Below are 49383 nucleotides of genomic sequence, written 5' to 3' on the forward strand. Positions count from 1 at the left end.
TGGCCGTTTACTTCAAGTACCCAGAGCAGGTGCGCAAAGCGATTTACACGACCAATGCGGTTGAGGCAGTACACCGCCAGTTCCGCAAACTGACCAAGACCAAGGGAGGCTTCGCCAATGAAAACGCGTTGCTCAAACTGCTGTACGCCGGTATGTTAAAAGCATCAGAAAAGTGGACGCATCCGGTGCAAAACTGGAATCTGACGCTATCGCAGCTGAGCATCCACTTCGAAGGACGGATCGACGGTTACGTAGATCTGTAAGCAATGGGTGACACAGAACTATGAACACCCTCTTGAGGAGTGGCAAGAATTGATCTACATATTGTTTTTCAATTTTTTATATATTTGTCTAAAGCTATATAGACCATATGGGCATAAGCCATAAGGTAACGGTTAAGCTCATCTACAATGTTTTTATGATGTCCAGGTAGCCCAGAGTCGATAGGTCTTTCCAGAAGCAGTATCTTATCTTCAAAGTAGTCTCTACCAAAAAAATACAAAATATAATTCCTATATTCATCTGCTATCTGACCCTTTTTTGATAATCCGCATTTCTCAAATATTTTATTTGAGAAATCATCCTTATTTTTGACCCGACCGCCATTATGGACAATGATATGCCTAAACATTTCAATCATAGCAATGGCGAATCCAAGATCAATATTAAGACTATTATTACTCTCAGCATCATTAATAATTGGAAGAACTTTCTTTAAATCTTTAATTATTGCTTTTGGACCACCTTTTTTTCTTTTAGCCTGTTCCAAAAACCATTTGAAATTTTTCCCTTCTATTTCTTGGAACCTTATATTCCCGAAGTCCCCTAAAGGCCATAAATTGTGATTATGATAGGCAGCACATGCGTAGATACCTTCTAGGAAATCTTCAAATTCCTCATACGCCTCCGCTAATATCCATTGATACTGACGGTTTTTGTGAACGTATGTTGAGAGTTCTTTTTCTTCAATGCTTCGGTCAACATGGCTATAGAAATAATGTTCTCCCGTACCAGCAATTCTGAAAAACATATTATGAAGATCAACATATTTACTATCTATATCCGGCTGCTTTTCTCTCTCATTCTTATATAATTCTAGAGCCTTAATCTCTTTCATAAAAACGTTATCTGCTGACCTTTGCAACAATGTCAGTTGTGTCATTTTTTCTAGAAAATCTTTGAAGATTTTTTCCAGCTCCATAGCCAGCTATCCTTTGTTTATTAGAGATGACAAATGCTTTTCAAGACTAACAAACACAGATCAAACCTAACATCCTAATTTAATATCTCATCTCCAACAAAAGCTCAAACTGCAGCTGTTTCTGTTCCAGATCACCTTCCAGCACGGGCTTTGCCCGTTTCCAGCTGTTCAGACCTGCTCCGCAGCTGCTTGCCCGGTTGCGTCCCTCTTCCAGCCGCTCGGCTGCCCGTTGATAAGCTTCGCGGGCTTTCTCTGTGCCGTTGTGAAAGTCATCAATCAGATCCAGTACCCAGCGGCGGAAGCCTTTGGCTTTTTCGGTACGGGCAAACATGGCGATAAGGTGGGCACCACGAAGGGAGAAGACACGGACTTCACGCATCTGACCTGCACCCGCAATTTGCGGGTGCAGGTCAGGAAGACTAATCAGCGTTGACATTGTGGCTGTAAATTCATCCTTGTTGCGCTGATAGATCTCACTGACACGATCACCGCCCTTTTTATAGCCCAAGGCTGCACCGATCTGGGTACCACGCATCCAGATCTGATTTTCATGGCGGATAAACTCAATTTGGGTGTTATCAAAGGTCATTTTTTCCATTGTGACGTTCCTCGTGTTTTCTGAATAAAGGATGCAGCCGCGCCGGTGGAAAACACCGAGCACCGGCCTTTCGGGAGCTACCCTAGGCTGCATACAAAACGAACAGGCATAAAAAAACCGCCTGAGTGGCGGTTTGGGTTTGGTGTGTCAGCTGCGTACCGAACATGGGTACACAGGTCTGTTTTGTCCGGACGAAAAAAAACCGCCGAGTGGGCGGTTTTGTGTCGTCATTTTTCGTATCTAAGTCATGGTGCCTAAAAGCTGTTCCGCTTGAACTTTAATCAGGTCGTCAGCCCAGTCCGGTTTCATCAGGACGTTTGCAGCGGCTTCCTGATACTTTTCAGGATTTGCCAATACATCCTGTAATGCAGACTTGAGTGCCGGAAGGATGACACGTTCGCCATATTCAGCCTCTGCGGCTGCAATTGCCACAGCGGGAATCTCACCCCATTGCCGATACATGGCTAAAATATCGAAGATATCTTTATAGGGCGGGTTACCCCACCTATCGGCATTGGCCATCAGCTTGGTTGCAAAACATGATGTATGATCCAGGCAGGGCACGGGAAATACATCAGGTGCTACCTCCCAGTGGATATCACACTGTTTAAAGTTAACGAACTCCAGTTTGATGGTGCAGCCCTCATAATCAATAAGGGTTCGGACTGCATCACGATCCGCCCGAATTTCCCGTGGGTATTCAAAGTCACTTTTAACCAGTTGCCCCAAACTAACGTTGGTTACCTGTTGCCTGACAGCACGGTAAGACGCTTGGGTTGGGCACAGAAAATCAATATCAACTGACTCTCTGAATTCGTCGATTTCAAGCGCGATCCGGGTTCCGCCACCAAAAACGATGTCATTGGCGCAAAAAAAATCAGCATTAAATTGCTTTAATGCTGATCCGATTATTCTGTGATGTGCTACATCGTATTGCATAGTAACCTACATAGCAGGCATGAAGCGCCCTTTGCCGTATTCCTGAGTCAGCCTTTCAATCAGCTGTTGTTCTTCAGCTTCAAGCGCATTTGGATCAACATATTTCCAACGACGCTCATAAATATCAAAGGCAAAATCAGGGTCAATCAGCTTAGCGTGAAAATCCCACAAGATGTGGTCAAGTTCAGGGTAACGGGTGCGATCAACCATGTTTTTTAATGCTGTTTTTAACATGACAACCTCCCTTGATTTTTCATGCTAAACGGTTAACTTGAGGCGCTCACCTACGCGCCTCATTTGTCACTTATCCTAGTCTTAATAACTAATTTGTCAATACAAGTGTTCAGGACTATTCACTATTGGATGCCTCCGGTTTTACGGGTTCCGGCTCTCGACTCCCGTAATACTCATGGTAAGAATCCGAGTTAAACACCAACCCTAGCGCTCTGTTCTCTTCGATCTCCCGCGCCCGCTGACGTTTAACCGCCTGCGGGTTTTTACCCTGCCCGCGAATCACTTCGGATTCGGTGCCAAAGCCACCGCGTACCAGCTCCCGGTTGCCGTTGGCCTCTTTGGCCGGGTCGATCCACGGCATGGTGGGCGGCTGGTAATAGGCCATCAGCACGGTGCGTATATCCAGATCTGCCGGTGGTACGTGCCTGCCACACAGAATTGAGATCTGCACATAACGACGAAAAATAGGCCGTACCCACTGGTTAATAAAGGCGTTCGACAACACGCCATAACTGATAAAGCTATCCACCAATTCTTGCCGTTGGGCGCTGTAGCTGCCTTCGTATTTTTTGGAGACGGTGGAAAAGTTAACACCTCCTGCAGCAGCGCAAATTGCCCGCATCATGGTGTCCCGAAACGACTGCAGCATGGGGCTAGGCCGATTCGATTCAATGGTGCCTACATCTTCACCGGGGCGTAGGTCATCAAAGATGGTACCCGGTGAGATCGGTAGTGTACGGCGTTTCTCTGCTTTATCGCCTGGGTCGTCGTAATCCGTGGTATCGCCTTTGCGGATATAAAAGGCCATGGCAGCACTGATTCGGGCGGCGACCTGTTCGGACTCTTCATAGTTCTGCAGGCCACCAAACCGCTGCAGGGATGAGGCAAAAATACTTACTCCACGGCGACTATGCAGGCGCTTCACCTGTTTAAGGTGCAGCATGAAGTCTGCTGGTACCGCCCGTGTTTTCAGACTGGTGGCGAACATGCCGCCGGGATGATTCAGGTACAGATGAAACGCCGTGGGTTGCTGCCACTGGTTCACCTGAATACCCTGATAGATGCCGTTGCCCGGCTCTGTTTTGCCCATTGGCAAAAAGTCCGGTTCCATCACCTGCAGGGTAAAGGGCACCTGTGTATTGGGGTGATTAAAGCCGGAGATACGGCCAATTAGCTGTTCACCCAGACATTCACCATCCCGCAGCCAGGTACGACAAACCAGCCGTTCTACTTCTGAGCGTGACCATTGGCCGGTGGTTTCCATCTTAAGAGACCACTCTGCAAAGCCTTCTGCCAGCTCTTTGGCAAAGTCATCATGTACTTGCCCGGTATGATCCAACGGCATGGGCTCTACGCCGATACCATCTTTACCCACGACATTATTGACCAGCGTAGTCAGCAGGCCGTCTGCCAAATCGCTGTTTTCTTCTAGGTGTCGCGCCTGATCCCGAATGGATTCCGCTCCACGGGAGATGCTGGCGTTGGCATCTCCCCGTGATCGCTCGACTTTATGCGTCCGTGAGGGCACTGCAGCCTGATACGCCGCCAAGCCGGAGCGCATCCGCTGTCGGGACAGCGCCCACTTTGGTGAGACCGCTGCAATTGTTTTATCTAAAAGGTTCATAACAAGACCTATTCAAAACGTGCCAGTGCAGGACTCTGACGATTTGACGAAACAGAAAGACGATTCACGGCTCTTTGCCATTCTTTACGACCGGTGCGGATCTCTGCCAGATTCGCCCGCTCCCAGGTGCGGCCATCTTTGGTCATGGACTGCCCTTTCAGCACTGCTTTTTCAGCATCGATATAAAACTGCAGCATATCTCTGGCCTGCTGTAATTCGGTCATAACCATGAGTCTCCATCTGAGTAGTCGCCCATCCAGTCATCCACTGGCTCTGGGTCGTGTTGTTGTTCCTGTTCATCCTGCTGGGGCTGTACCTGCGGCAGGGTGAACAAATCTACCTGACTCAGCTCCCGTTCAAGGGCGTCCCACTGCTCTGGCTTCATTAGATGTACCCGTCGTGCTCTGGCGGCATGCAGGGCGTAAACCTCGCAATCCAACACTTCATGGGGCTGGCCAGACTTTGCCTGCCAGACCATACGACCGCTTTTGTCTGGGGCTTTTACTTCCCCTAGAATCTGATCAAAGTAGTCATCTCGGACACCTTCGTAATACAGAAAGCGTTTGATGCCTTCTGTCAGCAGCTTGAGCTTGCCTGCGATCCAGTCTTTCGCTTTGTTGGTTCCGACGATGTAGACCTTGACCCCTTTCTTATCGGCCTTGGTCGCTTTCTCCGGCTTTCGGTGATCAACAGATTTTGCTTTGGGCGTTACGAAAATTTCAGGATCAGTTTTGGCGGATGAGCCTTTAATGGCCATCACGAGGGTCTTGGGATATTGCTTGCTGCGGGTTCGCACCCAGTTGTACACCGCGTCAGAGGTAAAACCGTCTGAAGAGTCGATGGATACAGCAGACAGAAACATCGGGTAGCCTGCTTCGGTTTTGAACTCTTGGAAGAGAAAGGCTTCCAGGTCATCCCAAACCGCATCTTTCGGATCAACGGTGGATTTATGAGCCGATAGCTCTCCCCAATAAACCAAGCGGGACAGGTCATTACGGCCCCAAGCTCTAATCACCACGGCGACACGGGCAGGGTTCCGCTGAACATCGATACCGGCGGTTAGCATCAGGCAATCACGGGGAACCACCATCTCTTCATAGCGTTGGCACAGCTCACGCAACTGTTCTGCGGTGGCGTGATCACCTTTAAATTCGTACTCTTTACCCAGTTTCTGGTTGATAAAGGTTCGGCGGGAGTTTTCATCCCCCTTAGCGGCTTTAGCTTCTGCTTCCAGATAACTTTTCACTACATCAGCGAGGCTGGTTCCGTCCATGCAGACGTAAAGCTCAGACAGATCCTGAAACCCAACAACACCATCAAATTCTTTGGTTGCGACCCAGCCCGCATTTTTATCACCGGACTTTAAAGCGCCGTAGCAGGTATTGCGGATGTTGTTTTTCCGCTGGTTGTCATCCCATTCAAAGCCGCAGTGTGGGCAGCGATAGATAGCGGTGTTCGGCAGCGCTGTGCCGTAAATCTCATGCTGTTGGTTCTCATCGTGATCCCAATGAACATTCGACCAGTCCAGCACATGGCTGGCTTCGCAGTTGTGGCAGATAATCGGCAGTTGACGCTTATCGGACTTCTTTAGGCGCTCCGCTGTTTTGGACAGCCCCTTGATGGCGGGTGTACCGCCAATCATCATTAGTGATCCGACAAACCGCTTTAGGCGCTCTTCCAGCAGAGTAATTGCATCACCCTGACCGGCTACGTTGTCGGTGGTGTCGTCCGGTTCCTCTACAATGGCCAAACCTACTTTGGAGGTCGATTTGACGTTACCAGGTGAGTTCGACCCCACAATTTTCAGGAATCCGCCGGGGAATGATTTGTTATCCCAGCGATTACCAGAACGCTGAGATACATCCAGCAGGGCAGCCAGTAGCTCACTGGCCTGAACGGCTGGCTTTAACTTTTCATCGTGAAAGTTTTTGCCATCGGCTGTTTTTGCAAACAGCGCCATGATGGCGATAGGCGATACACCCGCCTCGGTGATCTTTTTGAAGATCAGCCCAAGCAACAAATAAGTCCAGCCGATCTGAGCGGCTTTCATGAGGACGATCTCTTTAACTTTAGGATCGTCTATCGCATTGGCGACACCCAAGAAGTAAGGTGTGTAGTAAAAGTCGTAGAGGCCAAAATCAGGCAGCTCGTAGTGCTCCTGCAGCCAATCAACCGTTGCCTGCTTCGCTTTCGGCTGGAAGATCTCCGCCACCTCCGACGCCAGAAATTCCAGGGCTTCGCCCATAATCTCCAACTCTTCTGATCGCAGTGGCAGCATGTTTTTCTATAACCTCTGGCGGTACTGTTACACCGCACTGACTCTCTATATCCGCAACCATTCGGCTGACCGCAGCGGAATATTCCCGTACGGCAAAGCTGGCCCAATTCGACAGCAACGCATGGGCCTCTGCTTTAACAATCAGGTTGCCTGCTTTCTCATGCAGAGATAGTCGCTTCATGGCGGCAGTCGCTTTCATATCTTCGGTGCGGGCTTCCTGAAATCCTTCCTGATCATTTCGCCCTGCCGCCTGCCGCCTTAACTCTTCAACGTAATCAAGAAGCCAGTGCCAATAAGAATCACCAGGGGTTAACAACCCTGATTTAACCCGTTTAGAAACTGACGGCTGAGAGATACCAACCAGACCAGCAAAGCCAGACTGAGTGGCTTCAGCCTCTAGACATTCAAAGCCTGCCATAAGAAACTCCTTATCATTCAGAGAGTTATTATTATAACCCCCTCCAAAATTTACCCATCTCCACAAAGCCTGCGGTCTTCTGCCCCGTACACTGTAAATCCGAGAAAAGGACCCGCTGTTTTCTGGGAGAAGCCCGAGAACAAAAGAGACACCGGACAGCTAAGCCATCCGGTGCCTGCCCAAGCACAGGCAATAGTGCAGAGCAGAGAAAGAGGCAACAGGATCAGCCGCTTTTCCAATGCCGAGCCTTATGCTCGAACAACTCAAACAGCCGCACATTCATAAAGCCCGCACCACCAGCGGCTGCACCCGCCGCATAAATGGAGTAGCCCAGCTCCGTGACGATCATCACTGCCAGTGACCCCGTCAGCAGTGCCAGACAAAGATGCAGGATGAACGCTAGAACGTGCCACTTACGCCGTCCCGTATGAACTCCATGCAGAAAGTCCAACGCACCCGCCACCACCGCAAACATCCCCAGTGCCAACATCTGCAGCCAGTTATTCGGATTGCTTGGCATCATTACCCTCCCGCATCATCACGGATAGCTGATAGGCTCGATTAGGCGTCTGTACAGCCCAGCGGCTATTCATCATTTCCATAGCAGCCTGATCATAGTGCTCAGTTTCAAGAGCCGCCCACATCCGGCGAAACTTCGACAAACCACTAAAACCCAGTTGAAACGCCATATTAGCCAGAACCGCCTGACGGGCCGTATCCAACTGATTGAATACCGACACCTCTTGCAGACGCTTCAGCACATCATCCACATCATTAGCCAGCAGATAGAGCGCCTCATCTTCTGTGATGCCCCGGTCCTCAAGGTTACGCCCGACACCAATGGTCAACTTCCCTTCAGTGCAGCGATAAGGCTTAAGCCGCAAGCCCTCATGTGCCTTCAACTGAGGCAGCAAAACATCCTTTACCGACTGACTCACAGTGCCCCCTTTGAAGACAGCTTCAGATCATCAATCGCCTGCTCAATCTTCGTCCGCAGTGTTGATTCCGTTTCCCGCAATACCGCCTGCCCGCCAACGCTCTTAACGTACTCCAGCGCCTGCTGCATCTTCTCTTCACCTTTCAGGCCGGTTGCCTCTGCAACCTCCACAGCCTGATAGACAGCACTGCGCAGCGCCTTATCCATCAGAACACGCAGACCAAAGCGAACCAGCCAGCTCAGCAGCGTTTTCATAGTCACCCCCTGCCCGTGATCAGGCAGCCAAATCCCAGACACAAAAAAAGCCCAACCCCGTAAAGGGCCGAGCTTATCCATTCATCGCCAAATGTCAGACACAAAAAAGCCCAAGGCATTAACCTTGGGCTTTCTCGGGTCGCACTAAGACGACAATGCCTGAACTCTAACGGTTGATTGTCATCTGTGTCAAATAGAAATTTCATACACACCGCATCAAACCCATCTGGCAAGGCCGCCAAGCCCCTCTAGAATGCGGCCTGCATTGAAAATAAAATACGCTGATGCGCCTCTGCCAGACGTCGATAAAACGTCTTATAGGCACATCCGCAGGCTTCCGCCCGCTGCTGATGAGTCGCTGCCAGATCCAGATACTGCGCCTCAACCACCTGCTGCAGTTTCACCGGCAAACGCTCCACCGCCCGACCCACATCAAACACCTCATCCGGCATCGACCCCACAGAAGGATCAGTAGAACGAACCAACATACCTCGCCCCTCGATCAGCTTACCCAGCATGGATACACCCGCCACCTCACCACCGCCTGAATTCTCATTGCGCAACGTCCACTCACCCCACGCCTTTAGCTTACGATCCACCGACGGGATCAACCCGCCCCGCTTAGGCCCCAGACGCTTCACCGCATCCTGAACAGACCGACCCTGCCCAGCTAACACCTCATGCATTCCCATTGACACCTCCCGCATTACCAGCCCTGTTCAAACTCGACTTCATCTTGCCCAGCCATTGCTGAGCCATTTGTTTTTCCTGCTCAGTTCGTGTCTTAGTGCCCGCCTTGTGCTCCAACGCAGCGGCACTCAACACCGGCCCACTCAAACGCTCACCCGCCATTACCCGCTGACAAAAAACCTGATAAACCGTTTCAAACCGAGTCTTAACCCCCCGCAAACCACAATGCAGACCATGCCAACCCACCTTGCGCCCAGCGTGATACACCGCCGGATGACTCCACCGCATATCAGGGCTATTCGGCTCATGGGACTTAGCACACGCCTCACCGTAAGCCGCCTCGAAATCCGGCAGGCCAAAATCCTCATAGGCCGGTTTGCAGCAGCGCACAAACTCCGTCATCGATGGCGGCTTACCGTACTGCTCAAAACACCGATCAATCCCGTGTTTAAGCTCATCCAGCGTGAAGCCATCCAACGCCTGCGCCCACTCCGCCTTAGCCGCACTCAGCATGTCACCAGAGGGAAACCGGCTAGACCACAAGTGCCCGTAGTTGCTGGTCATACGCACAAAAAACCGATCGATAACACGACCTGAATACCGGCTACCCGCCACCGCCAAAGCCTCGCTAGGCTGAGACTCAACGGAATGCCCCAGCACAGCCCTCAGCGAGGATGGCCGCCCCTGAGCGAGATTTTGCAGAACCTGAGGATTGACCTGTTGCATGACGTGACTCCTTGAAATTTCTAACCGCCCGCTTCAACTGCTGGGCAAACTTATGCTCCCACTGGCCTTGGGACAGCGCCCGATCCGTCGCCGTATGCCAGTAACTTCGAAAATCTCCCAACTGATCCACAAACCCCACCTGATCAAACCGAGACAGATCCACCCCCTGCGTTCGACACAACGCCACAAACCGCTCACTCGGCTGCCAGTCCAAGGTCATCGAGAACGGCTCACGGTCATTCCCAGACACCACCGCTGAATTTATGTCACGCGCGCCGTCGCCGTCAGCTGTAGTCTCTGTAGTAATCTCTGTTGTAGTCTCTGTATATAGTTTGCAGGATTCTGCAAACTGGGATGCAGAATCCTGCAATCTAAGTGTTGAATCCTGCATACTGCTGATTTCATTAGGTTTTTCCGGCTTATCCGGTGGTTTGGGTGCCTCCGGCTCCGGCAAGTTTGCAGAATCCTGCATACTGTTGTTTTTATTGGCTTTTTCTGGTTCTTCTGCCTTGAGTGCAGAATCCTGCAAACTACGGTTTTTCTTAGGTTTTTTAGCGGCCGGTTTATCCCCTGCCAGCGCCTCAATCAGCGCATATAACCGCTTCACATTCAGCCGGAAAAACATCTTAGCCGGACGCCCTTGGCGCTTCTCTTCCAGCAACCCTACCGCCTTCAGATCACGCCGCGCACGCTCCTGCTCAGACCGGCTTAACCGCGTCTCAGCCTCCCACTGTGTACCGGTCTTGTAGAACCAACCGCCACGCTCAGCCGCAATCCGGCCACCGGTAGACCAGTAATACGCCTGACTCAGAAACACCCCACCCACCGTAGAACCCGCCACATCACGGAACACCGGATGATAAGCAATCGTCTGCTGTAGCAGCGTAGTAATCAGTTCAACACTCATAAAAAACCCTCCTTTCGGGCGTAGAAAACCCCTGTAGCCCGAACGGCACAGTGAAAAAATCAGAAAAATGTCAGAAGAAAAAAACAGGTAGCCGCTAAGGGCCGGAATAGAAGCTCATAACCAGAAGCCTACCGTGGCTCAAAATAAGAACTGAGAGGCAAATTAGGGTGCCCATCATCAGTGTCATGCACCGCAACCAGCTCACCAGTATCGGGGTCGTAATAACGGTGGATCACACGTCGTGGACAGCCTTCCGATCCATCACCAAAGACATCAAACACCTCAATAAGAGACACCAACTTTGCCCCTAAACAGGACGAACAACGCATCTCAAAAGTTGGCTCACAGGTTTCGACCGGCTCAGGCCATACATAACCAGGATAAAGCGGTGCCATAGGGTCTTTGTGCATTGAATCAAAAGCCGCAAGGGTATCCCCTGTTTTAGGGCAGCAGTAACGCGTCACATAACGATGCGTGGGTTTACCCTTCCCCCGCCCAAAGATTTCTGTCACCTTAACCAGCGACATTAGACGAGCTAAGCCAACGGTTGACGTCACCGCAGTGTCGAAAGAATCGTCATACCCAACATCAGAAAAGGATTTTTCAGTCATGAAAACCTCACAAAAAATTCAGGATATCGCTAACGAACTTGATGAAGTCCTCAGCAAACATTGTGTCGCCACCCCTAACGAACTCGCAGAGCAGCGCATTAGATTTCTCGCGAACCAGCTCAGCGCCCTAGACAGCACCGCTGCAGAAAAAGCCCGGGAGATGTCTCAATGCGCTGGAAGCTACTATCAACTGCCCAACAACAAGAACAAAGGGCACAACGGCGAACTGCTTTACAGCAAGATGAAAAACCAAATAGGCCAGATCACACGGATCGCCAGAATAAGAGCTGCAAGAGAGAACTAAAGCCGCGTCGTGATATTGGGCTCTGTCAGATCGTCCAGTTCGGACAGAGCTTCGGATATAACCAGCAATCGTTTATAAACCACAGTCTCTTCAAGCTCTGGCCTTGCTACATTGCTCGAACCAAAATACCCGCCACGAATATCAACCATCGCCTTCAGAACACTTTCTTTAGCTTGTCGAATCTTCTGGTTAACCCCGCCATACCCCACAACCGTTTTCAACTGATCAGCCTTAATAGCCGGAAACTCATTTTTTTTATTTTCATCACTCATATCACCTACTCCTCAAACTGTTCCGCTAGCTTCTTAAGCACCGTCAACTGACGTTGCGCCTCATGAATCGCCGCATTAATCTTGCCCGACTCCACCCGATCCACCGCACCGTCATCCAGCGCCTTAATCACCTCCTGAATCGCACGATTAGCACCATCCATCACCGCCGCACCAGAACCCAGTACATCCAGATCCGTCAGCTCATCCCGCACATCATCCAACCACGTCCAAGTTGCGCCCACCGGCTCACCCAACGCCTGTAAAATGCGCGGGTCTTTGGTCAGCTCTAAAATGGCCGTCACCTCATCCGCATTCAGCAGGTGGCTTTTAATGGTGGGATTCAGCTTGTTACCCAGCGTGCGTGGATTCCAACCGAAAACCGCAGACACCGCCTGCGGGCCACCGGGGTAATCGTAAACCGCGTGATAACACGCCAAAGACAGCGACACCGTGCCGCCATCGTGTTTAAGTCCTGCTCCGCGTCCCATGTTGTTCTTCTCCTTTAATGCACGTTTTATCGCGAGGCCGCAGCGGGCAAACTATCATCGGTCAGCACCAACTCACCGCAATAACCCGCACGCAGCACACCACCGCTAACGTGTTCAATTTCAAACTGACGGCGCATAGGAACCTGCTCACCCCACTGAGAAACAGCAGACTTGGAAACGCCCAGCGCCTTTGCCAACGCTGAAGCGCTACCAAAAAAGTCAATGGCAGTTTGTTTATTCATATACGCCTCAAACAACTTACAAAGAACCAAGAGTTTATCCTGCTAAACTTTCAAAGTCTACAAAAGCGAACCATAAAAGGTTTAGCATTCTTAACCATGCATATATCAGAACGAATCAAACAAAGAATGACAGAGCTGAATATCAGGGCCGTTGATATTTCAAAGACCTTGAAAGTATCGAAAGGCGCTGTCTCCCAGTGGCTTAATGGCGCAGCCAAGCCCAGCGGCGAAAACCTATTCCGACTTAGCGGACTACTTAAGTGTTCTCAGGAGTGGTTGATCTCAGGAAAAGGCGAGCCTGAATCCCAGCTGATCCAAGACACAACCCCTGGCCCTGAGTTTAAAAAGAAACTGCCTCTTATTAGCTGGGTTCAGGCTGGCTCTTGGTCAAGTATCGTGGAGAAGCACCCAAGCCAAGCTCTTCACTACCCTTGTCCGGTTGCCTGTAGCGATCGCTCATTTGTATTGGAAGTACAAGGTGTCAGCATGGAGCCACAATTCAGAAATGGAGATCTGATTTTCGTTGACCCTGAATCAGAGTGGCGCAACGGATCTTATGTAGTGGCCCGTCTTGATGATGAAGATGAAGCAACCTTCAAACAGTTAATCATTGAAGGCGGCCATAAGTACCTGAAACCCTTAAACTCTAATTGGCCTGAGCAAATCATCCCAATTAACGGCAATTGCACCATCGTTGGCGTTGTTGTCTTTGCTGGTCGAGCTTTTTAATTCTACCGACCAAACTCAATAAAAAAACAGAAAGTTTAAATATCTAAACTTTTTGTTGACCCCTTATAGTTTACTTGGCTAAACTCTATTCCGAGCTAACAAGCCGGATGAGTTTAGAGCTTTGACCGGCAGCCTCGGAATCAGGTCAAAGATTTCCCAGCCCCTAACAAGGATCGACTGGCTACCGGCGGTGATCGCAAACCGCCATTGAGTTCTTTAGGCAATAAAAAACCCCGCCTCGGGTGAGGCGGGGTTTTGAGATAGATTAGAGCTGGCGGTAGGGGATGTCGCTACATTCGATTTTTACATGCTCAAAGTCACTTCCGAAGGAGCCTAAAAATCTTTGCAGGCTTTGTTCCGCTAAAGCTTGATCTGCGCAGGGACCAATAATGATCCTCTTTAAATTTTCCGTATTGAAATTAAGCTTTATATATGGAATCAGTATATTCATTTTTTCTCTAAAATTAGGGTTTACAATTTCTCTTTTGCAATTTGCTATTATCCGAAATTCACTTTCTTCCATAAAGTGCTTATTCTTAAAAATGGTTAAATTATTGAAATAAAAAGTGAAAATCTCAAACATTTCATCAATATTTGGCTTGTATTTTCTATCATTAACACCTCTCAAATAAATATTATATATAAGATCTAAATAACTATTAATGAAATTTATTGTTGCAGCGTTTTTTTCATGCTCACCATAAAGACAACTGGAATGATAGATATAATATTCATCAGAATTATCATCACCTTCATAACCACTAATACTTGATATTGATTCAAGGCCAGAAAAACCTAAGCATAAACCACCTTCGGGAGGGCAATAACCTCTCCACTGACTTAACAAATCAGGTTTGGCTGAAAAAGAAATTGAGTAACTGTCTAGTTTTGCTTCATCAAAAAAATCTGGAGATGCGAACTCAATGATTGCAGACCTAATAAAATCTAGATCCTTTATTAATGACCATAGCTTGCTTTTCTCTACTATTTGTTCAAAATCACTTTGGCATAAGAAATTGTTTATATGGGCTATAAAATCCTTCCCTTCTTCAGAGTCATTCAGATAATTAATATCTGTCATCCAAAGAGACTGGCTGTCAAGCATCCCTTTAAGACCACCAATGCTGGTGTAGTGGTAAAGTAAATCATCTGCCATGATAAATCCTTATTAAAATACACCTTATTTGATCTACAGCTCAAAATATATAGCGATGGGGTCTATAACAACTTCCGATTCGGCCTTACCGGATATTGAGCAGTCTATGTTGAACATATGCTCAGAGAAGTTATCGACAGCAGCTCTTAAGTTAGAAAGATCCGGCTTATCTAGTTTTTTAATCTTTTGAGACTCTCCAAGTCCTTGAGAAACCATCCCAAAAACAACAACATCTTTACCTGTTTTTCTGGCGTACTTGCTAAGAACGCTTTTGTACGTTTCACGTAAACAATCTCTATTTAATACAGTCGAAAATTTAACCCCTGAAATTTCTTGAGTTAACATAAGCTGTTTATCAAAACCGAACTCAATCATCCCAGAAAGCCCATTTAGAAAATCCTCTGAGAGCCGCTCACCGTGGAGGCTTTCATGAACTATAGCTGCAACACCTTGTTTCTCAATCCTTGAAATAAGCTTTTTGTCATCACTGTTTTTCTTAGGCTTATTTTTCAGCTTTTCAAATTCTATTTTTTTCTCTGCAATTAATTCACGGTGACTAGCATTTGCTATATCAACTGCCAAATTACGATAATTTTTCATAAGCTCATAAAGCTCAGCAAAATCAATAAACTTAGCTTTAGATTTTATTTTTACAAAAGAATAATCACTTAAAATCTCTGAAGCCTCTTCCATATCAGTTTCAGAATCAATCGTTAATACTTTACCTGACTCATGCATTTCTTTTTCAAATAATGTCATTGAGTAATCATGCAGATACTTTTTCTCTGAACTTACTTTTGACTCTCTCATAACATCAGCAATAACTTTACTGCTACCACCAAGCTCTTTCTTTGTGTTCGTACCGCTGTCATCTCGGCCAATAGATTCTTCGTTAAGCACATACTCCGTAACACCCTCAAAAATCTGAGATGAAAGAGAGAACATTTTGTCATTATCTAAGTAAATAAAGCTCTTAATCACAGTGCATCCTTATACTTTCATGTTCACATTTATTTTTTTATTTCTTCGTATCTCTTACGCCGCTCTTCTCGCTCAGCCAGGTACTCATCTGAGAATTTTTTTCTCGTATCTATTACGGTATAGATAGAAAAACCTCCTCCGAGAAGTACAGCCAGCAAGGTTATTAACATCATTGCAGTTTCCATAGCTAATCTCCTGCTCTCTCGGTTTTCACCTGCTGACTAACGGCCTGATACTTTGAAGCCCTGTAGCTAAAAACCGCACACAGCGTAAATGAGACCCCAGCAATTACCATCAGATAGCTTCTAACGACCTGAGCATTGAAATTGGCTACACCGCCCTCAATCGAGACCACCGCAGTAAAGGACACACTGTAAATCGCCAAAAATGCGATCGCGAGTCCATTCGCCCATGTCTTCCAAGCCGACTGGTCATCGATGTGTTCAAGCTCATTAATGTTGGATATATGAAGGATCAAACCAAACGCAATAATATCCGAGGATGAAATAAACTCCACCCCTCCACCTTCAGATATCGAATAGATAAATAGCCTGCCAATCATCGGAATAAGACCAACAATTACGGTATATACAAGCCACTTGTGCATTTTAAGACCCATAGGCTTTCCTTATGTATGTTTCTCAATTCCCAATCAATAAACAAAGGCCAAATATGACCAAACAACCTAACGAAACTTACTGGGTAATCCGCGACCAGAATGGAACCCTAACCATGCACCAAATGAAAGGCAAACCCCAAACTGACACCTGCCAAATTCTTAACAGTTTCCCACCCGTTCCGTCACATATCGCCCTATCGACTCTTAGTGCTGTCATTAACAAACGAAAGATTGCCAAAGAGCTGGTTAACATTGGTGCCCAACTCACAGCCCAGCTTAACGTGAGCAAAGCTCAATCAAAATCCCCCCAACAAGGACAGCCCCATGAAACCAAATCAGAAAGCCCACTCACATAAAGAACTTGAGCGAGAGCTGCTGTTAGCTAAAGCCGAGCTTTGCAAACTTAAAGCCCGCGATTTAGAGGATCACAGTCAGCCCTCTATCTGGCTTGTTGAAGTTGAAGGCGATGCAACGCGCCTGACCCGTTTAAAGTCAAAACCAACACTGAAGCCTGATCAGGTGCTTGAAAGCTACCCTCTGGTTGATGCCGGGGTAGCTTCTGTTTACCTGTCAGCGATCAATCGTGGTTTTCAACCACCACGTTGCCTTTCTCATCTTGAAAAGCCGTCCGACTAAACCCGCAGACGGTCATTTTTGATTGTTGCTTCTTCATACAGCCTCCGTTCTTAAAGCAAATGTCCTTGTGGGGAAAACCATCATATCAAGGATTACTTTTATACAGCCATAGCAAAAAAGGCGCATGCCAATGCAAACCACTCAAGACCTGACCCTTAACGGTGTCACGCTGACCCTTTCGGTTGAAGCCTCTCCCGAGGCGTTGCAATCTCTGGTGATTAACGAGATCAGCCTTAAGCGGTTCTACGAACAATACGGTGATATTCGGGAGGAGGCTTTCCCAGGTATCACGCAAACCCTTAACAAGGCGCTGATCGATCTGCATGAGCGCACATCAAGCATTCTGTCCATCCATATCAGCCAGCGTATGACGCGGCTGTTTCGGGAGGAGCCTGAATCCAATCGGCAACCCAAACCCACTAAAGAGGATGCTAAGCCATGAAAACCACTCAGCAGCTCTCAATAGATGGCATTACAGTAACCCTTGCTTTTGAAGCGCCCCTTGAAGCCGTTCGCACTCTAGCTGAAGACGCGCATGCTCCTGTAACACTCTGTAATAGCCGTCAAGATGTTCGTCTGACAGCATTACCTGAGGTTGCTCAGGCAATGAGTGCTGCATTGCCTTCATTACTGCAAAGCATCCAGTCAGACCTAGTTGCAACGGCTTACGAGCTGGAGACCGGGACAAGATCCGAGACACACCAACAAGGACGGCCACATGAAACAAAATAGCCTGATAAAGCAACAGAAAGCCTTCGCAGAAAGCTACCGTTTACGGGCAAAACACCTCAAAGAAGGGCATCCCGATAAAGAGCTTGAGCGAGAACTACTGCTAGCCAAAGCCAAGCTATGCGAGCTTAAAGCCCGTGATTTAATCCGCGCTGCCAAGGATCAATCAAACCGAAATTCTTTAGGGATTACCCAATCCTTCGTTTCTTGGCTCAAAAGCAAGCTTAAATCTTCATAAGGCATATCCCGCACTTGAGCAGGCAGATAATTATGCTTTTGGCACAGGTAATAGTAGATGTTATCCATGCCCTCCAAGCCCTTATAGCCTTCACGATCCCCAAGATGATCGGCAAACAGCTCTAAAGAATACCTCAGGCCACCTTGGTTCTTATGGAGTTTATGAATAATTTCATAATGTTCTTTAGATCGCATCGTCCAATTCCTTTAAAAGTTAAAACCGTATCCCATTATAAGGACATTCCCATGATTCACCTTCGCCCCTCTTTGCCTGTCAGCTGGTCTGACGAGGCGTTAAAAGTGATCCTGAACAATCCGCTCCATCAACTGGTTCATCTCCTGCTCTATCTGAAACGCGACGGTCTCTTTATTGGGCAGGTCGCTTTCCTCAAGGATGCGGAAGTGCTCATCCGCGCAGGCGATAAAGCGCTTTACGGCGCTATGGCCCGACAGGGGCTTGAACACACTGTTGACCCTTCGGCCTTGGTATTGGCGTTTCGGGTCGGGCAGAAAGAGCACCTTGTCCGGCGCTCGGGATCGGGGCGTAAGATCAATCAGTACGCCGTCTTCCCGCTCCCAAATGGTATGGAACTCTGCTTCGAGCCAGACCTTCCGAAACTCGGTAATCAGCCAGCCGACGTGCTGTTTGCCACCATTGGCGAGCACATGCTGTTCAACAATCGAGAAACATTCCAGAAATGGCTGATCAATCAGGGGCTGGTGGCTGACATACAGCGGTGCCTGACCGAGCACCAACTGACGGCAGAATGACTTTACGTGGGGCTTATGTTTCGCCGGTGTCCTTGGCTTCATCGCTTATTCCTTAGCTGATTCGTCGCAATACTCTATCAAAAAAACATCATCAGGAGCCACCTATGCGCCCAATCTGGATGCTGACGACGGCCATTCTTTTTCTGGCCAGTAGTTTTTTTAGTGTGCGTTTGCTGCTGCAACTGGCAGACGATGCCGCTACCGGCTGGGTTTACAGTGCGGTGGCGGTTGCTTTGGCGTTGGTGCAATACGCGGCTATGCCCTTTGGCCTGCGCCGTTGGGCGCTGGGGTTTCGGGCATCGGCCTTGCTCTACTTTGCAACATGGGCACTGCTTACGGCGCTGAGTATCGCGGCCAGCGCCGGTGCGCTGATCGGTGATACCCAGCAGCAACAGCAATTCGCTAAGACCAACAGCACCGCTTATCAACTGTTGATCAGCCAGATTGAGCAACTGCAGTCCCAAGCAAAGGCCGTACAAACCACCGCTCAGCTGGATACCGAAAACGGCTACCGCGCCCGAGCAATGACCACGCTGGATAAGCTACCGGCCATTCAGGCGAACATTGCCGACCTACGCCTGCAACTGGATACCTTACCGCCAACCAATACCACCGCCGCTATGGCGCTGTTTGACCGCATCAGCCAGCCGCTTGGCCTAACCCCAGATCAAACCATGACCGCCGCCTACCTTCTTGTAGCCGTGCTGATTGAGCTGGCCTTAACCGTTTCAGTCATGGCACTGGCAGAAAACCCGTTACCGGTGGCTGCAAAAACTCCCAAAAGTGCCTCAAAATCCGTCTTTAAAAAATCACTGGATTTATATACAGCCTCAAAAGAAAAGGCACGTAAGGCGTTCTGGAAAAGACTGAGGCCACCGGAAATGCACCCGACATAATTCAGAAACCAACAGCAAACCTTTCTTAAAAACTGAATCCGCAAGGAGAAGAGCATTGAAGAGACTGAATACGGCCTGCCTGAATAGCCGCAATTCACTGAAAGGAATCCTCCCATGACCACACAAACACCGCCCTCTCAGGCTGGTGCCGATTTCGTGCGCTCAGCGTCTGAGATTCGCCAAAAAATTCACACCTTAGAGACAAAATCCGCTGATACCCTCTACCCAAAAACACACGATGGCTGCCACGAATCACACTACGAACTCACCGGCAGGCTAGACGGCCTTTACTTCGTTTTAGGCGAGGATCGGCCTCTTTATACCCCGATCTATCTGTTTAATCACCTGCGTAAAAAACACCAATCGCAAAAAGCAGTCGCGCAGATTTCCGAATTTATCAAAAGCGACACAAAAGCGATGGAGCATCAAACAATAGGTCAGTATAGAAGCACACTACTCAAGATGCTGAAAAAACCCCGCAAGGAGCAAAAACATGAAAATCACCGCACAGCATGATGATCAAAAACCCGTTTATTGGTTGGCGGAATTTCGCGTTAAAGGCCGGTTAATGCTCTGCGAAGGGCAAAGTTACAAAGAAGCGCTTCATGGCGCAATCACCCTTCTTATTGAACAGAGTGAAGCGAAAGCTCGACAGCGGTTCCACCCTTACCCTTCAACACCTAAACCGTCAACACCCAAGCAATACCAACCAAGCCCCTGCCCATCAGGGGCTTTTTTTATGTCAGGAGACACTGCATGAACGCACTCACCAAAACTCTGCCCTCTAAACGCTCAGACGCTGTTAAGGCAGACGGCAACTACTACGCCTACACCGAACAGCAGCTACGACAGCATGACATTCGTATCGGCTACTTTGAAATGGCCGCCCAGCGCGACCAAAACAACCGCGTATTTTGGTTTCTAACCGGCTGCGAAACCACCACCTGCAAACGCACCGCCCGTAAAGAAGCCATGCAAGCCAGCAAGTTGATGACCTCAGGAGCCTATCATGAGTCTCTTAACCGTTGAAGAAGCCGCTAAGAAGCTGAACTTCCCAGGAGGGCGCAACGCCCTGTACAAGTTTTTGCGTCAACACGCCGGCTTTCAGGGAACCGTGCCACCTTACAACCTCTGCCACTTACAGCCGTTTTTCATTGTGAAAGACGGCGTGTACGAACAGGGCCGCAAGAAGGTGTACACCCAAACCACCAAAGTCACTAATGAAGGCCTGACGTTTATTGCACAACTGATGAATGAACGGCTACCCCAGAATCAACCAAACTCTAAGGAGAATGCTCATGGAACACATGCCTAAACTCATGCCTCTTGAGAAGTGGAGAACAGAGCGATTCACTCACCCACCGGGTAAGTCTACTGTTCGGAAATGGGCCAATAGGGGTGATATTCCAGGAGCCAAAAAGATTGGTGGCAGCTGGTTCGTCGATATTATTGAGGAACAGCTCACCACAGGGGATGAATTGGTTGATTCGGTATTGAGAGCAGGAAGATGAATACCCGCAAACAAGGCAGAAGAAACCAAGGGCTTGAGCCCAATCTGTATAAAAATGGCGACTACTACCGCTATCGTCACCCCATCACTGGAAAGTTTCACGGTATGGGTACAGATAAGACGAAGGCAAACGTGGCCGCCCGTAAGCTCAATGCCATTCTGACCGCCAATACTGATCTGGCCAAACGCATCCTAGCTAACTCAAGTGCAGATACGTTTGGCAAGCTGATCGATCGGTACAAGAATGATTATCTGCCCACCAAAAACCTGAAACAAAAGACCCTTCAAATCGTTAACTACCAACTGAACCGCCTTGATCAAGATCTTTCAACTAGCCCACTGGACGGGATGACCGTCCACTTTATTTCCAACTACCTTGATGAAGGCTTTAAAAACAACGCCTATATCAAAATGCGTATTCTAATGATCGATGTATTCCGATACGGCAGAACCAAGGGATTGGTAAACGAAAACCCAGCAGAACATACGCTCAAGAAGACTCCAGATGCCAAAAAACGAAGAGCAATGACCCAGCGCGACTTTGACCTTATCTATCGCCAAAGCCCAGAATGGCTACAGATAGCAATGGATCTTGCTCTGGTGACACTGCAGCGCCGTGGCGACCTCTGCAAAATGCGCTATGAGGATATTCGAGAGGACTGCCTTTATATCATTCAGCAGAAAACAGAAAAACACGGCCTGCGGGCAAGGCTGCGCATCAAAATGACCGATACCTTGGCTGATATCATTCATAGAAGCCGCGCTGATGGTATCGCCTGTCCTTTTGTCATTCACAGAAGACCTTACAGAATTAAACGCAGCAATATTTTAGAGCACTGGGCACAGGTAAGGGACGAACTCCTATCAAAAGAGTTCGCGAAATACCGAGACAAGGTTTCGACTATTGCAGCCCTTCCCGCTGAAGAGCGCCCCACTTTTCATGAGATCCGCGCGTTGGGTGGGCATTTGTATTTACAGGCTGGTTTTGATCCAGAATACGTACAAACCCTGATGGGTCACAGCACCGGAAAAATGACCGCACACTACACTGACAGGCATGAAGACTGGACTGAGTGCAGAGCTGATTTCAGCTTAAAACGTAATTAAGTTTTGCCAAAACTTTGCCAATTTTTTGCCAAAAAAAAACAGCCACCCGAGCTGTGCCCGTAAGTGACTGTTTTTTATAGCGTTTTGGTAGACATGACTGGACTCGAACCAGCGACCCCTACCATGTCAAGGTAGTGCTCTAACCAACTGAGCTACACGTCTTTGATGGGGCGTATTATAAGGATAAGGTTCTGTTACGCAAGCACTTTTTGAAAAAAATTGCGCATCCTTTTAGTCCCTCTATTTTACAACCTTATATTTCACCCCAAAACCTGCTTAAAGTTGGGCGAGAATGGTCTCTGCGCTACTTTTTTCAACGCCTTTGTCATCCACCCCAAGATAGGTCACTACGCCGTCGTCTAAAATCATAGCGTAACGTTGTGAGCGAACACCAAATTGTACTTCGGTAAGGTCTTTTTCAAGGCCGACGGCTTCAGCTAAGATGCCTACGCCATCCGCTAGCATGATGATCTCGTCTGCATTTTGGTTTTTGCCCCATGCATCCATCACAAAAGCATCGTTGACGGAGGTACAGATAATAGAATCTACGCCTTTCGCTTTAATGACATCAGCCTGAACAACAAAACCCGGCAGGTGAGTTAGGGAGCAGCCAGGAGTAAAAGCACCAGGAACAGCAAATAGAACAACTTTTTTGCCGGTGAAAAGATCATCCGTTTGTACAGATTCAGGGCCTTTATCGCCCATTACTTTTAGTTCTACATTAGGTAGTTTTTCACCGATTTCAATAGACATATAAAGCCTCAATTTTTCAATGGATTATTTTGATATAAAATAAGATCTTTTGATAAAGACCTCTGTATTTCTGGCCAATTGGCATCCTTCCTCCACTCAATCAGGCTCGCAGCCATAATTCGAACAGGCTTGGATTCATTAACGTCTTTGAAGATAATATCTACGTGAGCGCATTCGACCTACGCCTGTAGTCATGGCCTAGTTTGTAATCAAAAATCTAACGGCCTGAACCAAAAAACCGCTGCAACAGACGCAATGGCCAATAACGGTAAGGTGGGTAGCTCAACTTAGTTGAATTAATACGTCCTTTCTTAAAAACAGATCGACTGTGCGATAGACGCAGAAAACCTTCATGTCCATGATAATGACCGATACCGGAATCACCTATACCGCCAAAAGGTAGGTCATCTTGAGCCACATGCAGCAGCGTATCATTAATACAAACACCGCCGCTATGAGTCCTGAGTAAAAAGCGCTCTTGAATCTTCGGGTCATCACTAAATAAGTACAATGCTAAAGGTCGCGGCTTTTGATTAATATGTTCAACCACCTGGTCCAAATGCGTATACGTTAATATTGGCAGAAGCGGCCCAAAGATCTCCTCCTGCATAATACTTGATTCAAGATCAGGGTTTAGCACCAAATGCAGCGGCATTCTTCTATGGTTGGCCTGACCTTCAGTATGAGCTGAATCAGAAACCATAGAGCTAGAGTCAGAAACCATAGAAAAAACTGTGCCACCACCATGTTCTGCGTCTGCTTTCAACGTCATCAAACGTACCCTATGATTTTCGGTAATAATACCTGTCACATCAGGATTACTGTAAAAATTCGGGTACATTTTCTGGTAAGTTTTTTTAAATATTTCAACAAGAGTCGCTAATTGATTCTCATGGCAAAAGAGATAATCCGGTGCAATGCACGTTTGTCCAGCATTCAGGGTTTTACCAAAAAGAATGCGTTCAACAGCCGTCTCTATAGGGTATTCCGGTGTAAGAATTGCGGGTGATTTGCCGCCCAGCTCAAGAGTCACAGGGGTTAGATTTTTAGCGGCACTGGACATCACATGTCGCCCAATAGCCGTAGAGCCAGTAAAAATCAGGTGATCAAACGGTAGTGCTGAAAATGCAGCACTAAGCTCAACGTCGCCTTCGATAACAGCAACCTCATCAGAAGAAAATACCGATTCCACTAGCTGCTTAATAACCTGATTTGTCGCCGGAGTGTATTCCGATAACTTGATCATCCCTCGGTTGCCCGATGCCAAAGCGGTCACTAACGGGCCAAGCGCCAAAAAGATCGGATAGTTCCACGGCACAACAATACCTACCACCCCTAACGGCTGATAATGAACCCAAGCTTTGGCAGGCTTAAACAACAAACCAACATGTCGTTTAGAAGGTTTCATCCAGTCTTTAATACGCTTCTTGCTATAACCAATAGCCTGTAGGGTTGGCATAATTTCTGCCAACTCGGTTTCCCAATGACTACGGTTGGTAAAATCCAAATCCAAAGCTGTTTTTAATGCAGGAGTGTTGGCTTTAAGAGCACTTTCAAGCAGAGTAAGCTGGGCGATACGCTTGTCTGCTGAGGGGTACGGCTCTGCAAGAAATGCTACTTTCTGGGCTTCAAATCGTTGTTTTAATTGATCTTTTTGGTTATTTTTATTATTTGGCATTAGAAAATCAACTCTTAAATCAGCAGGCTAATACCTTACAGCCTCTTCTAAGCGCTGAGACATTAGTTCGTCATTTAGTGTTTGATGGCTTGCATTCAATAGACCTTTATCCTTCATCTTCTTAAACCCTCTATTCAGAGCCTGAAGAATATCAGGACGGTCTTTATCGACCCACAACCCTAGCGGTATTGAGATAAGCGGCTTAAAGTTAAACTCATCTTCCAGCCCAAGCTTTTGAAGATACCAATGGAAGCTGTCGCCACCCCACATATACTCCGCTCGATCTCGCTGTAGCATCCGAATAGCCCCTAGGCTATCTTGTGCCACCGACAGTTTAACCAGTCCATTGTCAGACAAACGCTGAAGATTAGGGAAGTAACGAAAATTAGAGCGCCACCCCCGTATAATAATCATCTTATGGTATTTTAGCTCATCTTCAGTTTCTGCAATCATTGATTCCGGTGCTCGGGAATAAATACCGGCGGACCAAGGGTATTGCCATTGAGCTAAACGACAACAGGCATCAAAACTGGGGTGACTACCGGTCATAATGACCTGGGCATCGCCGCTAATAACACTACGGTAAACACGGGCAACGGGTAATAATCGAAAGTGACAGTTAAGCCCCGCCTGAAAGCAAATCTCACGAACCGTTTCAACCGCAGTACCGGAGATACGCCCTGATCGTGCTAAATGCCCCAACGGAGGGTACTCAAAAAAAGCGATATTAATACGTTCCTGTTCAGGAAAGGCAGAGTTCTGCTCTTTTGGTCTGTTTTCCTGAGTGACGGATATGGATATGTCCGCAAAAGAAAGTGAGTACGAAATGCTTAAAACAAGAAAAACGATGGTTTTATATGGCAGACTCAATTGCATTACATATCCTAAATTGCATAGAACGATAGCCATCAAACCATGAGCTGGCGTACAACCTGTATCGTTGAGTCATACAGATGCTGTTCAGCCTGCTCTAAAGCCTGTTCCAGCGGCTGGCCTTCTGGAGTGATGCACAAAATAGTATCAACACCTTCATTATAAACACCTTGATAGCCTTTTCCTAACTTACCGGCCAATGCAACCACGGGAACCCCAAAGTGCTTTGCTCGCCTTGCAACCCCCACTGGCGTTTTTCCCGCAAGAGACTGGCCATCAATCGCACCTTCTCCGGTTATAACCCAGTCGGCATCTTGGCAAAGGCGATCAAAATGAACGCTTTTAAGTACCTGATCAATTCCCGGCTTTAAACTCGCCTTAAAAACAGTATGAAATACAGCACCCAAACCACCGGCAGCACCGCCACGGGGTAAGGTTTCAATGCTGTTCCCAGAAGAACCATAGAATCGATTAAGCTGTTTAGCCCAATGGGACATACCTTGATCTAGAAGAATTACTTGCTCTGGTGTCGCGCCTTTTTGCGGCCCAAAAACCGCGCTAGCACCGTCAGAACCTATTAATGGATTAGTTACATCACAGGCCACCATAAAAGAACATTGCTTCAGGCGCGGATCTAAAGCACTGAGATCTAAGTTTGCCACCAACCCAAGGGACTGACCTATAGGAGAAAGTGCCTGACCTGATTTATCGTATATTTTCGCCCCTAACGCTACCAGCAGACCAAGACCACCATCGTTGGTGGCACTGCCCCCTAAAGCTACCAAAAAGCGACGAATGTTTTGATCCAACATACGTTGTATTAACTCGCCGACCCCGAAAGTCGTCGTTTGCTCTGGGTTACGCTGCGAAACAGGCACAAGATGTAAGCCTGCCGCTTCGGCAATTTCAATAATGGCGGTATTGTCTTGAATAAGGCCGACGCTTGCTTTAACAGGTTCAAACAACGGCCCTGTCACTTGATATTGCTGCTTACAGCCCTCTAAGGCATTAACTAGAACATCCATCGTGCCTTCACCGCCATCCGCAAGGGGAAGCTCAAGGGTAATCGCTTCTGGTAAGCAGGCTTTAATACCTCTAGCGATGGTGTGAGCGGCGACTGAGGCGGTCATACTCTCTTTGAATGAATCTGGGGCAATAAGAAATTTCACGATAAACCCTCCATGCTTTGATCCTCGCTTCTGAACGTCTCGCTTCTTAACATCTCTGCTCTTAACATCTCTATAGTCGACATTCCGCTAGGATTTTGCGATGCAATCACTTTTAGTGACAAGGCTGGACATTTAGTAACTTGAGACTCTGGCGTCAAGTCAGTAACCTAGGCTATATCGTCAATATTAGGTTTACATCATGATCAGCTTTAAAAAGTCCTTGGCAATAGTATCTACACTCGCTTCAATTCTATTGAGTACCACAGCCATAGCGGAGTGCCCAGATTATCAGGCAAAAATGGCAGCGGATGAGTTATCAAAAGCGTTTCTTGGAAAGAACAGCGAGGTATTCCAAGCTGCTGTCGTGCTGAAAAGACATCACCCAAGCCATCAAAAAGAAGTGGCAAGCTATATTAAAACAGGTGAACGCTACTACACCATGTATTCCATTGTGAACGGTAGCTGTAAGGCTCTCTTTATCAAGCGGACAGGCCCTCGCTCTTAGTCTTATTGTCTTTTTAACCGTTAAAAAAAACGCTATAGCGCCACTTCACAGTGATCTATAGCGTTTTTTTGAGCATTGTTAAACCATATTCATTTTAGGGTGTGGTTTGTACGGGATTCTAAAGAACATCGCATAAAACACGGGCACTGCAATCAAGGTTAATATGGTTGCAAAGCCTAAGCCAAAGGCAATAACCACCGCCATACCTTGGAAGAAGGTATCAAACAATAAAGGTACCATGCCTAAAATTGTAGTAATGGCGGCCATACACACAGGTCGCACACGACTAACGGCAGAATGAAACACCGCTTCAAAAGGTTCAACACCCTTCGATAGCTCATAGTTGACCTGATCAATTAAGACGATGCCATTTTTAACAATCATACCTGATAAGCTTAAGAAGCCTAGCAGTGCCATAAAGCTAAAGGCGGCGTCCATAATCAGCAACCCTTGGGAGACCCCAATCAGCGCCAGCGGTACACAGAGCCAGATAACAATCGAAGCTTTGAATGAATTAAAGAGCAATACCGTGATAATAAACATAAACAGATAGCCCAAAGGTAAAGAGCTAAAGATATTTTGCTGTGCATCACGGGAGTTCTCGTACTCACCACCCCATTCAAGATCATAGCCACGGGGCAGCTCAATCGCTTCTACCAAAGGCTGAATACGCTTAAAGACCGTATCCGTTGTTTCATTCCCCATAATCAGCGGATCACCCATTACGGTAAGCGAACGTTTTCGGTTACGGCGCTCGATAATAGGATCTTCCCAAACCACCTCAAAGTCTGATACCAAACTACTTAAAGGCACATAGCTATTCGTTGCCTGACTAAAGACCTGAAGGTCACGCATCTGCTCAACGGACAAGCGCTCCTGTGCCGGTGGCTGCATGATAATCGGTATCTGCTTAGTTCCTTCCCGATAAACGCCCACCTGCGCACCGGAGAAATTCATTAAGAGTACGCGGTTAATCTCTTTCTTGGTAATCCCTAGACGACGGGCATGGGATTCATCAAACACAGGTCGCAGCACTTTTACCCGCTGACGCCAGTTATCCTTAATCCCTTCTATGCCACCATCTTGCTCAAAGATATGCTTAGTTTGTGCTGACAGTCGACGCAGTACTTCTGGGTCAGGGCCAATAAAGCGCGCTTCAATCTTAGATCCTGAGGCAGGGCCTAACATTAATCGCTCAAGTTTAACGTCTAAATCACCATGATTTTCCTGTAAGTAACCGTGTAGACGCCCAATTAAATCGGGAATATCTTCACCGTTCTTAGCTCTGACCACTATTTGCCCGTAGCTATTATTCGCCTGAGCCGCATTATAGGTCAGCATAAACCGTGGCATACCTTTGCCTGTTGTTGATGACGCATAGAGCACCCGTTCATCTTCTAAGGCGTAGGCCTGTATATCCTGAATGCGCTTATAGGTTTCATCAAGATGACTTCCCTCGGGCATCTCCACCGTAACAAAGAATAAAGGTGTCGGTGATGGTGGGAAAAAAGCTTGCTTAACAAACTGGAAAGCCCAACCTGCGACAACAAGCGCTATAACCAAAATGAATACCGTAGACTTACGGTAATGCAGCGCTCTAGCCAATAGCCATTTATAAGCCGTAAAAAGAATACCTTTGTAAGGATCTTCTAGCTCATGCTTCGCTTTAATTTCTTCTTTAAAGAAAAGATCACAGAAAAAGGGTGTTAATGTAATCGCCGTGATCCAGCTTAAAAACAGAGAGATTAAAAGTACTTGGAATAACGAGCCAACAAACTCACCCACCGAATCGGGAGATAGGCCAATAGGTGCAAAAGCGGCAATAGCAATAATCGTTGCCCCAAGTAAGGGCCACTTAGTTTGCTTAACAATATCTTCTGCGGCTTCTAACTTACTATAGCCCCGCTTAAGGCCAATAAGTATCCCTTCTGTAACCACAATCGCATTATCAACAAGCATCCCGAGGGCGATAATCAAGCCCCCTAACGAGATACGCTGTAAGTTGATATGCATATATTCCATAACGATAAAGGTACCCAAGATCGTTAGCAGTAGAATCAGGCCGATTAAAATCCCCGAACGTACCCCCATAAACAACAGGAGAACGATAATAACAATACCAACCGCTTCAAACAGATTGAGCAGGAAAGAGCTGACAGAATTATCGACTTCATGGGATTGGAAATAGATCGTGTTGAGTTGAATACCGAGGGGCTGCTGATATTTAAGATCCTCCAAACGGGCTTCAAGTTGCTTACCAATATCAACAACGTTGACACCAGATGCAAAGGAAACACCCACCAACAGAGAACGTTCACCATTAAAGTCTACTTTTTGGCTAGACGGCTCTTTATAGCCACGGCGAACTTCTGCCACATCACGTAGATAAACAATTTCGCCATTAGGTGCGGGCAACATTAGGCTTTCAAGGGCGGTAATATCTTGAAATTCACCCGTGGGGCTGATACGGATATATTCACTGCCTACCTTAACACGACCAGCATTAGACACCGCGTTTTGGCTGCTGAGTAACTGATCAAGCTGACCGGTTGTGATACCTAAAGCGGCAAGGCGCGCCCGAGATATCTCAATAAAGATTTGCTCTTCTTGTTCCCCAGCAATAGTGACTTTACTCACACCATCAACCAATACCATTTCTCGACGAAGGAAGTCGACATAGGATTTAAGATCGTTATAGCGATAGCCATCACCGGTTACGGCCAGAAGAACCCCATAAACATCACCAAAATCATCAACCACATAAGGCGCAGAAGAGCCTTTTGGTAGTGAAGGGCCTAAATCACGCATTTTCTTACGCAACTCATCCCAAATCTGGTTCAGGTCTTTGCCACGATAAGTGTCTTTAACTGTCAACTGAACCTTTGAATAACCCGCTTTACTGGTTGAGACAAGCTTATCAACGTAGGGCAGGTTCTGAATCGCCTGCTCGATGGGGTAGGTGACTTCCTCTTCAACCTGTTCGGGGGAAGCTCCGGGGTAATAGGTAATAACGAGAGCATCTTTAATGGTAAAAGCAGGGTCTTCTAACTGGCCTAATTTACCAAAGGAGACAATGCCTCCAATAAGTAAAATAAGAGTGATCATCCAGCTAGAAACTTTCTTCTCAATAAAATACTTGGCAATACTCATCGTTTATAGCCCTCGCTCTTTAACCCAAGGGCGCACTTCCATACCATCTTTAATAGCATAAACACCGGCAACGACAATCTGTTCTTCTGCTTTTAAACCGGAAGTAATCTGAACATTATTACCTTGCAGCTCGCCCATCGTTACCGCTCGCTTACTTAAGCGATGGTTCTCTGGGTTATAAACCCATACAGAGCGATCAGGGTTATCAAGGGATTTACTTTCATCTACAAAAACCGCTTCAACGGGCACCAACCAAAAGGCGGGGTCACCTAGCATCTCATTAATATTAACCTTAACCTCTGCGGTCATTCCCGGTAGCAAGGTAAGGCTTGCTGGGTCAGGTCGCGGCATCGTCAAGATCACATCATAGCCTTTTGTGCTAGGGTCAGGGTTGGTGCTGTGCTCCTTATAACGCGCTTCGAAAACCTTGCCTGGAGCACTTTCAACCGTGACCTGTGGCAGATATTTCGTATTATCTTTACGGATGCGTGAAATAAGATCTTCCGGCACCTGAAAACGCACATCAATAGTCTCGGCATTTTCCAGCTTTAAAACAGGAACGGTAGCCCCTACAAACTCATAGTTATCCGCGTAGACCTTAGCAATGACACCATCGTAGGGCGCACTGATCGAACTATAGGCAAGCTGATTTTTAGCCTGTTGCAAAGCGGTTTCAGCTTGGCGCATGGTTGTTTTAACTTCATCAAGTTGCGACTGTGTGGCCGCTCGTTGATCAACCATGGTACGGATTCGCTGATACTGTAATTTGCTCAAGTCGTAAGCCGTTTGGCGCTGCTCAACGTTAAGTAGAAAATCTTGATCATCCAAGGAAGCAAGCAACTGACCTTTTTTGACCATCTCGCCTTCGACTATCGGCAGCTTGAAAAGCTCGCCTGACACACGAAAAGCCAGATCGGTTTCCTGACTGGCCACAAACGCCGCAGGAAAATACCGAATGGACACACTTTGGTCTCCAATTTTGGCGAGCTTAACAGGTCGAATAACGTCAGCGGTTACTTGAGTATCTTCTTCTTTCTGGCACCCGCTAAGTAGCAAACAGGATGTTAGAGCACTGGCGATCACAAGTGAACGTGATGGGGCAAACATCGGTTGAATTCCTCAAGTTTAGGAGCAAATCGTTCAGTTTTTATGCAACCTTTTTCACACGAACTCATACCCAATATCAGAGAGTCAATCACCTAATATCAGAGATACAATATTCACGTTTGAATAGGGTCATTTAAAAGACATGATGATAGAACAATATCAAGCGGAGAATATTAGAGCAAAAACGTAAACATTAAAAATCTAATTATTCATCATATTAAAACGGTTGATTAACTTTTCTCTTTTTCCAAGAAAAACACCATAAAATAACGCCAAAACACCACTAAAAAGGCACTAATACGGCACTCTATCCTTGAGTCTGCATTCCTGAGTGCCGTATTAAACTGATCCACCTTAACCTATCGCCAGTTACGCCAATCGGTAACAGGGTTCCAGCTCGCTAACCCCAAGCCCTGATTTCTTCGTGACCTTAATTTGTACCGGAATACGTTCTTTCATTGCGGAAACATGGCTAATAACACCGATCATTTTTCCGCTCGCATTCAGATTATCAAGCGCGTTAAGTGCCATATCTAAGGTTTCGGCATCAAGGGTGCCAAAGCCTTCATCCAGAAACAGCGAGTCTATACGCACCTTATGACTGACCAGGTCAGACAACGCCAAAGCCAGCGCCAAACTCACTAAAAAGCTTTCCCCACCGGAAAGGGTTCGGGTATCTCGCACCGCATCGGCCTGCCAAGTATCAAGCACTTCCAGTTCAAGTTCGGCATTGCTCTTGCGCTGTAGCTGGTAACGGTCGTGCAGTTGTAATAACTGCCGATTCGCCAGCTCCGTTAGGTATTCAAGTGTTAGCCCTTGGGCAAAACGCCTGAAGTTAGCGCCATCCGCTGAGCCAATCAGCTGTTTAAGCTGCGCCCAAAGATCGGCTTTCTCCTGTTGGGTATCAATTTGCTGGCTCAATTCGACCAACCCAGCCCGACGGGTGCTGTCTTGACGAATCAGCTGTTTTAACTCTGTTTGTTCTGTTTTCAGTTCGTCTAAATGCCCTTGCTGTGTTGCAAAATCCTGTTTTATTTTGGTACGTTTACCCAGACAACGCTGAATTCTTTTTTCCGTTAGCGATTTAACCTCAAGGGTTTCTGTTGTTAAACCTAAGTGAGTTAAACCGATAAGATCCTGTATAAAAACGTGCTGCTGCACAAACTCAAGCAACTCTTGATGGGCGATATCCTCACCAACCTGGGCGCTATGGAGCTGTTCATCCAGCTCTGTTTTCAGGCGTTGCCATTGCTCAAGGCATCCCGCATCCGGTAGCGCACGTTCAAAGGCTTGCTCATCCTTAAAAGGGCTTCCAGCTAAAGCCGTTTGCCAAGCGTGGTTAGCCGTAAGCTGTTGCTCTAGGATATTACTGCGATGTTCTGACTGCTGGGCGATACGGGCTTTTGTGCCTTCGAGCTGCTCCCGACAGGTCGCCAAAGCACTGCGCGCCCGATCAAGAGCCGCTTCGGAGTGCTGAATCTGCTCTTTAAGCCGTAAACGTTCTTCTGCGATAGTTGTGCTGCCAAAGGTTAGATGGCGCTCCTCTTTAAGCGCTAGCCATTGTGATTCCGTTGTTTTTAAGGCGGATTCTAGTGTCTGGCAACGCTTCCGCTGATCTTCAATTTGCGACCATAATAGTTGGCTGTGGTGCTGCAGCTGTTCTAACTTTTGCTCTATGCTTTGATGTTGCTCACGGGTTTGCTGCCATTGGCTGACCTGTTCAATCAACCCTTGTAAAACCTGATCTTGCTCTTCAAGTTTAGGCAGTACTAACCCAGCGTGCCCCATCTCATCCGTAAGCAGTTGCTCCAGTGTACAAAGAGCGTCTTTAAGCTGTTGTTCGCGGCTTTGGTTTTGCGCCAGATTATTCTGCTCAATACCGATCTGCGCTGTCTTCTGCTGCTGTTGCTCTAAAGCCCTTTGATGCTGCCCGTGCTTTTCTTGTCGCTGATGATGTAAGGTTAAAATCTTGTTTTTCAGCGCGTCCTTAACGGCAAGCCCTTGCTGAAGCGTCGTTATCTCGGTTTCTAATTTGGTGTTTAACGCTGCCAGCGCGTGAGCAAGCTCTGCGTTAACAGTCTCTAAGCTAGTAAGTTCTGAGTTAGCAAGTTCTGAGCTAACAAACTCGGATATTAGAAACTCCGCAGGCAAAACATTCATCGGCAGAGCTTCGATCTTTTGCATAACCACGGCCAAGTGCTGCCGCCACTGCTGGGTTTGCTCTGTTAGTTGCTTTTGCTGCTCAATATGATCTTTGCCGAGGGATTCAATACGGGCATCGTGGTGCTGTATCTGACGGTTTAACTGCTCACCATCACGCTTCAGCTCTTCTTGCTGCTGCACCATCGTTTGAAATCGCTGCTCTGTGGCAGAAACCTCTATTCCAGCGTATTGTTCGATGGCGGGATGCTCTGTCGACCCACATAACGGACAGGGCTGTTCAGCTTGCAAGCGATCTCGGGCATCTTTTAAGGCGGTAATCTGCCGCTCTTGAACGAGAAGCTGCTCAATATCCTGTAGGTGTCGCTGCTGGGTTTTATACTGCTCCCTTAAGTGATCCCGCTGATTCAGAAGTGGGGCACGCTGCTCTCGGTGCTGCGTAAGCTCTTGCTCATAACGTTGGCATTTGGCATGGGTTTGTTGAATCTGTTGTTGGCTAAAGCTGAGGTTTTTCCCTTGCTCCAGAAGCTGCGTCAGGGCTTCAAGTAACGCCCTAGCACCGGCGTCATCCTGTAGCGGGTGTTGGTCAATCTGTTGCTGTAACGAGTCAAGTTGATGCTGATAGGCCTGCTGCCCAGCACTAAACTGAGAGACCGCTTGTTCTAACGGCGCCAGCTCTAGTTTTAATGCCGTAATATTTTTCTGTAAGGCTCGCCCTTGCTGCCGGTGGTTATGCAGTTCATCCCCCAGTTCTTTACGACGACTGAAATGACCTTGCCAATGGGCGATTTGATCGGCAATTTTTGGTATCTGATCTTGCTGATTTAACCAAAGAGCCAACTCCCTAGCTTGTTGCCGCTGCTGATTGAGTTGCTCAAGCTGCTCTTTATGCTGCTGCTCTAACGTTTGAAGCTGCTCTTGATCAGGCTTGAGGGCCAAGCGTTGCTGTTTAACCTGTTCAGCACGGTGGCGAATGTTCTCATCTAAGGGGGCCAGCTCTTTTTCTAAACGGGCCTCTTCCTGCTCGCGGTGTTTACGATCGGCGTTTAGGGCGGTTTCAGCGTTGTTAAATCGGTGCTGTGTTTTTTGCAGTAAATCCTGCTCGGTTGCCACTTGCGACTGTAAGGCTTCCAGCTGATCGTCTGCTTGGGCTATCTGTTCCGTTATCTCATTAAGCCGTTGAAAATTAGGTAATATTTTTCCCGCAGGCAACGCTTTTTCAAGCGCCTTTAAGCTCTCGCCGTTTGCTTTAATCGCCTCTTCGGCCTGTAGCCGCTGTAGTTTAGTTTTCTGGGTTCTGCCCGCAAGTGTCTCAAGCTGGTCGAGTGCATTGATCTGTTGAGCCAGCTGCTCTTGATCTGCGCTAAGCTTGGTCATGGCCTGATCAAGTGTTTGCTGCCTTTGCTCGTAGTCGTTCAAGGTGTCACGGCTAAGCAACTCCACACCATCAAGCTTATATTGCAGCTTTTTGACAGCATCCTGTTCATCTTTACTGCGCTGGAAAACCTTTTGAGATAACGTGCCGTAGATCTCTGTCCCGGTTAATTTCTCCAGCAGCTCTGCCCGCTCGCTTTCTTTGGCATTTAAAAATGCGGCAAATTGCCCCTGGGAAAGCAGCATTGATTTAGTGAATCGATTGAAATCAAGCCCGGTCAGCTCTTCCGTTAGCCTTAATTTATCCCGTACTTTATCCGCCAGAATATTCCCTTCACTATCCGATAACTCGACTTTGATTCCCTGCAAGCGCTGTGTTTTAGCCGCTCGTTTTTGCGACCAAAAGGCACGATAACAGGTATCGTTAACGGCAAACTCAACTTCAGCCAGACAATCCTGTGTATGGTGGGTCATGAGTTGGTTATCACTGGCAGATAGCTGTAACCGTGGGGTTTCGTGATACAGCGCTAAACAGATCGCATCCAATAATGTCGTTTTACCGGCACCTGTCGCACCAATAATGGCGAATAGACCGCTTTCATTAAAAGGGGCTTGGGTGAAATCTATCTTCCACTCGCCTTTAAGCGCATTAAGATTTTTAAGCCGAACCGATAATATTTTCACGATTTAGCCTCTGGCGTTATTGTCGATGTTAACGGGTTCTGCTCAAGCTCTTGACTCGATAGCACCTGATTAAAACAAGCGGTTAAAGCCTCGGCGCGCTCAGGCGTCAGTGTTTCTAGACTTAAACGCCGCTGAAAAACTTCCTCAGGGCTTAGCTCATCCAGTTGCACTTTAGGAACTTGATCCGCTAAGGTTTGACGCTGCGTTTTCTGTCGACGAAGGCGAAGCACCTCAATAGGGCGATCGGCAATCATATCGTCTATTCGCCGCTGCAGATCGGAGAGATAGTCTTGAGTCGTTATACTCATCTCCACCCAGACGGTCTGTTCTTTACCCATTTTTTGTTGATCTATCAGTACAAGCTGATCAAGCTGCCGTTTGATTTCATCTAAATCACCATTAATCCTCGCTAACGGCTGGAATATCGGCACAGACAAAGGCTCCGCCTGAATAAAGCGATCTGCATCCAAGGTTACCACTAGCACCTGTTTCTCTCGGCTAATTTCATCAAAACTCAGAGGATAGGGAGAACCGCAGTAACGAATATGTTCTGTTTTTGCTACCTTTTGTGGCCGATGAATATGGCCCAACGCAATATAGTCCGCTGGGGGAAATGCAGCGGCTGGAAAGGCTTCAAGCGTACCGATATAAATATCTCTGACGGATTCAGAGCTAGAAGCCCCAACGGTTGTTAGATGGCCGGTCATCACCACCGGTTTATTTGGATACAGTATTTGAGCCGCTTGGTAGAGGTTCTGGTAATACTCACTAATTTGCTGCTGTAACTGCCGTTGACGATCATCCGCTGATAACTCGGCTCGGCTGCGCATTAAATCACTCGATCGAAGAAAAGGAACCGCGCAAAGCACTGCCTCAACATCACCGGCCTTATTATTTAACGGAATAACCGCTTCGAGCGGTTCTAACAAAAAAGAGGCCTCTGAAGGGGCATCTATTATTCTAGGGCTCTTTTCATCGCTGTTTTTAGGAGCGTTTTCAGCGATCCACTCTGCCAGTCGCTCAGGGTTAGCACCGGCAATAACCCGTGTATTTAACGCTTTTAGCAAGCCCTTTGATTCGTTCAAGACGGCAACGGAATCATGATTACCTGCAAGAAGTATTAACTGGCAGTTTGGGCAGGTTTGCTGCAATTGAACAATAAAATGGTTATACAACGAACGGGCATAACTAGGCGGTGTACCGGTATCAAAAAGATCCCCTGCCACCAAAACAACATCAATATCCTGTTGCGCGACCTGTTCAACTAACCAATGGAGAAAAGCAGACTGCTCCCGCTCTCGGCTTTTTCCATAAAACAACTGGCCCAGATGCCAGTCTGAGGTGTGCAGTATTTTCATAGTCAATTCGCAAACTAAAAACGTGAGCTAAAAAGGAGGAACACCGACCTAACTTAAGGTTTTAAACCTATGCGCATTTGGCCGTTATCAAAGAATTGAGCCACTTGTTTGCGCTTGCGGCCAATGATTAAGGTGCCATCATCCATAAAAAGAAAGTTCTTCCAAGCGCGCTGAAAAACACCCCAAGTGGTTTCTATAACGTTCTCGCTGTCATAGCACACATACACTACGGTATTTTGTTCCCAGTCAAAATGCTCCCGCATCAGTTCGGGTAGATCATTATCGTTACTGTCCCAAGCGGACTGCCAGGGGCCAGTTTCTAGCCAGCTTTTACTATTACCCGCCCAGTCATCTGGCTGAAAGAAACTATAGTCAAGGCTCTGGGGGCTGACTTGAGCTTGCCAAAGCTGCAATGAACGCTCAGGTGTCATCGGTTTAATGGCAGAAAGGTCTTCTGATGCTAGGGGGAGATCTTTATGGCGAAAAATCCACTGTTTTGAATAATCTTGTAGCGCTATATAGCTCATTAAAATAGGAGGCCTTTAAAGAAACTGTTACCGGTTTATATTCCGTTTATTGTAACAGTTTCTTTAAGGTAATCGCAGAGGGGGCCTATTTGTATCGTTGCTTCTCTTTTAGTTCCCGAAGATAAGACACTATTTTATGTCCCTGGCTAAATGATATTTGAGGAAAGGTCGGCATTCGAGAATAACGAGGATCACCCTCTCTAATCAGCTTAACCACTTCCGCCCGTGATAGCTCATGGGCGAATGCAGGGGGAACCCCCATAAAGATCTTACCCACACCACTCGCTTTATGGCAGCCAGCACAATAATCCAGATACATCTGCTGGCCCGTTGCACTCAGCGCAGGCGGCTTATCATTATAGCAACCTGATAAGACAACAAGCATGGATAACAAGACGATTCGACTAAACGGAATGTTTAATGGCCACATAAGATAACTCCTTATATCCGCGAGACGGTATCCGCGAAGGGCATCTATATTGATTAACGGTAAAACTTAAAACCCTTACAATTAAGATTCAAAGTTCCATATAAGCCAAGCCCTACCGTTAAACAATAACCTATACAACAAAAATTTGCCGAAATAATAAACGCCGTTTAAGTATTCTGACCAAAACGTTGAATAAGACTCGCCAGATCATTGGCCTCGTCAATAAGATGTAAACTAGACTGCCGTGTTGATTTGCTGGTGCTTGATGTCTGTTCTGCGGATTGCTGAATAGCCGATATTCTTTCTTTCATCTCGTTAGCCGCTGCAGATTGCTCCTCTGTGGCGGAGGCGATCTGAATATTCATCTGCCCTACCTGAGAAATAATACCCTGCAGCTCCGCTAGGACAGATTCCGACTGTTTGATCTCATCAACGGTTTCAATCGCCTGGGTTTCAGAGGCCTGCATCGTCTCAACTACTTTTTGGGTTTGGCTTCTGAATTGGGACAAAATACCCTGAATATCAACGGTTGATTGCTGGGAGCGATGGGCAAGATTGCGTACTTCATCGGCAACAACGGCAAAGCCACGACCTGCTTCCCCCGCACGGGATGCTTCAATGGCAGCATTAAGCGCCAGCAGATTCGTTTGTGCAGCAATACTGCTGATCTCATCCAGAATCTGATCTATATTTTCACTTTGCTTTTTTAGCAGTTCGAGTTGAACCGTAGAGCTTCTTACAGAATCGCACAGCTCCTGAATCGTCTGCTCGCTACGCTCTACGCTTTCTTGACCTAGCAGGCTGATACGATCCGCATTTTTAGCCGCCTCCGCCGCCGTATCACAATTTCTAGCCACTTCTTCTGTGGCAACAGAAACCTGTTCCATTACTGCGGCAGCTTGGGTTAGCTCATCCAGCTGATGCTGGGCTTGCTCGCTGACTTCGGTAACCTGATCAGAAACCGCTTCAATATGATGATGGAAATGATTTGAGGCATTATCCAACCGATTAACAACGGTCTTCATCGTTCGGTCCAGATAATGCAGAGCAAGGTCAACCTCGCCGACCTCATCATGGGCATTACTATAGACTTTCTGTGATAACGTATTGCTATAGATTTTACGACTCTTAGCCGCAAGACGCCGGTATTGAGCCGACTGCCGAATACCCGCAAAACAAACACCTAAAGCTCCCACCCCTAGAATCTCAAGACTGCTTTTTAATGGCACATCAACCGCCCAAAGCACCAAGGCTAATAATGGAAGCACGGTGATCAAACCATGAAAAATTGTAATTAACGAGCGACTCTTACTTTTAAAATAATGGCTTAGCGGTGTCGTTTTAAGTTTAACGGATTGATAGAGCGCATCTGCACGCTCAACATCAGGTTCATCGGGACAGTGTCGTACCGATTGATAACCTACAATATCATTGTCTTGATAAATAGGCGTTACATAAGCATCAACCCAGTAATGATCACCGTTTTTAGTACTGTTCTTAACCAGCCCCATCCAGTTACCACCCTTTGATACCGTAGTCCAAAGGTCTTTAAAAGCCTCTGAAGGCATATCAGGATGGCGAATAATGCTATGAGGCGCACCAATGAGCTGCTCTTTCTGATGTCCAGACAAAGTAGCAAAATAGTCATTACACCCCTGAATAACCCCTTTCTTATCGGTTGTTGAGATAATACAACGCTTAGGGTCTACTTTAATTCGATGCTGGGTTGCGCTCACTAGAGTCATGGTTTAAATCTATATCCTTGTTGTTGTCATAGTTGGGATGTTTGTTGTGGTTGTTGTAATAGCTGGAGTGCTTGTTGTTGTCATAGCTGGGGTAATAAATGATAGAAACGCCTGCGCCGGTAACGGCTTACTGATGAGATAACCCTGCAAGTAATCACACTGCAATAGGGCTAAAGCTTGACGTTGCTCAACGGTCTCAACCCCTTCGGCGACAATGGTCATACCCAAACTTTTAGCGAGCTGAACAATTGCTTTTGTTACCAAACGCTCTTGGGGCTGCTCGGTCATTTTCTGCACAAAGCAACGATCAACCTTCAACTTATCCAGCTGAAAGCGCGTTAAATAACTAAGACTGGAGTAACCCGTGCCAAAATCATCAATAGATAACAAGAAGCCCGCTTCTTTAAGGTCGGTCACAACCGATATAGCGGAATGGGCATCGTGAATCATCGCCGTTTCTGTAATCTCAAGGGCGATTCTTGCTACAGGTATATCATATTTCGCTAAAATAGAAAGCAACTGCTCAGCAAGCCCTGCATACTGCAGCTGAAGAACCGATAAATTAACAGCAACACTACCGGTGAAATCTTCACCCCATTGATTTAGCTGCCGACAAACCTCTTCAACCACCCAGCGGCCAATACTGTGAATAAGCCCTGAATGCTCCGCTATCGGGATAAAACGATCAGGGGGGACAACACCCAGTTGAGCAGAATTCCAGCGCAGCAGCGCTTCTGCAGAAACCACCGCTCCGCTTTCAGTATTAATGATAGGCTGATAATGCAGCGAGAACTCCCCCTTATCTAAAGCGGAGTGCAAAGCTTGTTCCAGTAGAACACCCTCTTTAGCTTCCTGCTGCACACCACTATCAAAGAAATGGGCCGAGTTTCCTCCCTGTTCCTTGGCATGATGCATCGCAAGATGGGCTTTTTCGATCGCCTCCGAGGGACGCTGCGAAGGCTGCAACAGCGTTATGCCAATACTGACCGATAAGCGCCATTCAATAGACTGATGCTCAATACTGCTTTGCAGCGTTTTAAGCAAACCTTGGGCTACGGACTCAGCTTGATCCGGCGTAGAAATATGAGGGGCTGCAATAATAAATTCATCGCCAATAGAACGCGCCACCATACCACCAGGGGTAAAGGTTTCGGTTAAGCGTTGAAGTAACACCCGAACCACATGATCGCCAAGGGCCATACCACCATGTCGATTAAGCCGTCCCATATTATCAACACCAATATAGAACACGGTAATACCCTGTTGATGGGTATGTCGCTTAGCATTAAGGCGCTCAATTAATCCCTGTTGCCCCATAATGCTATTGCTTTGGCCAGAGGTAATAGAGCTAACCAGAGTTGGCGCATCGTTATGTAAAACAGGCTCACCGGATGAGAAATAGTGCGTAACCTGCCCAGCATCATTACTGACGGAATAGATTGTTTTTTGCTCTGGGTATTCCCGCCCATCTTTACGGCGGTTCCAAATAATACCCGACCAATAACCATCAACCATCAAGCTTTGCCATAGCTGTCGATAAAAGGCTTTATCCTGACGCCCAGAGCTAAAATAGCCGGGGTCAAAACCTAAAACTTCACTGGCGGTATACCCTGAAATATCTTCAAAACGCTTATTGGCCAGCACAATGCGATTGCTTGCATCGGTGATCACAACGGATGCTCTACTTGAGTTATAGATACGCTCAAACAGCGTCCATTGATCTTGATATTTTTGTCGCCAACGGATATCCCGCAAAAAACACAACGCGGTTGAATCCGGCAGTAACTTTAATGACCATTGAAAATTAAACGTTTGTCCATCTAAGGAGTGACCTTGGCTTTCCGCTTTTAAAGCCTGATCTTTTATCAAGGCTCCAAGCAGGTCATCTTGAGTTGGATACAGCCCACTTTTGAGCCAAGAACTCAATTTTTTTGCAGGTAAGTGGTACAGGTTAGCAAGTTGGTCAAGATGTTCATTGGCGGTAATTACCGTCAAATCTTCATCCAGTTTGATGTGGGCAAAAGCCATATCAATAAGATCCATGCCCTGAGCGACACCAACCAAAGGGGACAATAGATCGGTATTTATTGCTGAACACTCCAACTCGACACTCCAATTTGACCATTTAAAAAGCAGCAAAATGCACAAGTATCAACCAGCATAAATTAAGTTAATACTTAAATAGGGCGGCGGAATTTAACACTACTGGAGACAGAAAAGAAGAGGTGCTTTAAGGACGACTATTAGGGTAATAAAATGATACACATCAAGATATCATCTAACACCGAATGATTTGGCACATAACATGATGAAAAAAGGGGTTTTTCGCTTCCTTGTGACGTCAAAAATAATTTTGGCTAGGCTCGAATTTTTTACAAAAATAAACTGATACCATTATTCTGTCACATAAACGTCATGACATTCTGTTCACCAGCTTTAAATCTTGATCATCGGCTCAGAAAACCTGCTAGGTTATTGCTGCCTCTTTTTGTAGAATTACAATTCTCGATAGCTTTTACTTTAATTTTGGCTAATAGATAAGGCGACAGCAATATGACTCTTAATGAATTCTTAGAAAAGCTGAGCTCGGATCAAGGCCCTGAGTTTGAAGAAACCCAAACAATCATTGCCAATCTTTATGACTACACACCAAGCGCATTTAGCAACGGCAGTGTGAACAATGAAGCCGGTCAAAATGAAGGGAGTTGCAAAATATTTGCCTTCGCTAAAGATCAAGGCCTTAACCAGGAAGCAACATTGCGTTGTTTTGGTCGCTTTTATCAGGATGTACTAAACACGCCTGACGGTGACGATCACGGTAATATTCGAAATTTTATCGCGCAGGGGTGGGATGGGATTCACTTTGAAGGCACAGCACTCACACGGAAATAAACCTTGGGCTGATTTTGGTCTAATTTAAAGCATTTCCCCAGTAGCCGGAATAACCATTAATGGCGATAAACCGATACTGGGGAGAGTACCTCAATTCTAAGCCAAACGCTTAACTCCGGCTTGTTACTTCCAGCAGGTGATACCCAAACTGGGTTTTCACCGGACCTAGAACCGTATTCAAATCACCAGAGAATACGGCTGTATCGAACTCTGGCACCATCTCACCGGGGCGAAAGCTCCCTAGATCGCCGCCTTCTGCACCGGATGGGCAAAGAGAGTGTTCACGGGCGACGACAGCAAAGTCATCACCAGACTCAATTTTCTGTTTTAGCTCTAAACACTGGGGTTCATCAGCTACTAAAATATGACGCGCGGTTGCAACGGGCATGATCCGTCTCCTTTAATGGATATAGAACCTCATTGGGGCTCATTTATTATCACTGTGGATGGGCTTAGCAGCAAAATTACCTGACAAATACTACAAATCAACTTATATTGCGTGCCTATATTGAATCACATAGAGCTTATCAAGAGCTTAAGAACTCAGAAAGTGCATCTAGTTCCCTTATATCCTAGTGCCTTTCTGTTCAATTCTCTTCTCTAGGAACCTTAATGGCGAAACCCTGCCGCCTCGGCTGTGCCGCTTGCTGTATTGCCCCCAGCATCACCAGCCCTTTACCCAAAATGCCGCAAGGCAAGCCCGCAGGTACGCCTTGCGCCCATCTAATGGATGATCTGCGTTGCGAGTTATTTGGTCAGCCCGAGCGCCCTAAAGTTTGTGGTGATTTCCAGCCCGCAGACTATGTTTGTGGTGAAAACCGTGAACAAGCCCTTAAACTACTAACAGAGCTTGAGCACAGTACAGGCCATATTTCTCTTTAAACTAAGCCTCTGCAGATATTAAAGCCCATGTCTTTTATTGAGCTAAATGGGTTAGACCTGCGGTAAATTTTGCGCAAGCCACTGTTTAAATTGTGGCTTCGGTAACGCACCGGACAAACGGGCCACTTCTTTACCGTGATGAAAGATCATTAAAGTCGGGATAGAACGAATATTGTAGCCACCCGCCGTGCTTTGATTCTGCTCCGTATCCAGCTTTACAAAACATGCTTGAGTCGACATTTCACCGGCGACTTGCTCAAAAGTCGGCGCAAATTGTTTACACGGCCCACACCATGACGCCCAGAAATCAACCACCACAGGCAAGCCATTATCCGTAATATAACGTCTAAAGTTTTGGTCGTTACCCACAATAGGACTTGTTGAAAGAACAGGCTTCCCACACTTCCCACAGAGCGGCTTATCGCCCAGCTTGGTTTTAGGTAAGCGATTTTTTGTGCTGCAACTTTGGCAAACAATTTGAATAGCTGAATCCGTCATCTTCAACCTCGATAGTTCTGGGTAATATTTTTGGTGATTTTTGAAGTTTTTAGCTAAGGTACTGAAATTTTTATTATTGCGTCAACTCTAATAAACTCTAGTGTTTTCTTGGTTTGTATTTTTAGCCAACCATCTGACACATCCAATACGTCTCCTTTAACGACATTGCTAAAGTTGGTTGTACCAAGCGCAACTACGACATTTTTCCCTTGAAGTTCTTTCAAAATCGAGCTATTACCGCCTATTGTGAAAGCCCGATTAGTTTTTTATGTTCTTATTCCATTAAGCCGCAATTGCAAGCTTCTCTATAACTTGGCCTGTTTTTTGTGTCAGCTGCTCAACTGTTGGAAGAGTAATTACTTTTCTTTTTTCAATAATATTTTCGATTATGGGCTTAAGCTTCGCTTTAGCAAAAGATTTACGACCACTTGCTGCGTACATATCACGAAGAAAATCAGGAACATCTATAGATTTGAACTCATCAATAGCGGCTTCAGCCTCCTTCTCATTCAACATATAGTCAGTAGCAAGCTTACCGAATACCTTCTCCACTATTGCTAGCATTTCCTTTGCATCATCTTCAATAAGCCCATCAAGTACCGTACTCGCTGCTGCATTTGCTGCAGATCCTCCAGCAAAAGCGCCGAATAGACCACCAATAATTCCACCAGCGGCAGTTCCTATAATCGGAATTGCTGACCCTAATGCAGCGCCACCTGCTGCGCCAGCCATCCAGCCCCCTGTTCCTCCTGCAACACCAGAAGCCGTCGAGGCAATGTTCTTAAATAATTGAGCACCCGAGCATCGTCCTTGGAACATATGAACAAAATCAGTAGACGAGATAACCAAAGTAGTAACAACACCCGTGACAATATTTCCACGTAGGAGCTTACTGACGTGATTCATAGCAGCAGCACCATATATAGAGTTACCGGATCGTAAACCCTTAGCGATCCACGCAGCTGCTTTGGGGCCCATTTGCTTAACAACCCAATCAGTAGTTCCTCGCAAACTTTGCTCGACTCCTGTTCGCCCAAGTTGAGCTGTAATAATACTGCTGGCCCAAGCAACCCCTCCTACCTTTAATCCAACATAGCAAGAAGATTCCAGAGCCTTTTCAAAGCCTTCTCCGCCCCATAGACTGACAGCAAAAGATACGGCAGCAGAAACTCCCATTGCAGTACCTGCTAATTTTATTCCATTTACAGCATCGTAAGTGAGACCTTCAATCGTTCCAAATTTCGCAATATTTCTCACTTGCTCATAGGTAAAAGCACCTTTTCTGACAATATCCTTAGCCAAACGGGAGTCGGTCACCCCTGCCACTTGACCTTTTTGGATTCTGTTTTCCATAGCCTGTACTGCAGAATCATATTGATCAGAAGGAACTTCGATCTGCATAGGACTACCGTCACTATTCCAATACCGAAAACTTCCCTTATCAAAACATTCACTTATACATTTCGAGCCTGAATTACAGTATTTAGTTTGTATATTTACGCCATTAACGAATCTATCCGCACCATTTTTAGCGTTATCACCACCCACAATTTTTGCATCTTTGCCAAACATCACATCTTTCATGTGGTTTGCTTTTTCAGCGGCAAAACCATGACCTCTGCTTGCACCCAAAATAACATTGTCCGCATAATTTTCAGAGCTTCCAATAACCCCAGCAGTAGTTCCAACTTTATCCTTTTTATTCATCAATGATTTCCTATGATTGATGCGACTAACTTGAAGAAGGAGCTATTGCTAAGCAGACTTTCCCTCTGTTTACTCGTTTTCTATTGTTTATTTTTTGGCAGGTAAAAAACAGTGATAATGCAGAGCATGCTCAAATGACCCGGGCTGCAACTGATCCAGGTAATTAATGACCACCATCGATGTTTGGTTGTAGTCGTAGTGCTTGAATCGAGCCATCACCGCCTCCTGCGTTTCAAAACCCAATCAGGCCATAGTTTGGGAGGTTTTTGTACCGCCTGAGCGCCCTAATAATGGGCTAAATATTGTTGGCTAAAATTAGCGACGAAGGAGCAAAAGCCAACTGTATTTTGCCCCTGTTTAATGGCTTGTTATATGCCGCTACAACCCAGCTTGAATCATTTCTTTAACTTTATGAGCTTTCACAAAATGATCTAATTTGTGAGTTTGAATCCACCAAGTGGCGGCTTCCATAAGTAAAACCGGATTATCATTTTTATTTGCGAAAAACGCATAGAATGACAAACCAACATTATCACCTTTACTTAAGATTTTTTTATCACAAACCTCAATAATTTTAGCTCTTAACTCTTCTCTCATTATTTACTCACTACTCTAAACATTCACAAAACGCTAAAGGCATATAACGCCAACAGCAAGCGCGCCGTTTTTTTGGCGTCGCCTTGGCTGTTTTTGTGTACGCCCAGCATGGGCATGAACTAATGAGGTGAAAGTCCTCTGTAGGAAGGTCACCATCCTTAGCGATTTATGTCGTTATTAGATGTTAACGACTAGCGAATGGCAAGGGCAAGACCACGAGGTTTGGTCTGAAGGAAGCCGCTAGCACTCTTGCTAGAAAATTGAGCGAGCTGATGAGCAAGAACATCATATGAGACGTAGGCTGGAGGCTAGATACCTCCGGCCACCCGATCATGGTGCAATTCGCAACATATGTAGCAATATGCTACGATCATATTGTTACTAAAACCATATTAGGAGATATATCATGGCTACGGCAAGTGTGCGAATTGACCAAGATCTTTTTGATAAAGCCACGATTATGGCTAAAGCATTAAATCGTACGACACCAAAACAAATTGAGCATTGGGCGAAAATTGGGGAAATGATGGAAGACAACCCTGATTTACCCTATGAATTTGTAAAACAAGCTATTATCTCAAAAGCAGAGAAAGAAGCTGGTAAATTAGAGGCTTACACCTTTGACTAACATTACCAATATTCTGCAAACGCCGACCTTCAAGAAAGCAGTTAAGAAGCTACACAAAAACCAAAAAATGGACTTAGATAACGCTATTCGAGATCTGATGAAAGATCCGTATATTGGCGAACAGAAAAAAGGCGACCTAGCGTTTTTGCGAGTACATAAATTCAAGATGGTCAAGCAGCTAACTTTACTTGGTTACAGCTATGAAGATGGAACTGTGACCTTAGAACTGATGGCTCTTGGTTCTCACGAAAACGTCTACCGTGACCTCAAAAAAATCTATTAACGAGTATGCTAACAGAAGCATACTCCCCTTCTTTATTAGAATCGAGTTCGCTCCGGCACCATAACGAGCCTGTAGAAAACCTATTTCTAACCCGCTTTTCCCACCAACCACTCGTCTTCTGTGGTTTATTTTCGATGGCTGGTTTTTATCAGCAACCCTTGCTTAATTCTGTGTTTCCAGCCTTTTTAGGCTTTGGTTGTCTGTAAGCTCGATTCGTACCGCTTTCAGTGCCTGTTCTAAGGCTGTATTTGTTTTGTTTTACTGGCTGAGATGGCCGTATTTTGCCAGTTTTTCTACATTGTGCACCAGGCAATAAAGTTGCCATTGAATCTCACGGCTGGAGGTGATGCCTTTAGAGTAAGCAAACAGGATGATTTTTAGCAAAATGGCCGGATCGTAGGCCGGACGGCCTTCACTATCATTCTTATAAGGCTGGCGAAACGCGGACAGATCCAGCTTTTCAGAAACGAGGTAGTGCAAGGCGTGCTCAAAAGTACCGTGTTGTAACTGATCCTGATAATTGATCACCACCATCGACGTTTGATTATAGTCGTAGTGCTTAAATCGAGCCATCACCGCCTCCTGCGTTTCAAAACCCGATCAGATCATAGTTCGGGAGGTTTTTCTACAGCCTGAACGCTCCACTCATCCATGCCGTGCGTAAGGAAGCGTTGCTGTACCCTACTTCCAGAATAACTGATCTTAAAACTGAACCACCGTGATCACAGCTCGTTGCGAAGGTATTCGCTGATATAGCTTCCCATCCACAGTTTGATGATCCCACAGCAAACACTTGAACTTGAGTCAGTGCAGGAGCAGAGCCTCTAGTGGCCATTCCAGCTGATTCCAATTGTTGTAGTGGAGTATCAGAAACTTTAACTTTGAACTGGCTAAGATCCAGTTTCTGAAAAACAGTAACAGAAGGTACAGACGGTGGTAGTTGTTTGTTTCTTAATTGAATATCCTGAGATAATGCACTTAAGCTGGTGACAGTTGTTGTCAGTAGTATAATACTTTTTATTAAAAGGTGTTTCATAACTCTCATAACTCATTTCCTTTGAAATTTTCAATGCGAATCCTGCGCAGGCAATGAGATATTAATAAAATTAAATTTTGTGTCAACCATATTTTTTTGTTCTTTAATATTTAAAATGATTTGCATTTTTATTTGTTTACAGTAAGGTTTTTAAAGTTAAAATAAGTTGTCATGATTTTTTATGTCTTTAATAAAGTATTTTAAAGGAGTGATATTGATGAAGGTTGAATCAATCAATCAAACAGCTATGGGACAGGCTATTCAAAATAAATCTCAAGTTGACGGCATAGACAGTCGGTTTCCAGATATCATGGCTAAGTCTAATTCCATTGGCATAGAAGAGTCATCTTCTATCACAGGTGCAGACTTTACCCATATGACCCGCCGTGAATTGTTAGAATGGGGTAAGTCCCAGCAATCTGCCGGTAATCTATCTCCTGAAGGGGTTGATGCGATTTGGTCTATGGGACTGAATATTTCAGGCTTGAAACTAACGGAAAGCGGTCATGTCGAGAGAACGCTAACAACGGAGCAGATCTCGCAACAGGATAGCAAGGAAAAAGTAAACTTTATCTCTTTTGCGCAGGAGCGTATCAATTATGCCGAGTCTCTCAGCGAGAATAAAACGGCTGAATTCTGGCAGCAGGCATTGTCGATGATGCAGCATTATCAGGGCAGCCTTTCTGCAAAGGTCTAGTGCACCATCAGCATTGTAATATAGGACAACGGCGTTTTCAGTTAGTGCGGGAGGTTGCTGTAAAACGCCGGTTGTAACTGATCCAGGTAATTAATGACCACCATCGACGTTTGATTATAGTCATAATGCTTAAATCGAGCCATCACCGCCTCCTGTGTTTAAAAACCCGATCAGACCATAGTTCGGGAAGTTTTTCTACAGCCTGAACGCCTAAATCAGATGCGCCGAAGGCGTCACATGGATTTACTTGTGTACGCCCAGCATGGGCATGAACTAATGAGGTGAAAGTCCTCTGTAGGAAGGTCACCATCCTTAGTGATTTTAATATCACTATTAGATGTTAACTACTAGCGAATGGCAAGGGCTTAACCGCGAAGTTGGGTCCGAAGGAAGCCGCTAGCAAAACTGCGAGCTGATGAACAAGAACATCATAGGAGGCGTAGGCTGGAGGCGAGTTGGCACAAGACGACGAAGCCATGTGATCTAACGGCCACCGTAAATGATGCAGTTGCGCAGGGAAAGTTCATGTCCTTATCTGGGGAGATCTGCTTAACA

Annotated in this window: 63 protein-coding genes, 1 tRNA gene and 1 pseudogene; 21 read left to right on the plus strand and 44 right to left on the minus strand. The window is 46.5% G+C overall.

What is annotated here, in order from left to right; genetic code table 11:
- Positions 1–263: transposase (locus G517_RS18750; protein WP_028304532.1), on the plus strand; the 263-nt coding region annotated here is incomplete at its 5' end.
- Between the two features lie 68 nt (positions 264–331).
- Here G517_RS18750 and G517_RS0110690 read toward each other — a convergent pair.
- The 15 genes from G517_RS0110690 to G517_RS0110760 all read right to left on the minus strand — a co-directional run bounded on the left by G517_RS0110690 (position 332) and on the right by G517_RS0110760 (position 11418).
- Positions 332–1201 (minus strand): hypothetical protein, encoded by an 870-nt coding sequence (locus G517_RS0110690; RefSeq protein WP_028304405.1) that lies wholly within the window; start codon positions 1199–1201, stop codon positions 332–334.
- 79 nt (positions 1202–1280) lie between these two features.
- Positions 1281–1799: a BRO family protein gene (locus G517_RS0110695; protein WP_028304406.1), complete on the minus strand. Its 519-nt coding sequence runs from the start codon at positions 1797–1799 to the stop codon at positions 1281–1283.
- A gap of 240 nt (positions 1800–2039) precedes the next feature.
- Positions 2040–2738: a nucleotidyl transferase AbiEii/AbiGii toxin family protein gene (locus G517_RS0110700; RefSeq protein WP_028304407.1), complete on the minus strand. Its 699-nt coding sequence runs from the start codon at positions 2736–2738 to the stop codon at positions 2040–2042.
- Between the two features lie 6 nt (positions 2739–2744).
- A complete protein-coding gene (locus G517_RS0110705; protein ID WP_036591237.1) occupies positions 2745–2972 on the minus strand; it encodes a hypothetical protein in 228 nt (75 codons plus the stop codon).
- A 115-nt stretch (positions 2973–3087) separates the two neighbouring features.
- A complete protein-coding gene (locus tag G517_RS0110710) occupies positions 3088–4596 on the minus strand; it encodes a phage portal protein (RefSeq protein WP_028304409.1) in 1509 nt (502 codons plus the stop codon).
- A gap of 8 nt (positions 4597–4604) precedes the next feature.
- Positions 4605–4820 (minus strand): hypothetical protein, encoded by a 216-nt coding sequence (locus G517_RS0110715; protein WP_102043365.1) that lies wholly within the window; start codon positions 4818–4820, stop codon positions 4605–4607.
- Positions 4817–6874, minus strand: a complete 2058-nt coding sequence (locus tag G517_RS18755; protein WP_084632172.1) for a terminase gpA endonuclease subunit — start codon at positions 6872–6874, stop codon at positions 4817–4819. The genes G517_RS0110715 and G517_RS18755 overlap by 4 nt, the downstream gene beginning before the upstream one ends.
- The gene (locus tag G517_RS0110725; RefSeq protein WP_028304411.1) at positions 6765–7292 is read right to left on the minus strand and encodes a hypothetical protein; all 528 of its coding nucleotides are present in this window, start codon (positions 7290–7292) and stop codon (positions 6765–6767) included. The genes G517_RS18755 and G517_RS0110725 overlap by 110 nt, the downstream gene beginning before the upstream one ends.
- 223 nt (positions 7293–7515) lie before the next feature.
- Positions 7516–7815: a phage holin family protein gene (locus tag G517_RS0110730; protein ID WP_084632173.1), complete on the minus strand. Its 300-nt coding sequence runs from the start codon at positions 7813–7815 to the stop codon at positions 7516–7518.
- A complete protein-coding gene (locus tag G517_RS0110735; RefSeq protein WP_036591240.1) occupies positions 7793–8230 on the minus strand; it encodes a glycoside hydrolase family protein in 438 nt (145 codons plus the stop codon). The genes G517_RS0110730 and G517_RS0110735 overlap by 23 nt, the downstream gene beginning before the upstream one ends.
- Complete coding sequence (locus G517_RS0110740; RefSeq protein ID WP_157833184.1) at positions 8227–8484, minus strand: phage holin, LLH family; 258 nt, start codon at positions 8482–8484, stop codon at positions 8227–8229. Before G517_RS0110740 ends, G517_RS0110735 begins: the two co-directional genes overlap by 4 nt.
- Positions 8485–8732: 248 nt before the next feature.
- Positions 8733–9176, minus strand: a complete 444-nt coding sequence (locus tag G517_RS0110745) for a hypothetical protein (protein ID WP_157833185.1) — start codon at positions 9174–9176, stop codon at positions 8733–8735.
- Positions 9163–9900 carry a replication protein P gene (locus tag G517_RS18760; protein ID WP_157833186.1) on the minus strand — a complete coding sequence of 246 codons (738 nt, stop codon included), beginning with the start codon at positions 9898–9900 and terminating at the stop codon, positions 9163–9165. The genes G517_RS0110745 and G517_RS18760 overlap by 14 nt, the downstream gene beginning before the upstream one ends.
- On the minus strand, positions 9815–10807 hold the full coding sequence (locus G517_RS20170) for a DnaT-like ssDNA-binding domain-containing protein (RefSeq protein ID WP_028304416.1): 993 nt from the start codon (positions 10805–10807) through the stop codon (positions 9815–9817). Before G517_RS20170 ends, G517_RS18760 begins: the two co-directional genes overlap by 86 nt.
- Before the next feature lie 128 nt (positions 10808–10935).
- Entirely contained in the window at positions 10936–11418 is a 483-nt protein-coding gene (locus G517_RS0110760; RefSeq protein ID WP_028304417.1) for a hypothetical protein, read from the minus strand.
- On the opposite strand from G517_RS0110760, the gene G517_RS0110765 reads away from it, so the two are divergent.
- Positions 11417–11722 (plus strand): hypothetical protein, encoded by a 306-nt coding sequence (locus tag G517_RS0110765; protein WP_028304418.1) that lies wholly within the window; start codon positions 11417–11419, stop codon positions 11720–11722. The genes G517_RS0110760 and G517_RS0110765 overlap by 2 nt on opposite strands.
- On the opposite strand, the gene G517_RS0110770 is transcribed toward G517_RS0110765, so the two are convergent.
- Genes G517_RS0110770 through G517_RS0110780 form a run of 3 tightly spaced genes read right to left on the minus strand, consistent with a single transcriptional unit; the run spans position 11719 to position 12724 of the window.
- On the minus strand, positions 11719–11994 hold the full coding sequence (locus G517_RS0110770; protein WP_028304419.1) for a hypothetical protein: 276 nt from the start codon (positions 11992–11994) through the stop codon (positions 11719–11721). The genes G517_RS0110765 and G517_RS0110770 overlap by 4 nt on opposite strands.
- A gap of 5 nt (positions 11995–11999) precedes the next feature.
- A complete protein-coding gene (locus G517_RS20175; RefSeq protein WP_051206307.1) occupies positions 12000–12482 on the minus strand; it encodes a phage regulatory CII family protein in 483 nt (160 codons plus the stop codon).
- A 26-nt stretch (positions 12483–12508) separates the two neighbouring features.
- Complete coding sequence (locus G517_RS0110780) at positions 12509–12724, minus strand: Cro/CI family transcriptional regulator (protein ID WP_028304420.1); 216 nt, start codon at positions 12722–12724, stop codon at positions 12509–12511.
- Between the two features lie 96 nt (positions 12725–12820).
- On the opposite strand from G517_RS0110780, the gene G517_RS21095 reads away from it, so the two are divergent.
- A complete protein-coding gene (locus tag G517_RS21095) occupies positions 12821–13453 on the plus strand; it encodes a S24 family peptidase (RefSeq protein ID WP_036591242.1) in 633 nt (210 codons plus the stop codon).
- Positions 13454–13718: 265 nt separating this feature from the next.
- Here G517_RS21095 and G517_RS0110790 read toward each other — a convergent pair whose 3' ends face one another.
- Genes G517_RS0110790 through G517_RS18775 form a run of 4 tightly spaced genes read right to left on the minus strand, consistent with a single transcriptional unit; the run spans position 13719 to position 16209 of the window.
- On the minus strand, positions 13719–14609 hold the full coding sequence (locus G517_RS0110790; protein ID WP_028304422.1) for a DUF2971 domain-containing protein: 891 nt from the start codon (positions 14607–14609) through the stop codon (positions 13719–13721).
- A 33-nt stretch (positions 14610–14642) separates the two neighbouring features.
- Positions 14643–15590 (minus strand): DUF6414 family protein, encoded by a 948-nt coding sequence (locus tag G517_RS0110795; protein ID WP_028304423.1) that lies wholly within the window; start codon positions 15588–15590, stop codon positions 14643–14645.
- 29 nt (positions 15591–15619) lie between these two features.
- Positions 15620–15775 (minus strand): hypothetical protein, encoded by a 156-nt coding sequence (locus G517_RS20755; protein WP_157833187.1) that lies wholly within the window; start codon positions 15773–15775, stop codon positions 15620–15622.
- A gap of 2 nt (positions 15776–15777) precedes the next feature.
- Positions 15778–16209, minus strand: a complete 432-nt coding sequence (locus G517_RS18775) for a hypothetical protein (RefSeq protein ID WP_036591245.1) — start codon at positions 16207–16209, stop codon at positions 15778–15780.
- A 53-nt stretch (positions 16210–16262) separates the two neighbouring features.
- On the opposite strand from G517_RS18775, the gene G517_RS0110810 reads away from it, so the two are divergent.
- From G517_RS0110810 to G517_RS0110825, 4 genes are all read left to right on the plus strand, one after another.
- Positions 16263–16565, plus strand: a complete 303-nt coding sequence (locus G517_RS0110810) for a hypothetical protein (RefSeq protein ID WP_157833188.1) — start codon at positions 16263–16265, stop codon at positions 16563–16565.
- The gene (locus tag G517_RS18780) at positions 16534–16845 is read left to right on the plus strand and encodes a hypothetical protein (RefSeq protein WP_036591248.1); all 312 of its coding nucleotides are present in this window, start codon (positions 16534–16536) and stop codon (positions 16843–16845) included. The genes G517_RS0110810 and G517_RS18780 overlap by 32 nt, the downstream gene beginning before the upstream one ends.
- 130 nt (positions 16846–16975) lie before the next feature.
- Positions 16976–17287, plus strand: coding sequence for a hypothetical protein (locus G517_RS0110820; protein ID WP_028304425.1), 312 nt, complete (start codon positions 16976–16978; stop codon positions 17285–17287).
- Positions 17284–17577 (plus strand): hypothetical protein, encoded by a 294-nt coding sequence (locus tag G517_RS0110825; RefSeq protein ID WP_028304426.1) that lies wholly within the window; start codon positions 17284–17286, stop codon positions 17575–17577. Before G517_RS0110820 ends, G517_RS0110825 begins: the two co-directional genes overlap by 4 nt.
- A gap of 159 nt (positions 17578–17736) precedes the next feature.
- Here the strand turns inward: G517_RS0110825 and G517_RS0110830 are convergent, their stop codons facing one another.
- Positions 17737–18006 carry a hypothetical protein gene (locus tag G517_RS0110830; protein WP_028304427.1) on the minus strand — a complete coding sequence of 90 codons (270 nt, stop codon included), beginning with the start codon at positions 18004–18006 and terminating at the stop codon, positions 17737–17739.
- Positions 18007–18057: 51 nt separating this feature from the next.
- Between G517_RS0110830 and G517_RS0110835 the strand changes: the two genes are divergently transcribed.
- The 8 genes from G517_RS0110835 to G517_RS0110870 all read left to right on the plus strand — a co-directional run bounded on the left by G517_RS0110835 (position 18058) and on the right by G517_RS0110870 (position 22095).
- Entirely contained in the window at positions 18058–18582 is a 525-nt protein-coding gene (locus tag G517_RS0110835; protein WP_028304428.1) for a hypothetical protein, read from the plus strand.
- Positions 18583–18686: 104 nt separating this feature from the next.
- Entirely contained in the window at positions 18687–19478 is a 792-nt protein-coding gene (locus tag G517_RS0110840) for a hypothetical protein (RefSeq protein ID WP_028304429.1), read from the plus strand.
- Positions 19479–19592: 114 nt separating this feature from the next.
- Positions 19593–19994 (plus strand): hypothetical protein, encoded by a 402-nt coding sequence (locus G517_RS0110845; protein WP_028304430.1) that lies wholly within the window; start codon positions 19593–19595, stop codon positions 19992–19994.
- Positions 19972–20238 carry a hypothetical protein gene (locus G517_RS0110850; protein ID WP_028304431.1) on the plus strand — a complete coding sequence of 89 codons (267 nt, stop codon included), beginning with the start codon at positions 19972–19974 and terminating at the stop codon, positions 20236–20238. Before G517_RS0110845 ends, G517_RS0110850 begins: the two co-directional genes overlap by 23 nt.
- The gene (locus G517_RS0110855; RefSeq protein ID WP_028304432.1) at positions 20235–20507 is read left to right on the plus strand and encodes a hypothetical protein; all 273 of its coding nucleotides are present in this window, start codon (positions 20235–20237) and stop codon (positions 20505–20507) included. The genes G517_RS0110850 and G517_RS0110855 overlap by 4 nt, the downstream gene beginning before the upstream one ends.
- Entirely contained in the window at positions 20488–20793 is a 306-nt protein-coding gene (locus tag G517_RS0110860) for a phage antirepressor KilAC domain-containing protein (protein WP_028304433.1), read from the plus strand. The genes G517_RS0110855 and G517_RS0110860 overlap by 20 nt, the downstream gene beginning before the upstream one ends.
- A complete protein-coding gene (locus G517_RS0110865; protein ID WP_245543235.1) occupies positions 20777–20989 on the plus strand; it encodes a helix-turn-helix domain-containing protein in 213 nt (70 codons plus the stop codon). Before G517_RS0110860 ends, G517_RS0110865 begins: the two co-directional genes overlap by 17 nt.
- The gene (locus G517_RS0110870) at positions 20986–22095 is read left to right on the plus strand and encodes a tyrosine-type recombinase/integrase (RefSeq protein ID WP_028304435.1); all 1110 of its coding nucleotides are present in this window, start codon (positions 20986–20988) and stop codon (positions 22093–22095) included. Before G517_RS0110865 ends, G517_RS0110870 begins: the two co-directional genes overlap by 4 nt.
- 85 nt (positions 22096–22180) lie before the next feature.
- Here G517_RS0110870 and G517_RS0110875 read toward each other — a convergent pair.
- The 5 genes from G517_RS0110875 to G517_RS0110895 all read right to left on the minus strand — a co-directional run bounded on the left by G517_RS0110875 (position 22181) and on the right by G517_RS0110895 (position 26568).
- Positions 22181–22257: transfer RNA gene (locus G517_RS0110875), tRNA-Val, on the minus strand.
- Positions 22258–22371: 114 nt separating this feature from the next.
- The gene (locus G517_RS0110880) at positions 22372–22848 is read right to left on the minus strand and encodes a peroxiredoxin (RefSeq protein WP_028304436.1); all 477 of its coding nucleotides are present in this window, start codon (positions 22846–22848) and stop codon (positions 22372–22374) included.
- Positions 22849–23065: 217 nt separating this feature from the next.
- Positions 23066–24526, minus strand: a complete 1461-nt coding sequence (locus tag G517_RS0110885; RefSeq protein WP_028304437.1) for a coniferyl aldehyde dehydrogenase — start codon at positions 24524–24526, stop codon at positions 23066–23068.
- Positions 24527–24553: 27 nt separating this feature from the next.
- The gene (locus G517_RS0110890) at positions 24554–25396 is read right to left on the minus strand and encodes a substrate-binding periplasmic protein (RefSeq protein ID WP_157833189.1); all 843 of its coding nucleotides are present in this window, start codon (positions 25394–25396) and stop codon (positions 24554–24556) included.
- A 38-nt stretch (positions 25397–25434) separates the two neighbouring features.
- Entirely contained in the window at positions 25435–26568 is a 1134-nt protein-coding gene (locus tag G517_RS0110895) for a glycerate kinase family protein (RefSeq protein ID WP_028304439.1), read from the minus strand.
- A gap of 199 nt (positions 26569–26767) precedes the next feature.
- On the opposite strand from G517_RS0110895, the gene G517_RS0110900 reads away from it, so the two are divergent.
- Entirely contained in the window at positions 26768–27073 is a 306-nt protein-coding gene (locus tag G517_RS0110900; RefSeq protein WP_051206309.1) for a hypothetical protein, read from the plus strand.
- Between the two features lie 78 nt (positions 27074–27151).
- Here the strand turns inward: G517_RS0110900 and G517_RS0110905 are convergent, their stop codons facing one another.
- From G517_RS0110905 to G517_RS0110940, 8 genes are all read right to left on the minus strand, one after another.
- Positions 27152–30223 (minus strand): efflux RND transporter permease subunit, encoded by a 3072-nt coding sequence (locus tag G517_RS0110905; RefSeq protein WP_028304441.1) that lies wholly within the window; start codon positions 30221–30223, stop codon positions 27152–27154.
- Between the two features lie 3 nt (positions 30224–30226).
- Complete coding sequence (locus tag G517_RS0110910) at positions 30227–31330, minus strand: efflux RND transporter periplasmic adaptor subunit (RefSeq protein ID WP_051206311.1); 1104 nt, start codon at positions 31328–31330, stop codon at positions 30227–30229.
- A 369-nt stretch (positions 31331–31699) separates the two neighbouring features.
- Positions 31700–35548 (minus strand): AAA family ATPase, encoded by a 3849-nt coding sequence (locus G517_RS0110915; RefSeq protein ID WP_028304443.1) that lies wholly within the window; start codon positions 35546–35548, stop codon positions 31700–31702.
- On the minus strand, positions 35545–36906 hold the full coding sequence (locus G517_RS18785) for an exonuclease SbcCD subunit D C-terminal domain-containing protein (protein ID WP_051206314.1): 1362 nt from the start codon (positions 36904–36906) through the stop codon (positions 35545–35547). The genes G517_RS0110915 and G517_RS18785 overlap by 4 nt, the downstream gene beginning before the upstream one ends.
- Before the next feature lie 53 nt (positions 36907–36959).
- The gene (locus tag G517_RS0110925; protein WP_028304444.1) at positions 36960–37433 is read right to left on the minus strand and encodes a DUF2947 domain-containing protein; all 474 of its coding nucleotides are present in this window, start codon (positions 37431–37433) and stop codon (positions 36960–36962) included.
- Positions 37434–37518: 85 nt separating this feature from the next.
- Positions 37519–37863, minus strand: a complete 345-nt coding sequence (locus tag G517_RS0110930) for a c-type cytochrome (RefSeq protein ID WP_028304445.1) — start codon at positions 37861–37863, stop codon at positions 37519–37521.
- A 167-nt stretch (positions 37864–38030) separates the two neighbouring features.
- Positions 38031–39608, minus strand: a complete 1578-nt coding sequence (locus G517_RS0110935; protein ID WP_028304446.1) for a methyl-accepting chemotaxis protein — start codon at positions 39606–39608, stop codon at positions 38031–38033.
- A 9-nt stretch (positions 39609–39617) separates the two neighbouring features.
- Positions 39618–41711 (minus strand): sensor domain-containing protein, encoded by a 2094-nt coding sequence (locus tag G517_RS0110940; RefSeq protein ID WP_036591250.1) that lies wholly within the window; start codon positions 41709–41711, stop codon positions 39618–39620.
- 450 nt (positions 41712–42161) lie between these two features.
- Here G517_RS0110940 and G517_RS0110945 point away from each other — a divergent pair, with 450 nt between their 5' ends.
- Complete coding sequence (locus tag G517_RS0110945) at positions 42162–42500, plus strand: HopJ type III effector protein (protein WP_028304448.1); 339 nt, start codon at positions 42162–42164, stop codon at positions 42498–42500.
- A gap of 109 nt (positions 42501–42609) precedes the next feature.
- Here G517_RS0110945 and G517_RS0110950 read toward each other — a convergent pair whose 3' ends face one another.
- Positions 42610–42888 (minus strand): peptidylprolyl isomerase, encoded by a 279-nt coding sequence (locus tag G517_RS0110950; RefSeq protein WP_028304449.1) that lies wholly within the window; start codon positions 42886–42888, stop codon positions 42610–42612.
- Between the two features lie 224 nt (positions 42889–43112).
- On the opposite strand from G517_RS0110950, the gene G517_RS0110955 reads away from it, so the two are divergent.
- On the plus strand, positions 43113–43382 hold the full coding sequence (locus tag G517_RS0110955; RefSeq protein ID WP_028304450.1) for a hypothetical protein: 270 nt from the start codon (positions 43113–43115) through the stop codon (positions 43380–43382).
- A gap of 51 nt (positions 43383–43433) precedes the next feature.
- Here G517_RS0110955 and trxC read toward each other — a convergent pair whose 3' ends face one another.
- The 5 genes from trxC to G517_RS0110980 form a co-directional block, all read right to left on the minus strand.
- A complete protein-coding gene (trxC, locus tag G517_RS0110960) occupies positions 43434–43880 on the minus strand; it encodes a thioredoxin TrxC (protein ID WP_051206316.1) in 447 nt (148 codons plus the stop codon).
- A gap of 53 nt (positions 43881–43933) precedes the next feature.
- Complete coding sequence (locus tag G517_RS20760) at positions 43934–44104, minus strand: DUF6897 domain-containing protein (protein ID WP_157833190.1); 171 nt, start codon at positions 44102–44104, stop codon at positions 43934–43936.
- 58 nt (positions 44105–44162) lie between these two features.
- On the minus strand, positions 44163–45587 hold the full coding sequence (locus G517_RS0110970; RefSeq protein WP_028304452.1) for a hypothetical protein: 1425 nt from the start codon (positions 45585–45587) through the stop codon (positions 44163–44165).
- Positions 45588–45674: 87 nt separating this feature from the next.
- Positions 45675–45803: a hypothetical protein gene (locus tag G517_RS21235; protein ID WP_281167509.1), complete on the minus strand. Its 129-nt coding sequence runs from the start codon at positions 45801–45803 to the stop codon at positions 45675–45677.
- A 162-nt stretch (positions 45804–45965) separates the two neighbouring features.
- A complete protein-coding gene (locus G517_RS0110980) occupies positions 45966–46184 on the minus strand; it encodes a DUF6500 family protein (RefSeq protein WP_028304453.1) in 219 nt (72 codons plus the stop codon).
- A 406-nt stretch (positions 46185–46590) separates the two neighbouring features.
- Between G517_RS0110980 and G517_RS0110985 the strand changes: the two genes are divergently transcribed.
- Entirely contained in the window at positions 46591–46812 is a 222-nt protein-coding gene (locus G517_RS0110985; RefSeq protein ID WP_028304454.1) for a TA system antitoxin ParD family protein, read from the plus strand.
- Complete coding sequence (locus G517_RS0110990) at positions 46805–47095, plus strand: type II toxin-antitoxin system RelE/ParE family toxin (protein ID WP_028304455.1); 291 nt, start codon at positions 46805–46807, stop codon at positions 47093–47095. The genes G517_RS0110985 and G517_RS0110990 overlap by 8 nt, the downstream gene beginning before the upstream one ends.
- Positions 47096–47416: 321 nt before the next feature.
- Here G517_RS0110990 and G517_RS18790 read toward each other — a convergent pair.
- Positions 47417–47668 (minus strand): annotated as a pseudogene (locus G517_RS18790) (transposase); the annotation flags it as partial.
- Positions 47669–47720: 52 nt separating this feature from the next.
- Positions 47721–48140, minus strand: a complete 420-nt coding sequence (locus tag G517_RS20930) for a DUF4879 domain-containing protein (RefSeq protein WP_028304456.1) — start codon at positions 48138–48140, stop codon at positions 47721–47723.
- Positions 48141–48348: 208 nt separating this feature from the next.
- Here G517_RS20930 and G517_RS0111005 point away from each other — a divergent pair, with 208 nt between their 5' ends.
- Positions 48349–48828, plus strand: a complete 480-nt coding sequence (locus tag G517_RS0111005; protein ID WP_028304457.1) for a hypothetical protein — start codon at positions 48349–48351, stop codon at positions 48826–48828.
- Positions 48829–49383: the final 555 nt, after the last annotated feature.

Origin of the sequence: Oceanospirillum maris DSM 6286, from assembly GCF_000422865.1 — a bacterium.
Lineage (GTDB): Bacteria > Pseudomonadota > Gammaproteobacteria > Pseudomonadales > Halomonadaceae > Oceanospirillum > Oceanospirillum maris.

Bases quoted from the DNA above. Each gene is read 5' to 3' on its own strand.
- G517_RS0110810 (WP_157833188.1), top strand. From the start codon at position 16,263: ATGACCAAACAACCTAACGAAACTTACTGGGTAATCCGCGACCAGAAT.
- G517_RS0110850 (WP_028304431.1), top strand. From the start codon at position 19,972: ATGAAAATCACCGCACAGCATGATGATCAAAAACCCGTTTATTGGTTG.
- G517_RS20175 (WP_051206307.1), bottom strand. From the start codon at position 12,482: ATGGGACGCGGAGCAGGACTTAAACACGATGGCGGCACGGTGTCGCTG.
- G517_RS20930 (WP_028304456.1), bottom strand. From the start codon at position 48,140: ATGAGAGTTATGAAACACCTTTTAATAAAAAGTATTATACTACTGACA.
- G517_RS0110900 (WP_051206309.1), top strand. From the start codon at position 26,768: ATGATCAGCTTTAAAAAGTCCTTGGCAATAGTATCTACACTCGCTTCA.
- G517_RS0110885 (WP_028304437.1), bottom strand. From the start codon at position 24,526: ATGCCAAATAATAAAAATAACCAAAAAGATCAATTAAAACAACGATTT.
- G517_RS0110730 (WP_084632173.1), bottom strand. From the start codon at position 7,815: ATGATGCCAAGCAATCCGAATAACTGGCTGCAGATGTTGGCACTGGGG.
- G517_RS0110725 (WP_028304411.1), bottom strand. From the start codon at position 7,292: ATGGCAGGCTTTGAATGTCTAGAGGCTGAAGCCACTCAGTCTGGCTTT.
- G517_RS0110835 (WP_028304428.1), top strand. From the start codon at position 18,058: ATGATTCACCTTCGCCCCTCTTTGCCTGTCAGCTGGTCTGACGAGGCG.
- G517_RS0110860 (WP_028304433.1), top strand. From the start codon at position 20,488: ATGAGTCTCTTAACCGTTGAAGAAGCCGCTAAGAAGCTGAACTTCCCA.
- G517_RS0110925 (WP_028304444.1), bottom strand. From the start codon at position 37,433: ATGAGCTATATAGCGCTACAAGATTATTCAAAACAGTGGATTTTTCGC.
- G517_RS18785 (WP_051206314.1), bottom strand. From the start codon at position 36,906: ATGAAAATACTGCACACCTCAGACTGGCATCTGGGCCAGTTGTTTTAT.
- trxC (WP_051206316.1), bottom strand. From the start codon at position 43,880: ATGACGGATTCAGCTATTCAAATTGTTTGCCAAAGTTGCAGCACAAAA.
- G517_RS0110765 (WP_028304418.1), top strand. From the start codon at position 11,417: ATGAAAACCTCACAAAAAATTCAGGATATCGCTAACGAACTTGATGAA.
- G517_RS21235 (WP_281167509.1), bottom strand. From the start codon at position 45,803: ATGGCTCGATTCAAGCACTACGACTACAACCAAACATCGATGGTGGTC.
- G517_RS0110910 (WP_051206311.1), bottom strand. From the start codon at position 31,330: ATGTTTGCCCCATCACGTTCACTTGTGATCGCCAGTGCTCTAACATCC.
- G517_RS0110700 (WP_028304407.1), bottom strand. From the start codon at position 2,738: ATGCAATACGATGTAGCACATCACAGAATAATCGGATCAGCATTAAAG.
- G517_RS18775 (WP_036591245.1), bottom strand. From the start codon at position 16,209: ATGGGTCTTAAAATGCACAAGTGGCTTGTATATACCGTAATTGTTGGT.
- G517_RS18755 (WP_084632172.1), bottom strand. From the start codon at position 6,874: ATGCTGCCACTGCGATCAGAAGAGTTGGAGATTATGGGCGAAGCCCTG.
- G517_RS0110715 (WP_102043365.1), bottom strand. From the start codon at position 4,820: ATGACCGAATTACAGCAGGCCAGAGATATGCTGCAGTTTTATATCGAT.
- G517_RS0110970 (WP_028304452.1), bottom strand. From the start codon at position 45,587: ATGAATAAAAAGGATAAAGTTGGAACTACTGCTGGGGTTATTGGAAGC.
- G517_RS18780 (WP_036591248.1), top strand. From the start codon at position 16,534: ATGAAACCAAATCAGAAAGCCCACTCACATAAAGAACTTGAGCGAGAG.
- G517_RS0110760 (WP_028304417.1), bottom strand. From the start codon at position 11,418: ATGACTGAAAAATCCTTTTCTGATGTTGGGTATGACGATTCTTTCGAC.
- G517_RS0110695 (WP_028304406.1), bottom strand. From the start codon at position 1,799: ATGGAAAAAATGACCTTTGATAACACCCAAATTGAGTTTATCCGCCAT.
- G517_RS0110790 (WP_028304422.1), bottom strand. From the start codon at position 14,609: ATGGCAGATGATTTACTTTACCACTACACCAGCATTGGTGGTCTTAAA.
- G517_RS0110845 (WP_028304430.1), top strand. From the start codon at position 19,593: ATGACCACACAAACACCGCCCTCTCAGGCTGGTGCCGATTTCGTGCGC.
- G517_RS0110945 (WP_028304448.1), top strand. From the start codon at position 42,162: ATGACTCTTAATGAATTCTTAGAAAAGCTGAGCTCGGATCAAGGCCCT.
- G517_RS0110930 (WP_028304445.1), bottom strand. From the start codon at position 37,863: ATGTGGCCATTAAACATTCCGTTTAGTCGAATCGTCTTGTTATCCATG.
- G517_RS0110820 (WP_028304425.1), top strand. From the start codon at position 16,976: ATGCAAACCACTCAAGACCTGACCCTTAACGGTGTCACGCTGACCCTT.
- G517_RS0110740 (WP_157833184.1), bottom strand. From the start codon at position 8,484: ATGAAAACGCTGCTGAGCTGGCTGGTTCGCTTTGGTCTGCGTGTTCTG.
- G517_RS0110840 (WP_028304429.1), top strand. From the start codon at position 18,687: ATGCGCCCAATCTGGATGCTGACGACGGCCATTCTTTTTCTGGCCAGT.
- G517_RS0110745 (WP_157833185.1), bottom strand. From the start codon at position 9,176: ATGGGAATGCATGAGGTGTTAGCTGGGCAGGGTCGGTCTGTTCAGGAT.
- G517_RS0110950 (WP_028304449.1), bottom strand. From the start codon at position 42,888: ATGCCCGTTGCAACCGCGCGTCATATTTTAGTAGCTGATGAACCCCAG.
- G517_RS0110855 (WP_028304432.1), top strand. From the start codon at position 20,235: ATGAACGCACTCACCAAAACTCTGCCCTCTAAACGCTCAGACGCTGTT.
- G517_RS0110780 (WP_028304420.1), bottom strand. From the start codon at position 12,724: ATGAATAAACAAACTGCCATTGACTTTTTTGGTAGCGCTTCAGCGTTG.
- G517_RS0110870 (WP_028304435.1), top strand. From the start codon at position 20,986: ATGAATACCCGCAAACAAGGCAGAAGAAACCAAGGGCTTGAGCCCAAT.
- G517_RS0110985 (WP_028304454.1), top strand. From the start codon at position 46,591: ATGGCTACGGCAAGTGTGCGAATTGACCAAGATCTTTTTGATAAAGCC.
- G517_RS0110865 (WP_245543235.1), top strand. From the start codon at position 20,777: ATGGAACACATGCCTAAACTCATGCCTCTTGAGAAGTGGAGAACAGAG.
- G517_RS0110905 (WP_028304441.1), bottom strand. From the start codon at position 30,223: ATGAGTATTGCCAAGTATTTTATTGAGAAGAAAGTTTCTAGCTGGATG.
- G517_RS0110830 (WP_028304427.1), bottom strand. From the start codon at position 18,006: ATGCGATCTAAAGAACATTATGAAATTATTCATAAACTCCATAAGAAC.
- G517_RS0110980 (WP_028304453.1), bottom strand. From the start codon at position 46,184: ATGAGAGAAGAGTTAAGAGCTAAAATTATTGAGGTTTGTGATAAAAAA.
- G517_RS0111005 (WP_028304457.1), top strand. From the start codon at position 48,349: ATGAAGGTTGAATCAATCAATCAAACAGCTATGGGACAGGCTATTCAA.
- G517_RS0110955 (WP_028304450.1), top strand. From the start codon at position 43,113: ATGGCGAAACCCTGCCGCCTCGGCTGTGCCGCTTGCTGTATTGCCCCC.
- G517_RS0110935 (WP_028304446.1), bottom strand. From the start codon at position 39,608: ATGACTCTAGTGAGCGCAACCCAGCATCGAATTAAAGTAGACCCTAAG.
- G517_RS0110705 (WP_036591237.1), bottom strand. From the start codon at position 2,972: ATGTTAAAAACAGCATTAAAAAACATGGTTGATCGCACCCGTTACCCT.
- G517_RS21095 (WP_036591242.1), top strand. From the start codon at position 12,821: ATGCATATATCAGAACGAATCAAACAAAGAATGACAGAGCTGAATATC.
- G517_RS20755 (WP_157833187.1), bottom strand. From the start codon at position 15,775: ATGGAAACTGCAATGATGTTAATAACCTTGCTGGCTGTACTTCTCGGA.
- G517_RS0110880 (WP_028304436.1), bottom strand. From the start codon at position 22,848: ATGTCTATTGAAATCGGTGAAAAACTACCTAATGTAGAACTAAAAGTA.
- G517_RS0110770 (WP_028304419.1), bottom strand. From the start codon at position 11,994: ATGAGTGATGAAAATAAAAAAAATGAGTTTCCGGCTATTAAGGCTGAT.
- G517_RS0110710 (WP_028304409.1), bottom strand. From the start codon at position 4,596: ATGAACCTTTTAGATAAAACAATTGCAGCGGTCTCACCAAAGTGGGCG.
- G517_RS0110690 (WP_028304405.1), bottom strand. From the start codon at position 1,201: ATGGAGCTGGAAAAAATCTTCAAAGATTTTCTAGAAAAAATGACACAA.
- G517_RS20170 (WP_028304416.1), bottom strand. From the start codon at position 10,807: ATGAGTGTTGAACTGATTACTACGCTGCTACAGCAGACGATTGCTTAT.
- G517_RS18760 (WP_157833186.1), bottom strand. From the start codon at position 9,900: ATGCAACAGGTCAATCCTCAGGTTCTGCAAAATCTCGCTCAGGGGCGG.
- G517_RS0110825 (WP_028304426.1), top strand. From the start codon at position 17,284: ATGAAAACCACTCAGCAGCTCTCAATAGATGGCATTACAGTAACCCTT.